General features: G+C 58.3%; 55 protein-coding genes, 7 tRNA genes and 1 pseudogene (2 of these 63 running past the window's edge). 22 read left to right on the top strand and 41 right to left on the bottom strand.

Translation table 11 applies throughout. The features are described from left to right. The 4 genes from QKD99_RS00845 to QKD99_RS00830 all read left to right on the top strand — a co-directional run. On the top strand, positions 1 to 312 hold the end of the coding sequence (locus QKD99_RS00845; RefSeq protein ID WP_347950461.1) for an LLM class flavin-dependent oxidoreductase. The gene continues 801 nt to the left of window position 1, outside the view; the window shows 312 of its 1,113 coding nt (coding positions 802–1,113); its start codon lies off the left edge, out of view; it ends in the stop codon at positions 310 to 312. Between the two features lie 2 nt (positions 313 to 314). Next, the gene (locus QKD99_RS00840; protein WP_347950460.1) at positions 315 to 974 is read left to right on the top strand and encodes an FMN reductase; all 660 of its coding nucleotides are present in this window, start codon (positions 315 to 317) and stop codon (positions 972 to 974) included. Between the two features lie 173 nt (positions 975 to 1,147). Then, the gene (locus tag QKD99_RS00835; RefSeq protein ID WP_284766556.1) at positions 1,148 to 2,557 is read left to right on the top strand and encodes an L-serine ammonia-lyase; all 1,410 of its coding nucleotides are present in this window, start codon (positions 1,148 to 1,150) and stop codon (positions 2,555 to 2,557) included. 10 nt (positions 2,558 to 2,567) lie between these two features. Continuing rightward, complete coding sequence (locus tag QKD99_RS00830) at positions 2,568 to 3,143, top strand: TetR/AcrR family transcriptional regulator (protein ID WP_347950459.1); 576 nt, start codon at positions 2,568 to 2,570, stop codon at positions 3,141 to 3,143. A gap of 26 nt (positions 3,144 to 3,169) precedes the next feature. On the opposite strand, the gene hisS is transcribed toward QKD99_RS00830, so the two are convergent. The 3 genes and pseudogenes from hisS to tpx form a co-directional block, all read right to left on the bottom strand. Then, the gene (hisS, locus tag QKD99_RS00825; RefSeq protein WP_347950458.1) at positions 3,170 to 4,459 is read right to left on the bottom strand and encodes a histidine--tRNA ligase; all 1,290 of its coding nucleotides are present in this window, start codon (positions 4,457 to 4,459) and stop codon (positions 3,170 to 3,172) included. A 5-nt stretch (positions 4,460 to 4,464) separates the two neighbouring features. Beyond that, complete coding sequence (locus QKD99_RS00820) at positions 4,465 to 5,100, bottom strand: MBL fold metallo-hydrolase (protein WP_347950502.1); 636 nt, start codon at positions 5,098 to 5,100, stop codon at positions 4,465 to 4,467. A gap of 83 nt (positions 5,101 to 5,183) precedes the next feature. After that, positions 5,184 to 5,680, bottom strand: a pseudogene (gene tpx / locus QKD99_RS00815) (thiol peroxidase). 143 nt (positions 5,681 to 5,823) lie between these two features. Between tpx and QKD99_RS00810 the strand changes: the two are divergent. Beyond that, positions 5,824 to 6,684, top strand: a complete 861-nt coding sequence (locus QKD99_RS00810; RefSeq protein WP_347950457.1) for a peptidylprolyl isomerase — start codon at positions 5,824 to 5,826, stop codon at positions 6,682 to 6,684. Between the two features lie 358 nt (positions 6,685 to 7,042). Beyond that, on the top strand, positions 7,043 to 7,375 hold the full coding sequence (locus QKD99_RS00805; protein ID WP_239277626.1) for a hypothetical protein: 333 nt from the start codon (positions 7,043 to 7,045) through the stop codon (positions 7,373 to 7,375). A 131-nt stretch (positions 7,376 to 7,506) separates the two neighbouring features. Here the strand turns inward: QKD99_RS00805 and QKD99_RS00800 are convergent, their stop codons facing one another. From QKD99_RS00800 to QKD99_RS00740, 13 genes are all read right to left on the bottom strand, one after another. Beyond that, on the bottom strand, positions 7,507 to 8,079 hold the full coding sequence (locus QKD99_RS00800; RefSeq protein WP_239277624.1) for a YetF domain-containing protein: 573 nt from the start codon (positions 8,077 to 8,079) through the stop codon (positions 7,507 to 7,509). 97 nt (positions 8,080 to 8,176) lie between these two features. Continuing rightward, complete coding sequence (locus tag QKD99_RS00795; RefSeq protein ID WP_239277622.1) at positions 8,177 to 10,249, bottom strand: bifunctional UDP-sugar hydrolase/5'-nucleotidase; 2,073 nt, start codon at positions 10,247 to 10,249, stop codon at positions 8,177 to 8,179. Positions 10,250 to 10,437: 188 nt separating this feature from the next. After that, a complete protein-coding gene (locus QKD99_RS00790; RefSeq protein ID WP_347950456.1) occupies positions 10,438 to 12,726 on the bottom strand; it encodes a bifunctional (p)ppGpp synthetase/guanosine-3',5'-bis(diphosphate) 3'-pyrophosphohydrolase in 2,289 nt (762 codons plus the stop codon). Between the two features lie 86 nt (positions 12,727 to 12,812). Next, positions 12,813 to 13,358 (bottom strand): adenine phosphoribosyltransferase, encoded by a 546-nt coding sequence (locus QKD99_RS00785; RefSeq protein ID WP_005324978.1) that lies wholly within the window; start codon positions 13,356 to 13,358, stop codon positions 12,813 to 12,815. A 53-nt stretch (positions 13,359 to 13,411) separates the two neighbouring features. After that, positions 13,412 to 15,079 carry an ABC transporter substrate-binding protein gene (locus QKD99_RS00780; RefSeq protein WP_347950455.1) on the bottom strand — a complete coding sequence of 556 codons (1,668 nt, stop codon included), beginning with the start codon at positions 15,077 to 15,079 and terminating at the stop codon, positions 13,412 to 13,414. A gap of 53 nt (positions 15,080 to 15,132) precedes the next feature. Then, the gene (gene secF / locus QKD99_RS00775) at positions 15,133 to 16,293 is read right to left on the bottom strand and encodes a protein translocase subunit SecF (RefSeq protein WP_284766566.1); all 1,161 of its coding nucleotides are present in this window, start codon (positions 16,291 to 16,293) and stop codon (positions 15,133 to 15,135) included. Between the two features lie 2 nt (positions 16,294 to 16,295). After that, positions 16,296 to 18,188, bottom strand: coding sequence for a protein translocase subunit SecD (secD, locus tag QKD99_RS00770; RefSeq protein WP_347950454.1), 1,893 nt, complete (start codon positions 18,186 to 18,188; stop codon positions 16,296 to 16,298). Between the two features lie 238 nt (positions 18,189 to 18,426). Next, positions 18,427 to 18,786 (bottom strand): preprotein translocase subunit YajC, encoded by a 360-nt coding sequence (gene yajC / locus QKD99_RS00765; protein WP_347950453.1) that lies wholly within the window; start codon positions 18,784 to 18,786, stop codon positions 18,427 to 18,429. A 78-nt stretch (positions 18,787 to 18,864) separates the two neighbouring features. Further along, the gene (gene ruvB / locus QKD99_RS00760) at positions 18,865 to 19,944 is read right to left on the bottom strand and encodes a Holliday junction branch migration DNA helicase RuvB (protein ID WP_347950452.1); all 1,080 of its coding nucleotides are present in this window, start codon (positions 19,942 to 19,944) and stop codon (positions 18,865 to 18,867) included. 22 nt (positions 19,945 to 19,966) lie between these two features. Beyond that, positions 19,967 to 20,584 carry a Holliday junction branch migration protein RuvA gene (gene ruvA / locus QKD99_RS00755; protein WP_347950451.1) on the bottom strand — a complete coding sequence of 206 codons (618 nt, stop codon included), beginning with the start codon at positions 20,582 to 20,584 and terminating at the stop codon, positions 19,967 to 19,969. 34 nt (positions 20,585 to 20,618) lie between these two features. Then, complete coding sequence (gene ruvC / locus QKD99_RS00750; RefSeq protein ID WP_347950450.1) at positions 20,619 to 21,185, bottom strand: crossover junction endodeoxyribonuclease RuvC; 567 nt, start codon at positions 21,183 to 21,185, stop codon at positions 20,619 to 20,621. Positions 21,186 to 21,365: 180 nt separating this feature from the next. Then, positions 21,366 to 22,121: a YebC/PmpR family DNA-binding transcriptional regulator gene (locus QKD99_RS00745; protein WP_005324988.1), complete on the bottom strand. Its 756-nt coding sequence runs from the start codon at positions 22,119 to 22,121 to the stop codon at positions 21,366 to 21,368. A gap of 93 nt (positions 22,122 to 22,214) precedes the next feature. Next, positions 22,215 to 23,087: an acyl-CoA thioesterase domain-containing protein gene (locus QKD99_RS00740; protein ID WP_347950449.1), complete on the bottom strand. Its 873-nt coding sequence runs from the start codon at positions 23,085 to 23,087 to the stop codon at positions 22,215 to 22,217. Positions 23,088 to 23,268: 181 nt separating this feature from the next. Between QKD99_RS00740 and QKD99_RS00735 the strand changes: the two genes are divergently transcribed. Continuing rightward, positions 23,269 to 24,606: a DUF2029 domain-containing protein gene (locus QKD99_RS00735; protein WP_347950448.1), complete on the top strand. Its 1,338-nt coding sequence runs from the start codon at positions 23,269 to 23,271 to the stop codon at positions 24,604 to 24,606. Positions 24,607 to 24,620: 14 nt separating this feature from the next. On the opposite strand, the gene QKD99_RS00730 is transcribed toward QKD99_RS00735, so the two are convergent. The 15 genes from QKD99_RS00730 to QKD99_RS00660 form a co-directional block, all read right to left on the bottom strand. After that, on the bottom strand, positions 24,621 to 25,082 hold the full coding sequence (locus QKD99_RS00730) for a hypothetical protein (RefSeq protein ID WP_284766574.1): 462 nt from the start codon (positions 25,080 to 25,082) through the stop codon (positions 24,621 to 24,623). Then, on the bottom strand, positions 25,082 to 26,185 hold the full coding sequence (locus tag QKD99_RS00725) for a glycosyltransferase family 4 protein (RefSeq protein ID WP_347950447.1): 1,104 nt from the start codon (positions 26,183 to 26,185) through the stop codon (positions 25,082 to 25,084). The genes QKD99_RS00730 and QKD99_RS00725 overlap by 1 nt, the downstream gene beginning before the upstream one ends. Beyond that, complete coding sequence (locus tag QKD99_RS00720; RefSeq protein ID WP_347950446.1) at positions 26,185 to 27,129, bottom strand: phosphatidylinositol mannoside acyltransferase; 945 nt, start codon at positions 27,127 to 27,129, stop codon at positions 26,185 to 26,187. Before QKD99_RS00720 ends, QKD99_RS00725 begins: the two co-directional genes overlap by 1 nt. Before the next feature lie 39 nt (positions 27,130 to 27,168). Beyond that, entirely contained in the window at positions 27,169 to 27,774 is a 606-nt protein-coding gene (gene pgsA / locus QKD99_RS00715) for a phosphatidylinositol phosphate synthase (RefSeq protein ID WP_347950445.1), read from the bottom strand. Further along, positions 27,767 to 28,303, bottom strand: coding sequence for an HIT domain-containing protein (locus tag QKD99_RS00710; RefSeq protein ID WP_239277760.1), 537 nt, complete (start codon positions 28,301 to 28,303; stop codon positions 27,767 to 27,769). The genes pgsA and QKD99_RS00710 overlap by 8 nt, the downstream gene beginning before the upstream one ends. Before the next feature lie 49 nt (positions 28,304 to 28,352). Further along, positions 28,353 to 30,416, bottom strand: a complete 2,064-nt coding sequence (thrS, locus tag QKD99_RS00705; RefSeq protein ID WP_347950444.1) for a threonine--tRNA ligase — start codon at positions 30,414 to 30,416, stop codon at positions 28,353 to 28,355. Positions 30,417 to 30,493: 77 nt separating this feature from the next. Beyond that, on the bottom strand, positions 30,494 to 31,720 hold the full coding sequence (locus QKD99_RS00700; RefSeq protein ID WP_347950443.1) for a Dyp-type peroxidase: 1,227 nt from the start codon (positions 31,718 to 31,720) through the stop codon (positions 30,494 to 30,496). A gap of 2 nt (positions 31,721 to 31,722) precedes the next feature. Then, complete coding sequence (locus tag QKD99_RS00695; RefSeq protein WP_347950442.1) at positions 31,723 to 32,289, bottom strand: copper chaperone PCu(A)C; 567 nt, start codon at positions 32,287 to 32,289, stop codon at positions 31,723 to 31,725. Beyond that, complete coding sequence (locus QKD99_RS00690; RefSeq protein ID WP_347950441.1) at positions 32,289 to 32,855, bottom strand: copper resistance protein CopC; 567 nt, start codon at positions 32,853 to 32,855, stop codon at positions 32,289 to 32,291. The genes QKD99_RS00695 and QKD99_RS00690 overlap by 1 nt, the downstream gene beginning before the upstream one ends. Before the next feature lie 294 nt (positions 32,856 to 33,149). Beyond that, positions 33,150 to 33,225: transfer RNA gene (locus QKD99_RS00685), tRNA-Gly, on the bottom strand. A 42-nt stretch (positions 33,226 to 33,267) separates the two neighbouring features. Then, positions 33,268 to 33,339: transfer RNA gene (locus QKD99_RS00680), tRNA-Val, on the bottom strand. A gap of 27 nt (positions 33,340 to 33,366) precedes the next feature. Continuing rightward, positions 33,367 to 33,437 (bottom strand) — tRNA-Cys (locus QKD99_RS00675). 30 nt (positions 33,438 to 33,467) lie between these two features. Continuing rightward, positions 33,468 to 33,543, bottom strand: a tRNA-Gly gene (locus QKD99_RS00670). 38 nt (positions 33,544 to 33,581) lie between these two features. Beyond that, positions 33,582 to 33,653: transfer RNA gene (locus tag QKD99_RS00665), tRNA-Val, on the bottom strand. 47 nt (positions 33,654 to 33,700) lie between these two features. Further along, positions 33,701 to 33,776 (bottom strand) — tRNA-Gly (locus QKD99_RS00660). A gap of 263 nt (positions 33,777 to 34,039) precedes the next feature. Here QKD99_RS00660 and QKD99_RS00655 point away from each other — a divergent pair. From QKD99_RS00655 to msrB, 5 genes are all read left to right on the top strand, one after another. After that, positions 34,040 to 34,111 (top strand) — tRNA-Val (locus tag QKD99_RS00655). Between the two features lie 73 nt (positions 34,112 to 34,184). Then, positions 34,185 to 35,087, top strand: a complete 903-nt coding sequence (locus QKD99_RS00650; protein WP_347950440.1) for a DMT family transporter — start codon at positions 34,185 to 34,187, stop codon at positions 35,085 to 35,087. A gap of 72 nt (positions 35,088 to 35,159) precedes the next feature. Then, positions 35,160 to 35,846 (top strand): pyrimidine reductase family protein, encoded by a 687-nt coding sequence (locus QKD99_RS00645; protein ID WP_347950439.1) that lies wholly within the window; start codon positions 35,160 to 35,162, stop codon positions 35,844 to 35,846. Positions 35,847 to 35,864: 18 nt separating this feature from the next. Then, a complete protein-coding gene (locus QKD99_RS00640) occupies positions 35,865 to 37,016 on the top strand; it encodes a glycosyltransferase family 87 protein (protein ID WP_269953037.1) in 1,152 nt (383 codons plus the stop codon). A gap of 9 nt (positions 37,017 to 37,025) precedes the next feature. Next, on the top strand, positions 37,026 to 37,448 hold the full coding sequence (msrB, locus tag QKD99_RS00635; protein WP_005328550.1) for a peptide-methionine (R)-S-oxide reductase MsrB: 423 nt from the start codon (positions 37,026 to 37,028) through the stop codon (positions 37,446 to 37,448). A gap of 110 nt (positions 37,449 to 37,558) precedes the next feature. Here the strand turns inward: msrB and hemQ are convergent, their stop codons facing one another. Beyond that, complete coding sequence (gene hemQ / locus QKD99_RS00630; RefSeq protein WP_347950438.1) at positions 37,559 to 38,260, bottom strand: hydrogen peroxide-dependent heme synthase; 702 nt, start codon at positions 38,258 to 38,260, stop codon at positions 37,559 to 37,561. Positions 38,261 to 38,472: 212 nt separating this feature from the next. Between hemQ and QKD99_RS00625 the strand changes: the two genes are divergently transcribed. Beyond that, complete coding sequence (locus QKD99_RS00625) at positions 38,473 to 39,066, top strand: DUF3000 domain-containing protein (protein WP_347950501.1); 594 nt, start codon at positions 38,473 to 38,475, stop codon at positions 39,064 to 39,066. 1 nt (position 39,067) lies between these two features. Beyond that, entirely contained in the window at positions 39,068 to 40,330 is a 1,263-nt protein-coding gene (locus QKD99_RS00620) for an HRDC domain-containing protein (RefSeq protein WP_347950437.1), read from the top strand. 2 nt (positions 40,331 to 40,332) lie between these two features. Here QKD99_RS00620 and dxs read toward each other — a convergent pair whose 3' ends face one another. From dxs to dut, 5 genes are all read right to left on the bottom strand, one after another. After that, entirely contained in the window at positions 40,333 to 42,258 is a 1,926-nt protein-coding gene (gene dxs / locus QKD99_RS00615; RefSeq protein WP_347950436.1) for a 1-deoxy-D-xylulose-5-phosphate synthase, read from the bottom strand. 138 nt (positions 42,259 to 42,396) lie between these two features. Next, positions 42,397 to 43,620 (bottom strand): TRAM domain-containing protein, encoded by a 1,224-nt coding sequence (locus QKD99_RS00610; protein ID WP_347950435.1) that lies wholly within the window; start codon positions 43,618 to 43,620, stop codon positions 42,397 to 42,399. After that, a complete protein-coding gene (locus QKD99_RS00605; RefSeq protein WP_347950500.1) occupies positions 43,613 to 44,290 on the bottom strand; it encodes a DUF3159 domain-containing protein in 678 nt (225 codons plus the stop codon). Before QKD99_RS00605 ends, QKD99_RS00610 begins: the two co-directional genes overlap by 8 nt. A gap of 62 nt (positions 44,291 to 44,352) precedes the next feature. Beyond that, entirely contained in the window at positions 44,353 to 45,300 is a 948-nt protein-coding gene (locus QKD99_RS00600; RefSeq protein ID WP_347950434.1) for a DUF3710 domain-containing protein, read from the bottom strand. Between the two features lie 48 nt (positions 45,301 to 45,348). Beyond that, positions 45,349 to 45,822 carry a dUTP diphosphatase gene (gene dut / locus QKD99_RS00595; protein WP_347950433.1) on the bottom strand — a complete coding sequence of 158 codons (474 nt, stop codon included), beginning with the start codon at positions 45,820 to 45,822 and terminating at the stop codon, positions 45,349 to 45,351. Positions 45,823 to 45,964: 142 nt separating this feature from the next. Between dut and QKD99_RS00590 the strand changes: the two genes are divergently transcribed. Beyond that, a complete protein-coding gene (locus QKD99_RS00590; RefSeq protein ID WP_316980881.1) occupies positions 45,965 to 46,423 on the top strand; it encodes a DUF3093 domain-containing protein in 459 nt (152 codons plus the stop codon). Positions 46,424 to 46,533: 110 nt separating this feature from the next. Here the strand turns inward: QKD99_RS00590 and QKD99_RS00585 are convergent, their stop codons facing one another. Both QKD99_RS00585 and QKD99_RS00580 read right to left on the bottom strand, forming a co-directional pair. Then, entirely contained in the window at positions 46,534 to 46,824 is a 291-nt protein-coding gene (locus tag QKD99_RS00585; RefSeq protein WP_005325023.1) for a DUF4193 domain-containing protein, read from the bottom strand. Positions 46,825 to 46,936: 112 nt separating this feature from the next. After that, complete coding sequence (locus tag QKD99_RS00580) at positions 46,937 to 47,824, bottom strand: inositol monophosphatase family protein (protein WP_347950432.1); 888 nt, start codon at positions 47,822 to 47,824, stop codon at positions 46,937 to 46,939. Between QKD99_RS00580 and ppgK the strand changes: the two genes are divergently transcribed. Together ppgK and QKD99_RS00570 are read left to right on the top strand one after the other, a co-directional pair. Next, complete coding sequence (gene ppgK / locus QKD99_RS00575) at positions 47,823 to 48,581, top strand: polyphosphate--glucose phosphotransferase (protein WP_347950431.1); 759 nt, start codon at positions 47,823 to 47,825, stop codon at positions 48,579 to 48,581. The genes QKD99_RS00580 and ppgK overlap by 2 nt on opposite strands. 200 nt (positions 48,582 to 48,781) lie before the next feature. Beyond that, complete coding sequence (locus QKD99_RS00570) at positions 48,782 to 50,254, top strand: RNA polymerase sigma factor (RefSeq protein ID WP_005325028.1); 1,473 nt, start codon at positions 48,782 to 48,784, stop codon at positions 50,252 to 50,254. Positions 50,255 to 50,339: 85 nt separating this feature from the next. Here QKD99_RS00570 and QKD99_RS00565 read toward each other — a convergent pair whose 3' ends face one another. Next, positions 50,340 to 52,106 (bottom strand): DEAD/DEAH box helicase, encoded by a 1,767-nt coding sequence (locus tag QKD99_RS00565; RefSeq protein WP_347950430.1) that lies wholly within the window; start codon positions 52,104 to 52,106, stop codon positions 50,340 to 50,342. Beyond that, positions 52,103 to 52,354: a DUF3039 domain-containing protein gene (locus tag QKD99_RS00560; RefSeq protein WP_005325062.1), complete on the bottom strand. Its 252-nt coding sequence runs from the start codon at positions 52,352 to 52,354 to the stop codon at positions 52,103 to 52,105. Before QKD99_RS00560 ends, QKD99_RS00565 begins: the two co-directional genes overlap by 4 nt. A gap of 137 nt (positions 52,355 to 52,491) precedes the next feature. On the opposite strand from QKD99_RS00560, the gene QKD99_RS00555 reads away from it, so the two are divergent. The 5 genes from QKD99_RS00555 to QKD99_RS00535 form a co-directional block, all read left to right on the top strand. Next, the gene (locus QKD99_RS00555) at positions 52,492 to 52,866 is read left to right on the top strand and encodes a DUF3099 domain-containing protein (protein WP_284765907.1); all 375 of its coding nucleotides are present in this window, start codon (positions 52,492 to 52,494) and stop codon (positions 52,864 to 52,866) included. Positions 52,867 to 52,881: 15 nt separating this feature from the next. Next, positions 52,882 to 54,453: a class I SAM-dependent methyltransferase gene (locus tag QKD99_RS00550; protein WP_347950429.1), complete on the top strand. Its 1,572-nt coding sequence runs from the start codon at positions 52,882 to 52,884 to the stop codon at positions 54,451 to 54,453. 43 nt (positions 54,454 to 54,496) lie between these two features. Next, a complete protein-coding gene (dtd, locus tag QKD99_RS00545; protein ID WP_225746855.1) occupies positions 54,497 to 54,940 on the top strand; it encodes a D-aminoacyl-tRNA deacylase in 444 nt (147 codons plus the stop codon). A gap of 358 nt (positions 54,941 to 55,298) precedes the next feature. Beyond that, entirely contained in the window at positions 55,299 to 56,714 is a 1,416-nt protein-coding gene (locus tag QKD99_RS00540; protein ID WP_225746854.1) for an HAAAP family serine/threonine permease, read from the top strand. A gap of 46 nt (positions 56,715 to 56,760) precedes the next feature. Continuing rightward, a protein-coding gene (locus QKD99_RS00535) for an L-serine ammonia-lyase (RefSeq protein WP_294164720.1) crosses the window boundary here: on the top strand, positions 56,761 to 56,887 show its 5' end (the start). Its footprint extends 1,247 nt past the window's final position; the window shows 127 of its 1,374 coding nt (coding positions 1–127); its start codon is at positions 56,761 to 56,763; its stop codon lies off the right edge, out of view.

The raw sequence follows: 56,887 nt of genomic DNA, 5'->3' as shown, positions 1-56,887 counted from the left end.
CTCGAGGACTTCACTGCGCAGACTCCATTGACTGTTGGCACCGTGGAACAGGTAATTGAAAAGACCCTCAGCTTCGCTGACTGGGCCGGTGACTACCAGCGCCAGCTATTCCTCATCGATCATGCCGGACTGCCCCAAGAGGTAGTTCTCCAGCAGATAGAAATTCTCGGCACGCAGGTTGTTCCCGAGCTGCGACGCCGCTTTGCGCAGCGCCGCCCGAGCCACGTGCCTTCTGACCCGCCGACGCACGCAAGCTTGCTCTCTGCGCCTCATCCTTCACACCTTCAGGTCAGCCCAGGAAAGGAGAACTAGTTATGCGCTCCCTCCTCGTTATCTCAGCTGGTCTTTCGCAGCCGTCATCCTCTCGCAGGCTGGCGGACATGCTCGCAGAAGCCACCCGCGCCAAAATCTCCGCGCGCGGTGAAGGAGTCCACATCGACGTCATTGAGGTCCGCGATCTCGCTTTCGAACTAGCTACCGCCATGACCGATCAGACTGCGCACACACCGCTTTTGGCTAGAGCCAAGCAGCAAGTTGCCGATGCCGATGGACTCATCGCCGTCACCCCGGTATTCCAAGGCAGCTATTCGGGCCTTTTCAAGATGTTCTTTGACGCCTTGGAGCCCCATGCCCTCGACAACCTTCCCACCATTATCGCAGCTACGGCCGGTTCTTCGCGCCATTCCCTCATTTTGGACTATGCGCTCCGCCCGCTATTTAACCAACTCCACGCCAACATCGTGCCAACTGGCGTATTCCAGGCCGCAGAAGACTTAGGCACTCCGGAGGGAGAGCGCATCGTCTCCCGGATTGAGCGCTCTGCCATCCAGCTAGCTGACCAGATAGTTGCCCCGCGAAACAGGGTGCCTGGAATTGCCGGTGACCTAACCGGGTTGGGAGGCCGCTCCACCGTTGGGTTAGCAAAGGAGAACTTCATCCCCCTTGACAAGCTCCTGAATGGGTATGGCAGCTAAGCCAAAACGCGAGCAGTGCTACGCATAGACGGCGATTGATAGAAGGTGTGACTTTCGCTACCCTGGTCACATAAAATCTGCCTCTACTCTTCGGTTTCGGCTGTGACCGCAATAGCGGCACAGCACATGCGCCCAACAGCTATCCCTTCAGAAAGGTTCGGCACAGCTTAACTATGACAATTAGCGTCACGGACATCTTTTCCATCGGCATTGGCCCTTCTTCCTCGCACACCGTCGGGCCCATGCGCGCGGCTAAGCAATTCCTCGATTCACTAGAGAAACACCCAGCTAAGGTCTATACGGAGTTGCGCGGATCGCTTTCCGCCACCGGCCGTGGCCACGCTTCCGATCGCGCCGTCATCCTTGGGCTCGCCGGGTGGGATCCGCTGAGCGTGCCTATCGACGCCGAGCCCCACGCGGGCGGCTTTATCCCCAGCGAAGGAACCATATCTGGTCCCCGCGGCACGGTGGATTATGAGATCGTCTTTGATAATGAACCGCTGCCCCAGCACCCGAATGGCATGATTTTTAGCGCCTGGGATGACAACGGCAACCTCCTCGCAGAAAAGGAAGAATACTTCTCTGTCGGCGGCGGTTTTATCCTCTCCCGCGCCGAGCTCGATGCGGAAGTCGCCGAAAGCAATGAGGTTCCTGCCGGCGTAGCCGCCGCCCAGGTAGATGACTCCGTTCCCTATAAGTTCACCACGGGCGAAGAATTGCTCAACCTCTGCGAGGCTCATGACAAAGCAATTTGGGAGATCGTACTTGCCAACGAGGAAGCCTTGCACCGCGATGAAGGCGGAGCGGAATACGTTCTGCGCCACCTTGATTTAGTCTGGGACATCATGCGTGAATGCGTAACCGAGGGTATTTCCACCAAGGGGCTTCTTCCAGGTGGCCTGCGTGTGGCACGCCGTGCCCCGAAGATGTATGCACAGTTGCTAGAAAACCAGGACGACACCAGCTGCGGTTTCTCCGCCATGGAGTGGGTTAACCTGTACGCCCTAGCAGTTAATGAGCAAAACGCTGCCGGTGGCCGCGTCATTACTGCACCTACCAACGGCGCGTGCGGCATCATTCCAGCAGTTCTGCACTATGCGCGCGATTTCCGCGCAGACTTCACCCGTTCCACAGCTCGGCGCTACCTATTGACCGCCGGTGCCATCGGCATGATTATCAAGGAAAACGCGTCCATCTCCGGAGCCGAGGTTGGCTGCCAAGGCGAGGTGGGTTCCGCCTCCGCTATGGCCGCCGCAGGCATGGCAGAGCTGCTGGGTGCAGCCCCGGCGCAGGTGGAAAACGCCGCGGAGATTGCTTTGGAGCATAATTTGGGCCTTACCTGCGACCCAGTGGGCGGTTTGGTGCAGATTCCGTGTATTGAGCGCAATGCCATTGGCGCGGTAAAGTCCATCAACGCCGCGCGCATGGCCAAAATGGGCGAAGGCACTCACCACGTGACCTTGGATAATGCGGTACAAACCATGGCTGAAACCGGCCGCGATATGCTCTCCAAGTACAAGGAGACCTCCCTGGGCGGATTGGCCAAGACCATGGGCTTTAGCGTTTCGCAGGTGGAGTGCTAAAAAGGACTCCATGCGCGCAGATGCCCTTCATCGCCGTACCGCTATTATTGCCGCGGCGTGCCAGCTTTTTCGTACCCACGGCGATGATGTCGCTTTGGAAAAGGTGGCTACGCAGGCTGGCGTAAGCGTGGCTACGGTCTACCGCAACTTCCCCAACCGCGCGAGCCTTATCCGCGCGTGCGCGGAATATATGGGTAATGCCTTTGCCAAGTTTCAACAGCGCCTCATCGCGGACTTTGAAAACTCTACGCATTCTGGAGAAGACTACGTCCGCACTTACGCCACCCATATCCTGACAATGGGACTAAACACGCTCATTCCTGCGTTCGTCCCTCAGGATTTGGACTCTCTTAGCCCTGAGTTAATCGCCCAGCGCGACCTCCTGGAGCGCAACGGCCGACGGTTTATTGAGCTGGGCCAAAAGCAAGGCGAGATTGGCCCCGGCGTCACCCACCTCGAATTCATTGTGGGACTGTTGAGCCTGGCACGACCCCGCGAGGTTGATATCGAGGCCTACCAGCCGGATATACAGGAAAAGATCATTGATCTCTTTCTGGCAGGCATAAAAAGTGGGCACCGCGCCTAAGCGCGATGCCCATCGACCAAAGAAATTTAGGCCTCGCCGTTCATTTCCCGAGCAAGTACGGACACTAGGTCCGAAACCTTGACGTCGTGCTGCTCATGGGCGGCAAGGTTCTTGAGCGCAACCGTGCCATTTTCTAGCTCTTGTTCACCCAAGACCAGCGCGAAGCGTGCGCCGGCGCGGTCGGCGCCCTTCATCGCACCCTTCAGGCCGCGGTCTCCAAAGGACATATCCGCAGAGATTCCAGCCTTGCGGAGGTCATTGATCAGGGCGGTCATGGTGCGCTTGGCGGCCATACCCAGTGCAACGCCAAAGACGTCCACGCGGGACTCCACACCATCGAGGGTGATGCCCTCAGCCTCCAGCGCCAGCAGGGCACGGTCGACACCCAGACCGTAGCCGATACCAGATAGGTCTTGGCCGCCTAGCTGAGCCATCAGTCCGTCGTAGCGGCCACCGCCGCCGATGCCGGACTGCGCACCAAGTCCGTCATGGACAAACTCGAAGCAGGTCTTGGTGTAGTAGTCCAAGCCGCGGACCATACGGGGATTAATCTCGTAGGCTACGCCCATATCGTCCAGCATGCCGGTAACGGTTTCGAAGTGCTCGCGGCATTCGTCATTGAGGTGGTCGAGCATCAAGGGGGCGTCGGCAAGCTGCTCCTGGACCTCCGGGCGCTTGTCATCCAGCACACGCAAAGGGTTAATCTCTGCACGGTGGCGGGTCTCTTCATCCAAGTCGAGCTTAAAGAGGAATTCCTGCAGCTTCTCGCGGTAAGCTGGGCGGCAGTTGCGATCGCCCAAGCTGGTGAGCTCGAGGCGGAAGCCGCTAAGCCCCAGCGCGCGGAAGGAACGATCCGCCAAAGCGATGACCTCGGCGTCAAGCGCAGGATCGTCCACGCCAATAGCTTCTACACCGACCTGCTGTAGCTGGCGGTAGCGGCCAGCCTGGGGGCGCTCATAGCGGAAGAACGGACCAAAATAGTTGAGCTTCACGGGCAGCTGGCCACGGTCCAGGTTGTGCTCGATGACCGAGCGCATCACGCCGGCGGTACCCTCCGGGCGCAAAGTAACGGAGCGGTCGCCGCGATCCGCAAAGGTGTACATCTCTTTTGACACCACGTCGGTGGACTCGCCCACGCCACGGGCAAAGAGCGCGGTGTCTTCGAAAATGGGCAGCTCAATGTGCTGGAAGCCGGAGAGATGTGCCTGCTCCACCATGGTCTGGCGCACCTTATAGAATGCGGCCGACTGCGGTGGGAAATAGTCTGGGACACCTTTGGGGGCGGACAGGGCTTGGAACTGCTTCTTATTACTCACGGGTATTACAGTACCTCCCTCAATGTAGCGAAGAAGGGATTGGTCGCCCTCTCCTTACGCATTGTGGTGGCAGGCCCGTGACCGGGAAGAATGTCGAGGTTATCTGGCAGGCTCCATACTGGGCCAGCAAGCGACTTCTGCATGGCATTTGGGTCCGAGTGAGGTAGGTCGGTGCGCCCAATGGCCCCGGCGAAGAGCACATCACCGGTGAGGGCAAAGTCCTCGGCGACGATCATCACGCAGCCCGGCGAATGCCCAGGCGCGTGTTTGAGAGCAAAGGTATGACCAAGAAGTTCCAGGGTTTCGCCATCATGGAGCTCGCGAAGGTCATCGATGGGGGTCATATGGGCGGCGTCGAAAAGCTCCTGGGCCTGGGGCGACACTCCTTCGCCGCTGTCGAGCATAAACCTATCAGCAGGGTGGATATAAACAGGGATGTCGAGCTTTTCTGCCAAAGACCCGGCGTCCCGGGTGTGGTCAATATGGCCGTGGGTGAGCACGATTGCCTCATAGTCCAAGTCATGCTCGAGGACTTTTTCCATCGCGTCCATGCCGGGATCCACGATGAAGGCGCGGCGGCCTTCCGCAATCACATAAGTATTGGTCTGAAACGGACCGGCAGTAAAACCGAAGATTTCCATACCCACTACCCTAGCTGTCTCCATAAAAAAGAGCCGGCCTCCCCCATCTTCTTGATGAGCAGAGGCCGGCAGCACCGAACGGCTTAACGCAAAATGTCCCACACCTTGTCATAATCAAGCTGGGTAACAACGCCCGGTACCATTTGAGTGTGGATGACTTTGTGGTCTTCATCAGCCACCAGCACGGAGCGGGCAAGCAGGCCTTCTAGGACGGAATCGCGCACGGTCACGCCGAACTTCTCACCAAAGTCAGAGCGAAATGCGGAGGCGGCGATGACATCATCAATGCCATCAGCTGCGCAAAACGCTTGAGGGTAAAAGGCAAATCAAGAAAAACGGAAAGAAGCTTAGTGTTGCCTAGATGCGCCACCTGCTCATGGAAGCGGCGCAGCTGTTCTTGGCAGGCAGGGGTTTCAATAGAGGGCAAGATGGAAACAATAAGGCGCGTGCCCGCAAAAGTCTCATTGGTAATCTGACGCAGGTCGGTACCGATGAGTTCAAATTCGGGCAGCGGATCTCCCACTGCGGGAAGTTCACCAACGGTGGGCGTTGGCGGATCGGTAAAATCTGGTTCAACCACAGATGCCGGCGTACTTATGATTTGGCCTAATAGCTATTAACTTGCTCTATTTTCCATGCCAACGCTTTCTCAGCTGTAGGGAACCGCTAAACTCGGTCAGGTTGAATCATGCCACCGAAAATCGCTAGAAAGGTTGACTCCCGGTGCCAAATAATCAAAAGCGCGGCGAAGAGGCGCTGAGCAAGCTCGAGCGCGAGCTAAAATCCCGCGAACGCAAGCAAAAGGCACGCCCCCTAGGCGTTGTTGCCGCCTCCCTCGTAGTAATCCTCGCCCTCGTCGGCGGCATCTACTTCTTGTCTACCCGCGAAGGCGACGATGAAAACGTACAGGCTGAGGAATCTTCCGCAGCTGAGACCTCGCAAGAAACGCCACAGGCGCAACCCATCGCTGACAAGCGCGCCAAGGCCCTGCCAGATACCGTGACCTGTAAGTATGAGGACAACGGTCAAGAGTCCAACGGCGCGAAGAAGCCGAACGGCAAGGATATTTCCACCAAGGGCACCGTCACCGTCTCCTTTGAGACCAACCAGGGCACCATTGAAATGGAAATGGACCGCGCCAAGGCGCCGTGTACCACCAACGCTATTTCTGAGCTAGCCAAGTCGGGCTACTACGACGACACCGTTTGCCACCGCATGACCTCAAGCGGGATCAACGTACTGCAGTGCGGCGACCCAACCGGTTCCGGTTCCGGCGGCCCCGGCTTCAGCTTCGCTGATGAGTACCCCACCGACGAGGTGGATGAGAAGGACGCACAGAACCCCGTTGTCTACCCGCGCGGCTCCGTCGCCATGGCCAACAGCGGCCCAGACACCAATGGTTCCCAGTTCTTCCTCAACTACGACGATTCTGAGCTGGCCCCGAACTACACCTACTTCGCCACCATCACCGACAAGGGCATGAAGACGATGGATAAGATTGCCAAGAACGGCGTCGAAGGCGGCCAGCCAGATGGTAAGCCCGCTAAGGAAGTCAAGATTAAGAAGGCAACCGTCAAGGCTTAGGCGACAGAAAAAGCCCTGCTTGGCGACGCCCCCTCTTAACCCCACCGCACCACACCCCCTAACGGGGGCGGGAACAAAGCCCCGGCCATTCACCACACACTCCGTGAATGAATGCGCCGGGGCTTATCCTTTCCTTAAATTAAGCTGAGCCCGATTATGAGGGTTAAGCTGCAGAAACACGAGAACACTAAAATTCCCCCGGATCACAACAGCAACAGTAGTAAACACACAGCACACAGTGGACTTTCAGCTAGTTCAGCCAGTGAACAAAAACCTGCCAATACTGTTGCGGAAGGCTGTCAGCCTGTCTAGTATTTGAAACGTCTTTGAACACACCAAGCTTGTTAGGAATCAAAAAATGAAGCTTTTCTCCCGCAAGGCACTCGTTGCTGGCGCAACCGCTCTGTCCGTCGCTTTCGCAGGCACCACCGTTGCTAACGCTGAGGACACCACCTCCGACCTGTCCTCCAAGATCACCAACTCCGTCGAGGGCCTTTCCTCTTCCTCTGACAACGACTACGCAGCTGACAAGTCTGATGACTCCGAGGGCAAGGAAGACACCCGCACCTCCAAGGAGAAGGCTGACGACATCAAGGCTTGGATCGGCGTCTTCACCGCTGTTATCGGCGCTCTGGGCACCCTGTTCGCCTTCGCAAACAAGTACTTCGACCTGCCTTTCGGCAACAAGTAAGGTCACCGCTTCATAGCGATTCTTAAGCCGCTGCTTCCCTTAGTGGAATGCAGCGGCTTTTTTCATCTGCTCTTGGGCAAAGGGAGCCTACAGATGCTCTTTGCGTTCCCCGCCAAGCTTTGGCGTGTGCCCTAAGCGTCTTTAGCGTCTTCGATGTACTCCGACCCCACGAGGTCCTTGAAAAGCTCCGGGTCGATGGCCTGACCGACCTTGATGACGGAGATATGGCCTGTAGGCTCAAGGATCATTATTTGCACGTCTTCCATGCGGCTAATGCCGGCCCTACGGGCGGCCGAGTAGATATCCGATTCTGTAATGTGGGCCAGCGTCAGGTTATCTTCAACCATCTCACCGCTAAAGACTAAAAGGATGGGACGACGGTCCAGAAAGCGCGTCCACTTCACTACCTTGCGAATGGTACCGAAGGCAGCTTCGAGCGCCATCAGCGTGGTCAGACCGATGACGCCGGCGGCAAGGGTCGGTGGATTGCCCACGATGACACGGCCCGCGACCGCGCCAAACATAATAATGATGATGGCATCTGAGGCCGTCATGGACGTAAGCACGCGAGAGCCAAATACCTTCACCAAAACCATGAAGGATAGGTAGATACCCAAAGTCGCCAGCACGACAACGGGAATACGGTGCCATTCAATACCCAGCTGATAAGTAATTTCGCGCAGGAAGAGTTCTAGAGTATCCACGACTGCTTAGGTTACCCGGCAGCCGCGAGACATACAGAAAAGGCGGAGCGTCACTCCCCCGTTCAGGAAGAGCCGCTCCGCCTAGTGCTGTGCTGTCCTAGATGTGGAACTGCTTGCGCAGGTCCTCAATCATCTTGCGAGCTGGGGCAGGAAGAATCTGCGGGTTCATGCCCACAACCGCAACGCCAGCTACCAGCGCTGCAACGATGGCGAATACTGCGCCACCCACGGAAGAGCCGTTGGAGGACAAGGAAGAGCCCTTTGGCGCAGGCTTAGCTCCCGGCTCTTCGGAGCCGTCGCCGCTTACCTCGAGTGGCAAAGTTGCCTTAGTTCCTGCGTCGGTGGTGATTTCTAGGTTCTGGGTACCGCTCAGGTTCTCTGGAACGGTGAGCTTTACCGTTGCGCGACCGCGCTCACCAAATTGCGCATCGCCTTCTTGCGCAGCGTTGTCGATATCGACGGTCTGCTCAGCGTCGCCCAACTTGACGGTTGCCTTCTTGGCCATCGGCTCACCGTCGGTGGAGTAATTGAGGCTGGACAGGTTCACCGTGATTTCCTCGCCCGGCTTCACGTCCCCCTCGATGTTGGCGCCAATCTGGCCCTGGCCCGTGCGGACCTCCGATTCACCCGACTTGATGTAGTCGATCATGGCCTGAGTGTCCATGTAGCCCACATCGTTCTTGTCCTTGATGGAACCAGCGTTGAAGTAGCCGTCGCCGCCTGCCTCTTCATCACTGGAAGCAAGGAAGGAAGACAGCGCAATGGAGTAATCCTTCTTCGGATCGATTTTCTCGCCGTTGATGGTCACAGACTGTACGCGCTCGCCCTTGTCGGCCTTCTGGTCGTAGACTACTTGGACGTTATTGGAAAGCCCCATAGCCAGGCGTGGTCGGCTGCCTTCCTGCCACTGGTTTTCCAAGGCATTAATGAACTCCTCGCCGGAAATCTTGGCGGTAATTACAGAGTTGCCAAAGGGCTGTACCTCAAAAATGTCCTTGTAGGTAACGTCGCCGCCCTTCAAGTCAGCACGAACACCGCCAGCGTTCATCACACCGATCTCGATGTCCTCGCCTACCTGCTTGCTCATGGCGTAACGCTGGCCGTCAGCAATGAAGTTATTGAGGGTAGATTCGACACCACGGTTAGAACCCGAATCAGCATTCTCATCAGATCCGCGGAACAGGGCCCGTTCCACAGTACCGGCGGTCTTGGCACCCTCGATGTCAGCCTCTTGCTGGGCCTTTTTTACAATAGCTGCGATTTCAGCATCTGGTTCAACCTTTGCTGCAGCGGTCGCGTCGTACTGCTTCAAACTGATGTCGGTAATCTTTTTAGCAGTCTTATCAAAGGTAATATCAACGTCGTTGAGCAGTTTGCCGTACTCGTGTCCCTGTGCCCACTGCAGTGGCAAGGCGCCCTCGCGCTCAATTTCGCCCTTAGTGGCAACGTGGGTGTCGCCGCCAAAAGCTACGTCGACGTCTTTGTTAAAGTCCTCTGCAAAGCCTTGGGCATCTTCGTGCATGAGCGCAACAACAACATCGGCCTCACCAGATTCTTTCAAACGAGTAGCTTCCTTATTGGTAGCCTCGGCTGGATTAGTAAAAGTGATCCCTGGGATCTTGGCAGCAGACACCTTATACTTGGTATTTTCCGTTACCGTGCCAACATAGCCGACTTTTACGCCATCAATTTCTTCGACGTGGGAAGCCTCCAGAAGAGGCTTCCCATCCTTGAACACGTTGGCACCCAAGATTGGGTAATCAGAGCTATCAGCGATACGCCCTGTAAGGTCTTCGGTACCCTTATCAAACTCATGGTTACCTACAGCAGTCACCTTCATACCCATCTCGTTGAGGGCTTCAAGGGTGTACTTGTCATCAGAAATTGCAGAGACAAAGGCAGAGCCGCCCACGTTATCGCCCGAGGAGGTCAGGTTGAATTCCTGTCCTTCATTTACCTGCTTGATAAGGGACTGCAAGCGAGCCACGCCGATTTCATCGCCGGCCTTGGCTGGGTCACCAATTTTGTCTTCCAAGTGACCGTGAATATCGGTGATATTGGTGACGGAGATGGTGGTCTTGTTTTCCTGTGCCACCGCCTGCGCGCCGGAGAGAGCAACAGCGGAAACGGTAGTGGCGGCCACAAGCTGGCCGATGCGACGGAACTGCATTGAAATACTCCTAGATTGTAGAAAGCAACAGGACAATTTATATCGCTTTACTAACAACTTGGCAGGAGAAATTGAGCCCGCTTGCTGGGGATTTACCTTGCAGAAGCCGAAAATTCATACACTGGTAACCCACCTGATGCTTTCGCGTTGCTTGCCCCGCCCCTCCTTGAGGGTAGGGACAGAGCACACTAAGCAGTCACTCGGTAGACGTCGAAGACGCCTTCGGTATTGCGCAACGTCGTCATCAACGTGCCCAGCTGCTTGGTGTCGGACACCGAGAAAGTAAACCTAACCGTCGCGATGTGGTCATCGCCCCGATTCGAGTTCATGGTCAAAACGTTGATGTTTTGATCGCTCATTACCCGAGTGAGCTCCGAGAGGAGGCCCTGACGGTCGAGGGCTTCCAATTGCAGCGTCGCAGAGAAAGCGCCCGTCGCAGAGGTACCAGAAGACCAGGCCACCTCCAACATGCGCTCTGGTTCTGCCTTGAGCTTTTCCGCGTTTGTGCAATCGGCTCGGTGCACGGAGACTCCCCCGCCGCGGGTAACGAAGCCGAAAATGGCATCGCCCGGCACGGGCTGGCAGCATTTGGCGAGCTTTGCCATCACATCGGGGCTGCCTTCCACCAAGATGCCGGTGCCCGATGCCGAGTCTTCGGTGTGTTGGGCGCGGGAGTGCTCAATTTCAGACAGTGGCGTGCGGGAGGCCAGGGTGTCGATGGCATCGTCCTGGTCGCCGAACATGGCGACCAATTGGTTGGCCACGTGTTGAGCAGATACGTGGCCCGCGCCGATGGCGGTATACAGCGAATCGACATCGGTATAGTGCAGCTGTTCCGCTACCTGCTTCATGGAGCTGGCAGTAAACAAGCGGTGCATAGGCAGGCCGCCGCGCTGGACTTCGGTCGCCAGGGCATCGCGGCCGGCTTCCAAGTGTTCTTCGCGGCGTTCCTTGGCAAACCACTGCCGCACCTTTGTCTTGGCTCGAGCAGACACGAGGAAGTCTTGCCAATCGCGGGACGGACCGGCGTTGGGATCCTTTGAGGTAAAGATTTCCACCTTGTCGCCGGACTTTAGCTTCGATTCGAGCGCGACGAGCTTGCCATTGACCTTGGCACCAATACACCTATGCCCCACCTCAGTATGTACTGCGTAGGCAAAGTCCACCGGAGTTGAACCGGCAGGCAGGTTCACCACATCGCCTTTCGGAGTAAAGGCGAAGATTTGCTTGGCGGTCAGGTCGTAGCGCAGCGAGTCGAGGAACTCGTTGGGATCGGCGGCTTCCTTCTGCCAGTCCAGAAGTTGGCGCATCCAAGCCATCTGGTCCACTTCTTCCTGGTGGCCCGAGTTCTTGCCCTTGGTTTCTTTGTAGCGCCAGTGAGCGGCCACACCGAACTCAGCGTTGTAGTGCATCTCGTGGGTGCGTACCTGGACCTCTAGCGTCGCGCCACCATTGCCCAGCACGGTGGTGTGCAGCGACTGATAGACGCCAAATCGCGGCGAAGAAATATAGTCCTTAAAGCGCCCGGGCAGAGCTTGGTAGATCGAGTGAACCACGCCAATTGCGGCATAACAGCTATTGACGTCCTCTACTAGGATGCGGATGCCCACTAAGTCAAAAATCTCCGCGAAGTCCCGGCCGCGTACGATCATCTTTTGATAGATGGACCAGTAATGCTTTGGTCGGCCCATAACCTCGGCTTCAATGCCGTTTTCTTTCAGCGCCCCACTGACCTGGCTAATGATCTCCTTCAGCGCGCGATCGCGCGAGGGGGCGCGATCTGCCACCATGCGCACGATCTCGTCGTACTTCTTTGGATACAAGATGGCAAAGGACAGATCTTCCAGCTCCCACTTCACGCTGGCCATGCCGAGGCGGTGAGCTAGCGGCGCGATAACCTCTAGGGTCTGCCGCGCCTTCTTAGCCTGTTTTTCGGGCGGGAGGAACCGCATCGTACGCATATTGTGCAGGCGGTCGCTGACCTTAATGACCAGGACTCGGGGGTCGGTGGCCATGGCGACAATCATCTTACGAATGGTCTCAGCCTCTGCGGCCGACCCCAGTGCCACCTTGTCCAGCTTGGTCACGCCATCGACCAAGCGAGCCACCTCCGGACCGAAATCTCGGGTGAGGTCCTCTAGTGAGTAGTCCGTATCCTCCACGGTGTCGTGCAGCAGTGCTGCAACGATGGTGGTGGTGTCCATACCGATCTCCGCTGCGATCGTCGCCACGGCGAGCGGGTGGGTGATATACGGTTCTCCGGATTTGCGAAAGACCCCCTCATGGAGCCGCTCCGCGGTGTCATAGGCGCGATTGAGCAGATCAGCATCGGCCTTGGGGTGAAACTTGCGGTGGATGGACATCAACGGGTCCAGCACCGGATTCACCTTCACTCGGCCGCCGGTGAGCGAACGAGCTAGGCGAGCCGACATACTGCGCATTCCGCCGCCGGACTGGCGCTTTACGGGTTTGTCCATGGCCAAATCTACCGCCCTTCACAGTGTCATGGGCCTTGTGGCCTCATGTCCAACTAGATCGTGCGATCTAGCTTAGACATCCCATCTTAGTCTGTGGCATTCAACACAATGAGCGGTGGGCCGGATAAACGCTCACGACCGTTGAGGCCCTTGACCTCCAGCACCACCACATTGCCAGCGACTTCGGCACCTGCGGACTCAAGCAAAAGCTTGGCACCGTGGAGGGTGCCACCGGTCGCCAGGACGTCGTCGACAAGCACTACGCGTTTGCCCTTGATGTCAACGCCGCTGGCTGGAATCTCCAGCGCCGCGGAGCCATACTCCAGCTCATATTCCTCGGTATATACCGGTGGGGGAAGCTTGCCTTTCTTGCGGATGGCCAAGATACCCAGGCCCATCTTGTAGGCGACGGCCGAGCCGAGGAGGAATCCACGGGCGTCTAGGCCGCCAATCATATCTGCGCCCAATTCCTCGCAGGCGGCCGCCAAGCCGTCCACTACGGTGCGAAATGCCTCTGGGTCCGCCAAGACTGGGGTGAGGTCCTCAAAGAGGATGCCCTCCTCTGGGAAGTCTTGAACGAGGCGAACCTTATCCTTGAGTGCCTGTGCTGCTGATTCGTAGTGCGAGCTCATAATCTTCCTTGAGAAATGTTTGCGAGAGGTCGTTAACGGCCGCTGTGTGCAGCCTAGTTCTTTTCAGCTGGGGCGGTGCTGTGCCAGCGGTCCATATTCCAACCGATGCCCGAGACGCCAGTGTACGGCAGGACACCTTCCACGTCGCGGCGGACGAGGAAAACGCGCGGCTGCGCGGAGAGCGGAATGGACGGTACATCCTTCCACAGAGCCTCTTCTGTCTTCTTCAGCTCCGCAGAGTTCTTCATACTGGACTCCACCGTGGAATACTCCGTCTGAGGATCGACTGGACCGAGGAAGGCATCAACGGTAGGCGCCCAGGTTTCCGGATCCATTTCCAAGTAGTGCTGGGACATGAACTCCGCAGACGCGTCCTCGATGGTGATACCAGCCGGCTCACAGGATGCACGAAGTTGTTCCACCATGGCAGCGTAGCGTTTGTCTGGCCCCAAATAGCCGACCTTGATGGTCGTACCGTTGAGGTCGCCGGCCTTAGCCAAATCCGTGCCTTGGTGTTCCTTGCCCACCTTGTCTAGACCGCCGGCGACTGGGTTGGTCGCGGAGACGGTACGCAAGTATGCCGGCGGCACCTCCACACCGGAGGCCGCAGAGCTTGCTTGCGCAACCGCCTGCTGATCGACGCAAGCAGCGAAGCTCTCGCGCGCCCACGGCTCCGCGAATACTCCAGCTTCAGATAGCGTGAGCGTATCGGTTAGCTCGCCAACCATTGGAGTGACCTCGTAGGGGGACTCCCCTGCCTCGTCCTTCGTACTGTCCAGCCAGTCAGGATTTTCGCTGGCGGCATCCACTACGCGCAGTGCGCCTTTATCTGCAAGCTTTTGTGCATCAGCATCCGAAGGCCAGACCACAACATGCTCTTCCGCTGGGGCGTCCCCGAAGTACTTTTCGTTTGCTTTGAGAATGATCTCCTCTTCGTCGCCTACCTTGTCAATGACATAGGGTCCAAAGGAGACCTGCAGCTCGGGATCTAGTTGATCCTTGGCCACGGAAAAGCCATAGCGCCATTCCTTAGCAACCGGCGCAAGCGCCTGCATGTCTTCGACCGTGAGTGCCGCGTTGAGTTCGGCAATGCTCAACCCGGACTTTTTAGCCAGCGCATGGGCCGGCATGACCGTGCCGGCGCCAAACATGTGGCGCCAGCGCTGCCCCTGATCCTTGTTAAAGGTCAAGGTGAACGTTTTGCTTTGGGGCTCACAGCTAAAATCTGCGATGTCATTCATCAACGGCATATGGGAGGCAAATTCAGCTGGATGAGTACCGGCCACATACGCCAAAAAGTAGTCGTCACAGGTAACGGGGGTGCCATCGGAAAAGACAGCATCCTCCTCCAAAGTGAGCTGAACGCTGCGCTGGTCGCTGCCGGCAACAGGCGGAAGCTCTTCAGTTTCAACCAGATCCGCATTGGGGATTAATTCGCCAGAGGGGCCGGGCACGAAAAGGCCCGGATAAAGCCGCGTAGACAGCAGTCCGGCGGAGGTAGCGTCACCAAAGGAGGTGCCAGCATTAGTGGTGGCCAGGCGGGAATTTACTTGGTAGCCAAAGTATCCATAGGATTCTGGCTCCTGGGGAGCACTAGACGTGTCCTCTTCGCCGTCCTGCCCGCTACAGGCAGAAGCAGCTAGAGCTAGAGCTGAAACGCACGAGGCAATGGCCTTCCTTCCCCAGTGACGTTCGCTAGAACTGCTCTTGGATTCAAACACCGTAATTCGCCCTCACTTCAGCTACAACTCCGCCAAAATTTTACTATCGGAGGCTACCGGCCCGGGCGCCAGGTTGCGCCAGGGTGCCCAGTGGACTCGGACGGATCATCGTCGATCTCAGCCGGGGTGGTCTTTGCACTCACTGGTGAGACCACGGTGCGGCCGGAGGATGCTGCGCCAGATTCTGCCGCGGCATTCTCGTCCTTGCCAGCGCGGTAGTCCGCGACCCGCTTGTTGTGACGCTTGATCTTCTTGGACATATTGGCGAGGGTCACGACCAGCGGCGTAGCGAAGAAGATGGAGGAGAAAATGCCCTCGACCACGCCGATGAGCTGAATGAGCGCCAGATCGCGGAGGGTACCGATACCCATCAGCCATACGGCCACCACGAAGAGCGCGATGATAGGCAGCGCGGAAATAACCGAGGTAGAAATCGAGCGCATGACCGTCTGGTTGATAGCCAAGTTTGTCAGCTCAGCATAGGTCTTCTTGCGCTGGCCCTCGAGGCCTTCCGTGTTCTCGTTGATCTTGTCAAAGACGATGACCGAGTCATACATGGAGAAGGTCAAGACGGTAAGCAGACCAATAATGACGGCCGGGGAAACTTCGAAGCCAAAGAGGGCGTAAATACCGGCGATGATCACGCCGTCTGCAATCAGCGCGATGATGGCGGCAAAAGCCATGTTCTTCTGCAAGCGAATGGCCACGTAGACGGTCGCAGCCACCAAGAAGACCAGCATGGCAATGAGCATGCGCTGGGTAATAGAAGAACCCCAGGATTCGGATACTGTGGACGAGCCAATGGCATCCGGGGTGGCCTTGCCGTTTTCATCCTTCGGCTGGAAGTTGTCATAGATAGCCGCGCGGGCCGCATTCACGTCCTCTTGGCTCAAGCGCTCAGAAACGATTTCCAAGGTCTCGGAATCGCCAGCGCCCACAATGTGAACCTGCTCGGGTTCTACACCGGTGGAGTCTTCGAAGACCTGGCTTACCTCATCTTCCTTGAGGTCGCCTGCCGGCATCGACAACGTGGTGCCGCCTTCGAAGTCAATCGAGAGCGAGAAACCACGAATGAGAATCGCGGCCACTGCGGCCACGATCAACGCGGCGGTGATGCCGTACCACAGCTTGGTGCGACCGATGAAGTCATAACCGCGCTCGTCCTCGTAGAGGCGGTCCATCCGGGAAATCTTGTGCTTAGTCGAAACAGCCATGCTTATTTCTCCTCATCTTCCGCAGCATCTACGGGACGTGCGGTTCCTGCGGCAGAATGTCCTGCCGTTTCTTTGGTGGCTGACTCTTTAGCGTCGGAGGCTTCAGCAGTGCTTGCTTGACGACGTCCCGAGCCAAAGTAGCCGCGCTCACGGCGCTCTTCCACCAGTGCGTAGATTCCGCCGAGGCCATTCATCGAAGGTTTAGCAGCAGCCGGACGGCGGCCCACCATCTGCATCAGTGGTGCCATGACCAGGAAGGATACGACCAGGTCGAAGACCGTGGTCAGACCCATCGTAAAGGCGAAGCCCTTCACCTCACCGATGGCGAGGAAGTAGACCACAACAGAGCCAATCAGGGTCACCGCGTTACCGGTCACAATGGTGGCACGAGCGCGCTCCCACGCCTTTTGCGTAGCGGAGCGGAAAGTGCGTCCCTCGAGGAGCTCGTCCTTGATGCGCTCGTAGTAGACCACGAAGGAGTCAGCAGTTGCGCCCACACCGATGACCAGACCGGCGATGCCGGAAAGGTCCAGCGAATAACCGATCCAGCGGCCCAGCAGAACCAGGGAACCATAGGTCAGGAGGCCAGAGGCAATGAGGAAGATGAGGGATACGCCGGCCAGCGCGCGGAAGTAGTACAGCGAGTAGGCCATCACGAGTACCAGGCCAACGAGGCCTGCAATGAGGCCGGCCTGCAGTGCGGCCTTACCCAGTGTTGGTGGAATGGACTCTACGGTGCCACCCGGCTCGCCATTTTCACCGGCGAAGGACAGCGGCAGTGCGCCATACTTCAGGTTATTAGCCAGGTTCTGTGCCTCTTCCTGGCTAAAGTCACCAGTAATGGAGGTAGCAGAGCCAACTGGAGTTGCTCCCTGAATAACCGGTGCGGAAATAACCCCAGAGTCAAGGGTGATGGCAACTTGGTCCTTGAGGTGTTCCTGCGTCAGGTCTGCCCAGGTCTGCGAACCGTTCGGGCCATCGCCGGTCTTGAAGGAGAAGTTGATCTCCATCTGGCCAGACTGACCGTTTAGGCCGCCTTCGATAGGAGAATTGGTATCGATCTCGTTACCGGTGAGGCGGGTACCGTTTTCGTCCTTGATGCCATTGAGAAGCGGTGCGGGCTCCAGAACGTACGGGTTGCCGTTGGAGTAGTCACAGGTCACAAATGGCTTTGCAGGATCATCGGCGCCGGCCAGTGGATCGCTGCTGCCCTGGCAGGTCATCAGCGCGGAGGCTGCCGCCTGGGTGGTCGGGTCCTCGGACTGACGGTCCTTCAGGAGCATCTCCGTAACTTCATCGCGGCGCTTAGTCTGCTCAATGGAGTTGCTTGGCTCCTCAAGCGGCTTGGCGCTGACCTTAGGAGCCTTCTGTTTCTTTGGCTCCTTGCCAGTCATCTGCGCTTCTTGCTGAGCGATGCCCTTGGTCATCTGTTCCATCTGCTTATTGGCCTCATCTGCGCTCAGTACGTCGTACTTCACCCAGCGATTGGCCATATCTTCCAGCTCCTTATTGAGCTTTTCCATATCCGGCATGGAGGGCTTAGCCACCGGACGGAAGAACAGCTGCGAGGTCTGGCCCACAGCCTGTGCCTGGGAGGCGTCCTCACCTGGCACGGTAATGACCAGGGTATTGCCGTTGATGACAACCTCAGAACCAGAAACACCCATGCCGTTAACACGCTGTTCCAAAATGTTGCGTGCTTGCTTGAGTTGGTCTTGGGTGGGTTCCTCGCCTTGCGGCGCCAGCGTTACGCGGGTACCGCCCTGCAAGTCGATGCCAAGCTTTGGGGTGCTTTGACGGCTACCAGTTAAAAAGATAAGCGCATAGATAACAACCACAATGAGAACGAAAAGCGCGATCGCGCGCTTCGGCCATTGGCGTTTGCTATTTTTCATAGCGCCACGGGTTTTTGCGGGCAACGATAATCTCCTGTGCTGCTTATAACAGGGTGTTTAAACATTAAATACGGCCCCGCCACATGGCGCAGGCACGTCAACAACGCACAATCGTACGTCATCAGGCGGAGTTTTCCTTAACGAGGTCCGGAAAAGACTCAAAGTGTGATGGGGTCTACGCTCCGCGAAGGCTCCACCCACCTAGTAAACGTTAAGGCAACTCTTAGGAAATAGCCGGCTATTCCTTCTCCTGGCCGTCAAACGGAGGGTACTTCTCATCAGGCAGGTTATCTGCCGCATCATTCTTCTCTTCCCCAGCAGCAGGGCGCGCAAGCTCATTGGCCTCCTGCTCAGTGCGAATGACCGCCATCTTGTCAAAAGTAACCACCACGCCAGGGGCGATTTCTAGATCCACATCCTTGTCGCCAGTGCTGCGCACCACGCCGTGCACGCCGCCCGCCGTAACGATGGCGTCGCCCGGCTGCAGGGAATTCTGGAGGACCTGCATCTCATTTTGGCGCTGGCGCTGCTTTCGCATGGCCATAAACGAGGGAACGACGAAGAGGATGCCAATAATGATGAGAATGATGATTTCCATAGCACCCTAGTGTGCCAGACGGCGGTGCGCACAGAAACCCCAAGGGGGGGGGCATCGCCAAGCAGGCTAGCCCCTGAATTAAAACAGCCCGGCCGCGCCCTCCGGCGGGGTAAGCCCCAGGTGCCGCCACGCAGCAGCGGTAGCTACACGGCCGCGCCCAGTGCGCGCAACCATCCCGGCACGAACCAGGTAAGGCTCACACACCTCCTCGACAGTCGAGGGTTCCTCGCCCACTGCGATGGCTAGCGTGCTCACGCCAACCGGTCCGCCGCCGTGCCCCTTAATCAAGGCATTGAGCACCGCCCGGTCGAGGCGGTCAAGTCCCATGTCATCCACGTCAAAGACTTCGAGCGCTCCCTGGGCCGCACTGAGATCAATCAGGCCGGTGCCATTGACCTCGGCATAGTCACGCACGCGGCGCAGCAAACGGTTAGCAATACGTGGTGTTCCGCGCGAACGAGAGCCAATTTCTACTGCCGCATCGTGGTCAATTTCCACGTCCAAAATGTGGGCGGCGCGCTTGATCACCTGGGTAAGATCGGCCGTGTCGTAGTACTCCATCTGCGCGGTGAAACCGAAGCGGTCGCGCAATGGGCCGGTGAGCATGCCGGCGCGCGTAGTCGCACCTACCAGGGTAAATGGCGGGATCTCTAGCGGAATAGAAGTAGCGCCAGGTCCCTTGCCCACGATGACGTCAATGCGGAAGTCCTCCATTGCCATGTACAGCATTTCTTCTGCTGGCCGGGCAATGCGGTGAATCTCATCGATGAACAAGACATCGCCTTCCATAAGGTTGGAAAGCATTGCGGCCAAATCACCGGCGCGCTCCAAAGCGGGCCCGGAAGTCATACGCAGCGAGGTCCCCAGCTCCTGGGAAATAATCATCGCCATTGTGGTCTTGCCCAGGCCCGGCGGCCCCGAAAGCAAAACGTGGTCGGGCGTGACCCCACGGTTCTTTGCCCCCTTAAGCACAAGGGAGAGCTGCTCGCGCACCTTGGGTTGGCCGATAAATTCCTCGAGCGACTTGGGACGCAAGGAGCGTTCAATATCATGCTCCTCGGAGTGTGCGGTGGCATCCACATCGCTATTGCGCTGGGTGGCGTGCGCCGCGTCGAGGCCCTCAGGGAGATTGAACTCGGTGCGCTCAATATCGGACATGATTTTTCAGCCTTCCTGCCGGTTATTTCTTCTTGCCCAGCTGCGCCAGCGCCGCACGCAAGAGAGAGGACGTATCGGCATCGGGATTGTCCGCGTAGGCGGATTCCACCACGGGGCGCGCCCCCTTATCGGTAAACCCAAGGCCAATGAGTGCCTCAGTCACGCTTTCTACCACGGCACCACCGGTCGGCGCGACGGCGGTATCAACGGAGCCTGCGGCCGCGGGCGCGCTTGGCGCAAAGGCCGCTACCTTATCTTTCAGCTCCAGCGCCAAGCGCTGGGCCATACGCTTGCCGACGCCCGGGATAGACTGCAGCGCCTTTACATCTTCCCCACCAATTGCCGCAGCGAGCTCCCCTGCACCCATAACCGACAGCGCCGCCAGGGCCAGCTTGGGACCTAGGCCGGACACGGACTGCAGCACATGGAACATCTCGCGATCCTCATCAGCGCTAAAGCCATAGAGAGTCAGAGAATCTTCCTTAACCACCAAGTTAGTAAGAACCGTGGCTTGTTCCCCGCGGCGCAAGGTGCCCAGCGTTTGTGGGGTAGCTAAAAACTTGTACCCCACGCCTGCACAGTCGATAACCCCATGGTCGAGTCCAATATGGATTACCTCTCCACGCAGTGCAGCAATCATTGGCTTCTTATCCTTCCACTCTCAGTAAAATTCCCTAGCGCTTCTTGCCCTGGCCGCGCACGCCGCTGGTCTTAGCACCAAGCCCGAGGCCGGTATGGTCCATCCGCACAATGGCAGGGGCACGCCAGCAGTGGCACACTGCCAACGCAAGAGCGTCGGCGGCGTCGGCAGGCTTGGGCGGTTCAGTCAACCCCAGAATACGGGTAATCATGGTGGTCATCTGCTTCTTATCAGCGCGCCCGTGTCCAGAGATGGCCTTTTTCACCTCGGACGGGGTGTACATGTACACCGGAATATCGCGTTCAGCCGCGGCTAGCACCAGTACCCCTACGACGTGGGCCGTTTGCATGACTGTGGACACCTGGCCGCGTTCGAAGACGCGCTCGATCGCAACCACATCTGGCGAATAGTCATCCATCCACTCTTTCGCCGCCACCGAAAGGCGCAGCAGGCGCTCCGTCAAGTCCTTATCGCTAGGGGTGCGCACCACACCGACAGAAACGGGAAGGATCGCTCGGCCACGACCAGCCTGAACAACGGAAAGTCCGCAGCGCGTCAAGCCTGGGTCAATTCCCATCACGCGCATTCCTTCTAGGTTCATCTCTCCCCCACTGTCATGTTGGCACCACTGTGCACCGCCTACTGCCCCATTATGGACTACACACAGGTGTTCTACAAGCGTAGCATCCAGTTGCGCCATAACGAAGCGCCGGTAACGTCTCCTGCGGGCAATACCCACGGAGCGCTACCGGCGCTAAGAGCCGTCCTTGCGGCGAGGTGGTTAGTCCTCGTTCAGCTCGGCTAGAACCTCATCGGAGAGATCCATATTGGTGTAGACGTTTTGCACATCGTCGGAGTCTTCCAAGGCGTCGATGAGGCGGAAAATCTTCTTGGCGTCATTGGCCTCCAGCGGTACCTCGACAGACGCACGGAAGTCATTGTCGGAGTCATCGACCTCAATATCGGCGTCCTTGAGCGCGTCCTTCACGGCCTGCACGTCCGTCGGCGCGCAAACAATCTCAAACTTCTCGCCCTGGTCCTTGACCTCTTCCGCGCCTGCTTCCAGCACGGCCATCAAGACGTCATCCTCCGTTAGCTCGCCCTTTTCTACCAAGACGTAGCCGGTACGAGTGAACATGTAGGCCACAGAGCCGGACTCACCCAGGTTGCCGCCATTCTTGGACATCGCGGTACGCACGTCGGTTGCCGCACGGTTGCGGTTATCCGTAAGGCACTCAATAAGCATGGCTACACCGTTCGGGCCGTAGCCTTCGTACATGATGGTTTCCCAATCGGCGCCGCCGGCTTCTTCACCGGAACCGCGCTTGCGAGCACGCTCAATATTGTCATTGGGGACGGAGGCCTTCTTGGCCTTCTTGATCATGTCATCAAGGGTTGGGTTAGCCGCTGGGTCACCACCGCCGGTACGAGCCGCCACTTCGATGTTCTTGATCAGCTTGGCAAATTCCTTGCCACGCTTGGCATCGTTGGCAGCCTTCTTATGCTTGGTAGTTGCCCATTTCGAGTGGCCTGACATGTAGTCCCTTTCTAATCGGGTGCTGAAACTGGTGGCAATTATACGTGTGCTGCACGAATGCGTGAAAGCGACCCCCTTATAAGCGGGACATTCTTATACGTTGTGCCAATTGCCATGGGCAGAGCCGCTGCCCAAATTTTCATCTAAATAACGTGTAAGCCCCTCTTGATTCACCAAGGCCACCAGTTCACCCTGCTCGGTAAAAATCTTGCCACGCGCAACCGCCGTCGCATTCGACGCCGTAGGTGATACCTGCTCATATAGCAACCACTCATCCACGCGGAATGGGCGCAGAAACCATATCGCATGATCAAGGCTGGCCAATTGCACTTTCTCTCCCTGATGCGGAATCAGGGCCGAGCGAATCAGCGTCATATCAGACATAAAGGTCAGCGCCGCACAATGGAAGGAAGAATCCGCAGGCAGTCTGCCAGTATTGCGGAACCAAATATGCCGATAGCCTGCACCGGTGCGCTCTGCAGCCACCGGATCGCGTCCTTCTTCTGGCACGAGGCGAATATCCCATTCCTCCCACTCCTTGAGGATAATCCTGGTGGAGTACGGGGCTCCGCCGCCAATCCGAACTACTTCCTCGGGCCCTGGCACCTTCGGCGCGGCGTCCTGATGCTGCGGACCATAGTCGCCGTCGCGGTGAAAACTAGCCATGAGAGTAAACAGGAGCACTTCCCCCTGGTAGACACGCACCTGCCGGTTGGCAAATGATCTCCCCTCCCGAATGCGTTCGACACGGATCTCAATTGGCTGGCTCGCATTGCCAGGGCCTACAAAGTAGCCATGCAGGGAGTGGATGTCTTTGCCGGACACAGTGCGCTGGGCTGCGGCCACTGCTTGAGCAGCAATCTGCCCGCCGAAGGTACGTTCAATTCGCGACTCCACAGCAGGGCCTTTAAAGACATCGGCCATTTTGGTTTCCTCGACGGCCAAGACCTCGCGAATAGATGCCATCTGCACGCTCCTTATGCCCTATATCATTTTCCTAGCAATTGCCGTCCACACTACTCACTGGACGAGCCGTCAGTTTGTTTTTCCAATCCGTCCCCCACATCTGGGCGCAAAAGTGGAGGAATTTTCTAGAAGAAACTATGTCCGCTACCGAAGTAGGCGCGCATTGAATAAAGTCTTTCGAGTGAAACGCATCGCTTCTGTTCCAGCAGTATGGATTGGGTGGGTCATCGCCCGCCTTGTCCTTATTTACTTACTCAAGATTAACCACAATCCCAGGGGCGATGTCGCATATTATTTTGCCGGGATCTTTGGCGATGACCCGACAATGATGACCGAATACCCTCACGCGGGCACGTGGCCCACGGTGCTTTTGGGGTGGCTCACCGGCGAGAATATCAACGCATTCTATATCGGCTTCACCATTATGACCCTGCTTGTTGACGCCGCCTTTTTAGCCCTCCTCCTGCGCCACCACTCGGCTCAACCGCGCAGTTTCCAGGCCGCCTGGTTCTGGGTGCTCTTCGGCACCGCAGCTGGCCACACCTTTGTGTGGCGTCTCGATATATTCCCCGCCCTAGCCGTAGCCGGGGCAGCCGCCCTTCTAGCTACCCGCCCGCTCATCGCCTCGGCGGTACTGGGCTTTGCCACCACGATGAAGCTATGGCCAGGAGTCCTCGCTGCCGGCTTGGTGGGCCGCTTCAACAGATCCGCAACCTGGCAGCGCCTACTCGCGTTTTTCTGCACCATCGTCGCGGTCTGCACCGTCACGATAGCTGCCTCTGGCACCGAGCGCCTGCTTTCACCGCTGAGTTATCAGGGCGTGCGCGGTCTCCAGTTGGAGTCCATCCCGGCGACGTTCCTGTTGCTGCAGGCACATCGCGCTCCGGGGCGGTGGCACCTGGGCTACGCGCCGTCCAAGAGCTTTGAAATTTCCGGGCCTGGCGTAGATACCGCAATGACGTGGAGCACAATTGCCACCATTGCCATGCTCGTCTTCGCAGTGGGATGGGCGCTGTACCGGCTGTGCGCCGGCGGATGGACCACCCGCACGACCATGGCGTTTTTTACCGTTACGGTCCTGCTTCTTATCGCGACGAATAAGGTTTTCTCCCCGCAATACATCGTCTGGCTGGGCCCCTTGCTTGCCGTGGTGATCCGCCAGCGCCTACCGGAAGGATTCGCTCCCTTGCGGGTATTCCAAGCCTTGTTAGCGTCCTGCACCATTATCGCTGCCGTGCTGGGCACCTTGGTCTACCCATTCAACTATGACTACATCTGGAACCACGTGGGCGAGAACATGTTTGCCGTCTACCTATTGGTAGCCCGCAATATCCTCATCGTTGTCATGGCCATCATCGGACTTGTCTGGTTTGCAGCCGAGGTGGCCCTGGCGTCGAAGATCGAGCGGGCGCAGGTGCAGCAGCAAGCGCCTAACGCCCCGGAGGAAGGCACGGCCGCCAGCACCGAGGCGAAGCCGGTATTCCGCCGCCGACGCGGCCGGCACGCACTTGCGTCCTGAGTTAGCTCTGCTGGCTACTCGGCCAGCATATAGTCAAAATATTCCGGCAGTTTTGCGGTGCCGCCCAGATGAAAGAGGCGTACCGCAGGTCGCAGGCGCAGCGCGCGAGTGTCACTGACCGCCTCGTTGTAGAAGCGGTGGGCAAGTTGGATGCGGCCCTCGGCGTCGGCAAGCGCAGCAGGGCGACGGTCCGCGGGAAACTCCCTCACTATGGCGGCAGATAGTTCCCGCTCGGCCATCGTGCGCGGTTCGAAATGGCCCTGATAGAGCTCGGTAGACTCTGCTCGCTGAGCTAGCGCCGCGAGCTCTGGTGCGACCACCGCTGTCACCGCTGCCCTGCGGTCTAGTGCCGCCTGTAGCTGGGCCAGCGAGGCATCAGTGCGGATGTGCAGCGAGTTAAGCCGCTGGGCGGTAAAAAGCGCCCACAAACCTACGATGATAAGTAGGAAGAGGATTAGGGCAATTTCAATGGCCATCAACGCTTTACCCTCACCTTGGTACCGTCTTGGACAGTCTCGTAGACCTGCATCACGGCTGCCGCTACATGGTCCCAGTCATAGGTGCTGGCGCGTTGGACGCCATTGCGCACCAACTGGGCCCGATACTCGGCATCATCAAGCACCTCGTTGAGGACGCGAGCCAGATCCTCGCTGTCTTCATTGCGAAAGAGTGCGCCGGCAACCTCGTCGGAATCGGCATTGCACACAGCACGGAAGGCTTCCAGATCGGAAGCAACGACTGCCGCGCCGGCCGCCATGGCTTCTACCAGCACGATGCCGAAGCTTTCACCACCGGTATTTGGCGCCACATAGACATCGGCACGGCCCAGGATTGCTGCCTTTTCGGCGTCGCTGACCCGGCCTACAAAATCCACGCCCTCGACCTCGCGGGCGCGGCCACCGCCCATGATGGTCACGCGAATATCATGGCGTACTTGGCGCAGCGCGCACAACAGGATATCGAGGCCTTTGCGAGGTTCGTCCAACCGTCCCAAGAAGACAACTTCCAGGGGATCGCCGGGGGCCTTGGCCGGGCTGCGGCGCCGAGCCTGCGCGTAGACCGACGTATCCACGCCGTTGGGAATGAGGACCGGGTCGCCACCCAATTGCTCCACCTGCCACCGCCGCGCCATATCGGATACCGCGATGCCACCCCGGATCTTTTCCAAAAAGGGAACGAGAAAAGGTTTGGCCAGGGTCAGCACCAGGGAGCTCGATGCGGAGGCGTGGTAGGTCGCCACCAGTGGACCTTGGGCCACGGCCAACGCGGTCATGGAAAAGCTCGGGGAGTTAGGCTCATGGATGTGCAAGACATCGAAGTCGCCCTCCTTGATGAATTGCTTTACCTTGCGTGTTACGTGGGGTCCCACGGACAGGCGGGCCACCGAACCGTTATACGCGATGGGGAAAGCCGGCCCTCCCTTGACTACGAAATCCGGCAGCTGGGTGGATTCCGCAGCGGGGCCAATGACCTGTACATAGTGCCCTTGCTCAATGAAGACTGTGGCTAGATCAAGGATATGGGCTTGAACTCCGCCTGGTTCATCGAAGGAGTAGGGGCATACGATTCCTATGCGCACTAGCTCTCCCCTTCCTGTGATGGCCCGGTGTGGCGGGCATTGCGGGTATTTTTGGCTGCCCGCGCTTGCCGACGCCTCTCTATGTCCACATTCCACTGCGGCTGCAGCATATGCCAATCCTCCGGGTGGCGGCGGATATTGGCGGCGAAGCCATCGGCCATGCGCTGAGTTGTCTCCTGCAGGTCCGTTACCTCAAGCTCAGGGGAGACCGATAGTCCCCAGCCTTCGCCTGCAAACCACGAGTGCACCACGTGCAGGGCGGCGCCAGTCTCTAGGGCCAGCTGTGCGGGACCGGCGGCCATATTGGCCTTTTCCCCCATGAAATCCACGGTAACGCCGCTTCGGGTCAGGTCGCGCTCAGCCAGCAGGCAGACCACGCCACCGGCTTCCAGCACCTCTTTGAGGCGGGCAAAAGGCGAGGCTTCGCCGCCGGTGAGGGGAAGAACCTCAAAGCCGAGGGTTTCGCGGTAGTCCACAAAGGCGTCGAAAAGCACTGCGGGCTTAAGGCGCTCCGCAACGGTGGTGAACTGGCCATAATGGCCGACGAGGAAGACGCCCGCCATATCCCAATTACCGGAATGCGGCAGAGCCAAAATAGTACCGCGGCCGGATTGAGCCGAAGCATCAAAATGCTCAAGGCCTTGCAAGCCGCTGAGCAAGCGCTGATGCAACCCGGCATCACCGTGGATAGCTGGCAGGCGGAACGCCTCCATCCAGTAGCGCATATAGGAGCGCACGGAATCGCGCACCAAGGCGCGGGTAACGTTTTCCGGGCCCACCACTCGCGCTAGGTTGCGGCGCAAGCCCTCCATTCCGCGACCGTTGCCACTTGCGTAGTCCGCACCCCAGCGAAAAAGCGTGCGCGCAATGGGCTCGGGCAGACGGCGCACCACCTTCCATCCCGCGAGGTAACCCGCCGCGGAGAGGGCTTCTCTATCCCACATGGTGTCACAACCTCCTGGTATTAGGTGGTGCAGTACGAGCTACTGCTGCTCCTGGCGGGCAGCAATAACCATACGCTGGCACACGGTAAAGACGGAGCCAACGGCCAAGATCCACAGCGCTACCTCAATGGCATGCGGTACGCCTAGGCCTTCGAGGCCGATGCCGCCCAAGCCCAAAATGAGCCGCTCGGGGCGCTCGATCAGGCCGCCAACCATCGTGAATCCGGACGCTTCTCCCCTAGCCTTGATATAGGAAATGACCTGGGAACATACCAAGGTGACAAAGCAGGCAATAACCGTGATGCGGGAAGAATCCGCAGAATAAATCAGCCACCATGCAATAGCACTGAACAATGCGCCATCGGTGATGCGATCACAGGAGGCATCCAAGGTCGCACCAAAGGCAGTAGCCTTGCCGGTCAGGCGCGCCATGGCGCCATCGAGCATGTCGAAAGCGGCGAAGAGGCCGGACAAAACGGCAGCGGAAAAAAGATGGCCGGTAGGAATGAGGATCACCGAAATCGCAATGGTGACTATGGTACCCACAACCGTGACCACATTCGGGGTCAGACCTAGCTTCAAAAAGGCCTTGGCTATAGGTTCCACCACCACGGCAGCGGGCTTTCGCCCATGCACGCTAAGCACGCGAATCCTCCTCTTCCATCTCGCGCCATCCTTCTGCCAGTACGCGGCGCGTATCCTGCAGAAGCTGCGGTAATACCTTAGTCCCATCGAGGACAGTCATAAAGTTACTATCCCCGGGCCACCTTGGCACCACATGTAGGTGCAGGTGATCTCCCACCGAGCCGCCCGAAGCGCGCCCCAGGTTCAGGCCCACGTTGATGGCTTCTGGGTGCGAAACTCTCTTGAGTACCCGGACTGCTTTTTGCGCGAAGGCCATCAGCTCCTGAGATTCCTCTTGCGTGAGGTTCTCGAGCTGCGATTCCTTGCGATACGGCACCACCATGAGGTGCCCGGCGTTGTACGGAAACAGGTTCAGCAATGCATAGACCGTCTTGCCGCGAGCAATGATGAGCCCGTCTTCATCGCTGCCCTGTGGGGCTTCGACGAAGGGATCCTTTGATCGCTTGGCAATATAGGCCATGCGATAAGGCGCCCATAACCGCTCTAGGCGGTCCGGCTCGCCAGCACCTGAGTCAACGAAGGTCTCCACCGCAGCTTGGTTTTCAGCGACGGCGGAGCTGTCGGTTTCGTGTGTCTCCTTAGCGTCGGGCACTGATGAGCTCTTCGGTCGGCTGCTCGTTGTTGCGCTCTGCTACCCATGCGGCGATGAGCTCCACGGCTTCCTTTACCGGCACACCATTGACCTGGGTACCGTCGAGGAAGCGGAAGGATACGGCATCAGCTTCTACGTCGCGTGCGCCAGCCACCAGCATGAACGGAACCTTGCCGGTGGTGTGGTTGCGAATCTTCTTCTGCATGCGGTCATCAGAGGTATCCACATCGGCGCGGATACCCTTCTGACGCAGCTGGGCGGCAACTTCTTCGAGGTGCGGGGAGAATTCATCAGCCACCGGAATGCCCACCACCTGGTGCGGTGCCAGCCATGCTGGGAAGGCGCCGGCGTAGTGCTCCAGCAGGACGCCAAAGAATCGCTCGATGGAGCCGAAGAGCGCACGGTGAATCATGATTGGGCGCTTCTTCGTGCCGTCCGACGCGGTGTATTCCAGCTCGAAGCGCTCCGGCAGGTTGAAATCCAACTGCACGGTAGACATCTGCCAGGTACGGCCGATGGCGTCGCGAGCCTGCACCGAAATCTTCGGGCCATAGAAGGCTGCACCTGCGGGATCCGGAACCAGCTCCAAGCCGGACTTTTCTGCAACCGACTGCAGGATAGACGTAGAGCGATCCCAGATCTCATCAGAACCGACGAACTTATTCGGGTCCTTGGTGGAAAGCTCCAGGTAGAAGTCAGACAGGCCGTAGTCCTTCAGCAAGGAAATGATGAAGTCGAGGACCTTGGTCAGCTCTTCTTCCAACTGCTCTTCGGTGCAGTAGATGTGGGCATCGTCCTGGGTAAAGCCGCGGGCACGGGTCAGGCCGTGGACCACGCCAGACTTTTCGTAGCGGTAGACGGTACCAAACTCAAATAGACGCAGCGGGAGCTCGCGGTAGGAACGACCACGGGATGCAAAAATCAGGTTGTGCATCGGGCAGTTCATGGGCTTGGCGTAGTAGTCTTGCGGCTCCTTGACGGTATTGCCCTCTTCGTCATATTCGCCATCGAGCTGCATCGGCGGGAACATGCCGTCGGCGTAGAAGTCTAAGTGGCCAGACTTCTTGAATAGGTCGCCCTTAGTGATATGCGGGGTATTAACAAAGGAGTACCCAGCCTGTACGTGGCGGTTGCGGGAGTGGTTTTCCATCTCCATGCGCACGGTCGCACCATTCGGGTGGAATACCGGGAAGCCGGAGCCAATCTCATCCGGGAAGGAGAAGAGATCTAGTTCCTGACCCAGGCGGCGGTGGTCGCGCTTTTCGGCCTCTTCCACCATGGTCTGGTAGGCCCCCAGCGCTTCCTTGGACTCAAAAGCGGTGCCGTAGATGCGCTGCAGGCCAGCCTTGGACTGGTCGCCGCGCCAGTAGGCGGCAGAAGAACGGGTCAGCGTGAAGGCCGGGATGTACTTGGTGGTTGGCACGTGCGGGCCGCGGCAGAGATCGAACCACTCTACTTCCCCGGTGCGCGGGTTGATGTTGTCATAGTGGGTGAGATCGCCGGAACCGACTTCTGCGGCCTCGTCGGAGTCAGGGTCAACGTTACCCTTGTCTTGGACCAGCTCGAGCTTGAAAGGCTCCTCGGCGAGGGCCTTTTCTGCTTCCTCCGCGGATTCATAGACGTGGCGCTCGAAGCGCTGGCCGCCCTTGATGATCTTCTTCATGCGCTTTTCAATCGCCTTGAGATCTTCCGGTGTGAAAGGCTCGGCGGTCTGAAAATCGAAGTAGAAGCCATTTTCAATGGCAGGGCCGATACCCAGCTTGGTGCCAGGGAACTCGGCCTGCACGGCTTGGGCCATAACGTGGCCGCAGGAGTGGCGGATGACGGCGCGGCCGTCTTCCTCGCAGGCGGCTACCGGGGTGAAGGTGGATTCCGTGTCTGGGGTGTGCGACAAATCAAAGAGAGTGCCGTCCTCACCGCGAACGACTACGACAGCCTCCGGGCCCTTATTGGGAAGGTTGAGCTCTCGCATTGCTGCGCCCACGGCCTGGCCGGCGGGCACGGTGAAGGAATCGTAATTGACCGGTACTGCGGGGATGAGTTCCGCCATAATCGCGCTCCTTTTTGCGCTCGTGCGTCGGCGGCATACCTGGCCGCGTCCGCTATTTAAATTTACGGATAGCTATTCTACAACCCTGCATGCTCGCAGAGCGATTTTGCCCACCATGATTCACGCCCATCGGCAGCAAGGGTGCCCGGCGGACAGAAATACATAGCGGAGCCAATATGGGTCAGCCATTCATTCATTAGGTCAGATTCATCCAATCGGGCCTGGATAGGCTCAAATTGTTTGGTGGGATCCTGCTGGTAGCAGATAAAAACCTGCCCAATATTGGATAGCTGCCCGTCCTTGCCATCGGGAGCTAACTCATAGTTATACGGGCGGCGTAGGATGCGCTGCTCTGGGTGGTCAGCGGGCGGGGCGGCCACGGCCATGTGTGAGTTCTTATCGATAACCGGCAGTCCATAGTCATCTACCGCATCGAAGTCCGCAGCGTCGAATTCATCCTTACCGGTAAGTGGGGCACCGGTATCGAGCTTGCGGCCGACAGCGTTCTCGCGGGAAGAGCGATCCAGCTTTTCCCATGTATCCACGTTCATGCGGATGCGGCGTACCACCATCGCCGTTCCCCCATTGGCCCACTGCGGCCCCTTATCGATCCACACCTGGGCTGCGAAGTCCTCCTCGCTGCGCGGGTTAACAGTGCCGTCCTTTTGTCCGAACATATTGCGCGCGGTGGCGCCCTTTTCCTGGCTACCATAGGCGTTAATAAAGCCCTGCTGCAGCCATTTCACGCTGGCATAGTGCTCGCCCGCGCGCACCATGTGCCGCAGGGCGTAGGTATTCATCAGTGGGTCATCGCAGCAGATCTGCAAGACGATATCGCTTTGTCCCCACTTGGGCTCCAGCGCATCGCGTTGAAAGGAACGCACATCTCCCAGCCACCGCGGCTTATCCACTCCGAGCAGGTTAAAAACCTCTTCGCCTAGACCGCAGGTGATAGTTAGATTGGCGGGTTGCTGCACCATCTCCGGCTCTAAAGTGCCCAGCGGCGCCTCCCCCGTACACAGCGCGCGCGCATCCTCGGTCCACAGCTTCATGAGGCTGGCGAACCCCCGCTTGTCGACGTCCCTTTTAAGGTCGAACCCCACCAAATTCAGGTGGGCCTGCGCTGCGGTAGCGATACCCGCTTGATGTTTACCGTCGAATGCCACGAGGGCGTCGGCAAGCGCAGGTCCATCCTGCGCCTGAGCATCCGGGGAAGAGCCCTGATCAGCGCAGCCAGCCAACGCGAAGGCGCTGGTCGATACCGCAGCGCCGGTGAGAAACCCCCTTCTGCTGAATCCAGACATAGCTAGTGTTCGTGTCCCTCCATCTGGTGGTCTTTCATATCGCCGTAGTCCTCATCGCCGGCGGGCATGCTGCGCGTTTGAATCTCGCCCAGGTCGAGCTCTTCGCCGCCCTCTAGTTCCACTTTGAGGTCAAGGGATTCGCCGGGAGCGATGTGGTTTTCCATCTCCATGAGCATGAAGTGGTCACCACCAGGTGCCAGCTCGTGGGATTCGCCAGCTTTAACTACCAATGGGCTCGACATTTCCCGCATCTTTCCATCGACGGTCTCATGCATCTGGTTCACCTTGGCGTTGAGGCTGGTGGAAAATCCAGTGATGGTGATGTCCTTATCGGAATGGTTGACTAGGTTGCCAAAGATGGCGGTCATATCCTTGTCCTCGTTGGCTCGCACGACAGCGTCCTCAAAGGTCAGTTCTTTAGATTCCGCAGCGGAGGATGTTTTCCCGACACTAGTGGAAGCATCTGCCTTCGACTCGGTGGAGTCATTTTGGTTTTGTGGTGAGCAACCCGCCAGGGCGAGGCCGGCCACAGTCAAGCCCACAAGGGCGATGCTAGAAATCTTGGACATTATTTTTCACCTTCCGAATCAATGCGACGAGACTTGGCAATAAATAGGGCAACTACTGCGGCGATTGCCAAAACACCGCCCACACCCAGGATGATTTTTAGCGCGGTCGGCAAACCCTCATCCCCATCCTGGGACGCCGAATCAGCTTCAGCCGCCTCGGTGCTCTCGGTGGAGTCCCCCTTGACGGAGAATTCCACTCCCCCGCGGGTAGCGTGTCCGTCCGACGACGTGATCTGGAAGCCCACCTGGTAGTTACCCGGCCCAGGATGGACATCCGCAGGAGTTTCAATGGTGAGATCCCGCTCATGTAGCTTTGGTTCCTGGCTAAAGACTTTTTCACCAGTATCCACGTTGGTCACGGCAAAGGTGTTGAAGTCTTCTTTGGGGATGCCAGAGAACTCGAGGGTGATTTCCTTAGGAAACTCGTCGAGTTGGTCGCCGTCTTTGACAGAACCGCCAATAACGGAGTCGTGCGCGAAGGCGGCAGGCATCGACCCGGCCAGAACCAGTGCTGCAGTGCCGACTGCTGCCGCCGTGCGGCGCAGCCAAGGTACGCGGTAGCCCATAGATAGCTCCTTTTGTGTTGAAAATGCACAAGTTGAATTGTCAGACATACTAGCCGCGCGGTTTGCCAGAGCGGCAATCGCGATAAGCAGCGCGTCGAGCCATATGTCGGCGCGAACTGGGAATGAGTTCCTTTTCAGAAATAAAAAGAGGCATTTATCACTATTTAAGGCATGGCAACTCAATTGCAAGCGTTCTTATCCCTGGACGCCTCGAAGTAGGGTCGCGGAAGAGCGGGCCTGAGAACGAGCACATGTAGACATAGAAAAAGCCGCTCCATTTCTGGAGCGGCTATGTGGAGCGGATGACGAGACTCGAACTCGCGACCCTCACCTTGGCAAGGTGATGCGCTACCAACTGCGCTACATCCGCGTGGCAAACATAAGTTTGCCACGGGTTCTAAAAGGAACCCTGTGCGCGATACTGGGATTGAACCAGTGACCTCTTCCGTGTCAGGGAAGCGCTCTCCCACTGAGCTAATCGCGCTTAATGCCCGAAGGCATTAAGAAGTTGAGGTGGAAACGGGAATCGAACCCGTGTGCACGGTTTTGCAGACCGTTGCCTCACCACTCGGCCATTCCACCGTGGCGATACCGCCTCACACAATACAGTGCTGGAGCGGATGACGAGACTCGAACTCGCGACCCTCACCTTGGCAAGGTGATGCGCTACCAACTGCGCTACATCCGCATGCGAAACCAGGCCCGGTTTCTAGGACAAAGTCCTTGTGCGCGATACTGGGATTGAACCAGTGACCTCTTCCGTGTCAGGGAAGCGCTCTCCCACTGAGCTAATCGCGCGCTATTCATTTAGAATCACTCTTCACAGGCAAACCCCTAGAAAAGCGTGGAGCGGATGACGAGACTCGAACTCGCGACCCTCACCTTGGCAAGGTGATGCGCTACCAACTGCGCTACATCCGCATTGCCCCGCAAACTTTGTACCGTTGCGGTGCGAGAAGAAACATTATCGTGCTCCGCGCCAGTTTCCAAATCCCCAGCCCAGCGGCATTCTTTCCGGCACCCGCTTTTCACATTCGGGCCATTCCAAAACACACTGGTGTGATTCTCCGAAGGCAGTGGACCACAGGCCGCCTCCCTCTGATGTGCACCCTCCCTCTGATGTGCACCACTGCCCAGCCAATTAGGTGTTTGAATTTGGTGCGGTGTAGATTTAGCCACCGCAAGGTCCTATAGCTCAGTGGGAGAGCGTTCCGTTCACACCGGAAAGGTCACTGGTTCAATCCCAGTTAGGACCACTATTTCCCGCCCATCGCTCCACCCCATAGGAGCTTGGGCGGGTTTCTTTATATGTCTGTAAAGTGTCCCGACGTGTTGTGGATTCTCTTAGGCATTATCGCCGGACTCGTTCTGCCCGTTCAGACCCTGGTTAATACGCGCCTTCGCGCGTCTACTGGCACGCCGTTTTCCTCATCGCTCATTTCGTTTGCCGTGGGCACGATGACTTTGCTTGTCATTGCGACAGCCGTCACCGGCGGCGAATTCGGCATTTCCCGTGCCTTTGGGGAACCGCTGTGGATTTGGTTCGGTGGTCTGCTCGGCGTGGTTGCGCTTACTGGAAATATCCTGCTATTTCCTCATCTGGGTGCGGTTCAGACCGTAGTCCTTCCCATCGCGGGCCAAATCATGATGGGCCTTGTCATCGACCACTTTGGGCTGTTTGACTCCCCCACTTCCCCACTGTCCCTTATTCGCGCTCTAGGGGCACTAGTTGTTCTCGGCGGAGTGATTTCTATCGTCGCTAGCCCCGGCGCGCCGACGAAGCAAGAAGACAGCGCTATAGCGTTGTGGCTTTGGCGCCTCGCCGGCTTTGTCTTTGGTTGCTTTACCGCATGCCAATCCGCCATCAACGGCCACCTGGGGCAGATCACCGGATCGCCCGTTAGTGCGGCTTTGGTCTCTTTTAGCATCGGCGTTTCCGCGCTCGTAATGCTCAATATTGTTTTGCGCTGGCGCCCTCGCATTGAGCGTCCCGAGGGTAAGGCTAATCCGTGGTGGATGTGGGCAGGCGGCGCCTTGGGAGCCATGTTTGTCTTTGGCAACGCGGCCTTAGTACCACAAATTGGCACTGGGCTTACTGTGGTGGCAACACTTCTCGGTTCCATGTTGGGGTCCGTGCTCATTGATCGCCTGCGGGGTGCGCGAGTCGCAATGCGCCAGGTAGCCGGCATTGCAGTGATCTTGCTTGGTGTAATACTCATCCGCCTGGTGTAAGCCCCACTCCTGTGGCTATGCCCGGTACTTTGCCGTGCTGGGTATCTGGTGCCTTGACTAGGCTGGGAAGACATGGATATCTCTTCGCTATTGGGCCCCGATTCCGGTGAAGTATTCACCGTCCGCACAAATATGGTCAGCACACTAACTGGATCGGCAACCATGAACCACGTTTCCGAAGCCATGGGAAATGACACTGATGGGCAGCTTTTTGCTGCGCTACGTAACTGGGCAGACGTCGTGCTGGTGGGTGCGCAAACGGTGCGCGCGGAGGACTACTCCGGAGTAAAACCTAACGGGGATGGTTCGCGGCCGGCTCCGATTGCGGTGCCTTCCCGCAGCCTTGAGTTTGATGTCACCTCGGACTTCTTCACGGATTTTACTACCCCTCCCATCATCCTGGTCCCCCGTAGCAGCAGGGACGATCAAGAGCTCGCAAAGCGCATCGCGACCATCGAATCCACAGGCGCGGAAATCTGCGATGCTGGCGAAGGAACCGTGCAGGACTACATTTCCGTCTTGCAGGACCGCGGGTTTAAGCGCGTGCTGTGCGAGGGCGGGCCAGGAATGATAGGGCAGCTGGTAGACATCGATGCCATCGACCAGATGTATTTGACCCTGGACCCACATCTATCTACCGGCGTGGAAACTCCCATGGCGACCTTTAAGGGCGAGCATTCCCATCGCCGCATGCAGTTAGAAAATGTCGCGGCCGATCAGGATGGCACGGTGTTTCTGCGGTATTCCCGCGCCCGCTAGGCCGTAGACTAAGGGGCCGTGAATTCCCGAATCAATGCCGCCGCCTGGCCCGTGGCCATCCTGCTTGTTGTGCATCGCGTTTTCATCATCGCGCGCAATGGCACGCCGACGGATGATTTCACCACCGTGTATAACGCTGTGATACGCATGGCCACTGGCCAGCCGGTCTATGAGCAGGCTTATAACCACGTTGACCCGCTGTACCTGTATACCCCGGGAGCCACGTTGCTGCTCGCACCACTAGCGCACATGGATTTTTCGTTGGCACGGGGACTATTCATCGTCGCCAACGCGGCTGCAATCGTGGCAGCGCTAGCGGTGCTCACCCTTACGGTGGGCCGCACACTTACTTCGGCAGTGTGGCCAGTAACTATCGCTTTGGCCTTTGTCACGGAATCGGTGACCAATACGCTCGCATTTACCAATATCAACGGCATTCTCTTGCTATGCATGGCCGTGTTCTTGTGGTCTTTCTTGCGCGCCGAGCGCACCCCATGGCTGGGCTGGGTGGCCGGCGTGGTCATTGGCTTGGCCATCGTCATTAAGCCGCAATTTGCGCCGTTGCTCTTCCTGCCCTTGGTCAAGCTGCAATGGCGCAGTCTCGCGACTGGCATTGGCGTACCGGCAGTTCTCAACCTTCTAGCGTGGCCGCTCGTGCCGGGCGCTAGCGGATTTGTGGATAACCTCCTGCCCTACCTCTCAGAAACCCGTGACTATGCCAATTCTTCCTGGGCAGGCTTCCGCGCCTACGTTGACTTTGGCGCGGGACTGTATTGGACCGTGTGGTTGATATTTGCCGCGCTTTCGGCCGCAGCGATTCTCGGACTTTTGCGCTGGCGCAACTCCGACCCGACCTTGTGGGCACTGACGACCAGCGGGGCGATCATGGTGGGCATCTTCTTCCTGTCTTCCCTTGGCCAGCAGTATTACTCTATGTGGCTATTCCCATTGATGTTTACCGTTGTACTCAAGCGTTCGGTTTTCCATTCTGCGGGTGCGTGGTTTGCAGCCTTCCTCTATCTGGCTCCCGTTTCCTGGGCGTCTACAGCGCACCCGGATGCTGGTCGCTGGATGAATTTTTTCACGGCAACGGTGGGATGGGCGCTGCTTATCGTCGCAATTTTCGCTACGGTCGCCGGCTGGTGGCGTGCCGCGCGCAGCACGGTTTAGACTCGGCCCATGACCGATTTCAAGCTCATTGCCGATACCGAATGGCGCCAGCGCTTAAGCCCCGAGGAATACTACGTCCTGCGCGAGGCCGGCACCGAGCCGCCCCACGTAGGCGAGTACACCAATACCACCACCGAGGGGGTCTATTCTTGCCGCGCGTGTGGAACCGAGCTTTTCCGCTCTACGGAAAAGTTTGAGTCCCACTGCGGCTGGCCTTCCTTTTTCTCCCCACTCGCAGGAGACAAAATCATTGAGCGCGAAGACAACTCGCTCGGCATGCGCCGCGTAGAGGTTCTGTGCGCCAACTGCGAATCTCACCTGGGGCACGTCTTTGAGGGCGAGGGCTACGATACCCCCACCGACTTGCGCTATTGCATCAACTCCATCTGCCTGGACTTGGAGGAAAAGCCGGTAGAAGGTGGCACCGCCTAAGGTGGCATGCACAAGAAAGAGCGCCCTGCCAGTAGCCTAACTTGCAGGCTAGTGACGGGGCGCAGCAAAGGGACGTCGCCGAGCAGGGTTACTGCTAGGCGGCGTTTCTTTTAGGGCAGTACTGCAATGAGCTCTGCTACGTCCTTGACGCGGCGGCCGGTGTGGAAGGGAATCTCCTCGCGCACGTGGTGGCGGGCCTCGGTGTAGCGCATCAGGTACATCAGGTCGACGATGCGGTGGAGCTCGTCCGCCTCGAAGGCCAAAATCCACTCATAGTCACCCAGGGCAAAGGCTGGGACGGTATTTGCGCGCACATCGGGGTAGTCGCGCGCCTGCATACCGTGCTCCATGAGGATGCGGCGGCGCTTTTCATCGTCCATGGTGTACCAGTCATAAGAGCGCACGAAGGGGTATACCGAGATCCACTCCTTGGGCTCCTCACCCATGATGAAGGATGGCAGGTGGGACTTATTGAACTCTGCTGGACGGTGCAAGGCATTGCCTACCCAGGTCACTTCGCTGACCTGGCCCAGGGTGGTCTCGCGGCGGAAGTCCCCGAAGACCTTTTGTAGGTCAGAGAATTCCTCGGCGTGCCACCAGATCATGAAGTCGGCGGAATCGCGCATAGCCGTGAGGTCGTAAATGCCGCGCACGGTTACCTTTCCGGCCTCTTCCACGCCGGCAAAGAACTCCTGCGCTTGGGCGATGATCTCCGCTCGCTCGGTGCCGAGCGCGCCCGGAATCACCTTAAAAACTGCGTGCTGGGAATATTGCTGAACCGCGTTGAGTTCCTTGTAATCAAGCTTCGCCATTGCGTTCTCCTTTGCAGAAGCCTTTGGGTTAACGAACACATCCATCATAAGTTGGATATGAAACCTTGTCACTTCTCGGCCACGAGGAGGACGACACGCCCACGCATCGGCGCGCCTCCCCCAGCTAGAGGACGCGAAACTATAGCTTGAACGTCGTGAGCAATTCCGAATCGACCACCCCACGCAGCACCGAGGCCTCCGCCCCCACCCCTTTGCACGGGCAGGCGGAAACCCACGAGCCAGCTACCCCCGCCGCTTTCACCCAAGCAGTGGAGTCCATGCACGCGGCCAACCTGCGCCCTGAGATCACCCTAGGCTCCATTCGCCCACCGCAACGCCTTGCGCCGTTTAGCCACGCAATCGGCCTCGAGGTGGGAAACGAAGACAACCCAGATATCGTGCCCACCGATGCAGAGGGCGACGCCTTTGGTCGCCTCATCCTGCTCCACGATCCGGGCGCTGAGGAGGCTTGGGAGGGCGCCATGCGCCTCGTGGCCTATATCCAGGCGGATATGGACGACGCCGTAGCCGGCGATCCGCTCTTGCCCGATGTGGCGTGGCAATGGCTCAACGAAGGCTTAGAACAGGAGGGTGCCGGCCACACCAATTTGGGCGGCACCGTCACGTCCACCGCGTCCGTGCGTTTTGGCGAGATTGGCGGGCCACCGCGCGCCTACCAGATTGAAATGCGTGCTTCGTGGACTGCCGAAGGCCTCGATCTGGCACCCCACGTGCAGGCCTTTGCCCAGGTATTGGCCAACGTTGCCGGACTACCCCCTGAGGGCGTCACTGAGCTCGGCCGCTAATATGCCAGAATTGCGCAGCCGGCCGCTCGAAGGCGTCCCGCCGGTTCTTGCTACCCCGGAGGAGTTCACCGCTGCCGCAGCCCGCCTCGCCGCGGGTACGGGCCCCTTTGCCATCGATACCGAGCGCGCCTCCGGCTATCGCTACGATGATCGCGCCTTCCTAGTGCAAATTCGCCGCCGCGGCGCGGGCACGATGCTTTTTGCCCCTGAAGGACACCGCGAGGAGCTCACGGCCGCCCTTGCCCCAGTGCTCAACAGCGCGGAGTGGATTATTCACGCTGCCCATTCGGATTTGCCTTGTCTCGGGTGGCTCGGTCTCTTCCCTGGCTCCATCTTTGACACGGAACTGGCGGCACGGCTCGCGGGATTTGAACGGCCCAATCTGGGAACTATGGTCGCAGAGCTTTTTGACGTCGAATTGGAAAAGGGCTACGGCGACGCCGACTGGTCCACCCCGCAGCTCAGCGAGGAACTCAAGGCTTACGCCGCGCTCGATGTGGAACTGCTCCTCGAGCTAGCCGACGCCCTGCGCGACATTTTGGCCGAACAGGACAAGATGGACTGGGCTTTAGAAGAATTTTCCGCCATAGTCCAGGAACATTCCGGAGACTCTGCTCCCCAGCCACACACGTGGCGTGATCTGAAGGGCATCTCCAGTTTGCGCAGCGGCAGTCAGCTCGCTGCTGCTCGAGCGCTGTGGGCCAAGCGCGACGCTATCGCTCGGCGCACGGACACTGCGCCCGGCCGGGTATTAGCAAATAGGACGCTGGTAGAAATTGCGCGCACCCTTCCCACCACTGCGGGCGATCTTGCCCGAGTCAAGGGATTTCCCCGCCGGCGCAAGGGCGCCACCGCCCAGTGGATGGCTGTACTTCACCAGGCCCGCGCCGTTCCTCCGCAGCAGCGGCCTCGCGTCCATCGCGCCCCACAACCGGTTCCTTCCAAAACCATCTGGGCCAAGGACTACTCGGACCTATGGGAGATTTACCAGACTATCCGCGCGGATATCGCCGATCTCGCTGCTGAGCTCGGTATGCCATCCGAACTCCTTATCCGCCCTGCCGCTGTGCGTGCAGCGGTATGGGCGAAGGTAGGTGTGCGCGCCGATAAGCGCCACCGCGGACCTGATTCTGTCGCCGGCGCCATCCGGCAGCCTGGCGACGTCGCTGCCTTCCTCCGCGCGGAGGGCGCGCGCGAATGGCAAATAGAAATGACCGCCCCGATTATCGTGGACGGTCTTTTCTACGAATATTTAGCAGGCTAGGATTAGTCCTTTTCTCCTCGCGCGTTGGCATCAGCAGTGAGGTTTTCTAGCCACTCGCTTATCGATGCCGCCATAAGCTCAGGCGTCAACCCGAACTCTTCCAAAACCTCGCCGCGAGAGCCGTGCTTAGGGAAGTATCCCGGAACGCCGAGTCGGCGCACAGGAGTATCGACCTCGGCTGCGCTGAGGGCCTCCGAAATCATGGAGCCAATACCGCCGCGGACAAGGCCGTCTTCTGCCGTAACCACCAAGTCGTGGTCAGCGGCGAGAGCCACCACAGAGCTTGCCACCGGCGCTACCCAACGCGGGTCAACAACGGTAACGTTCACGCCCTGCTCCCCCAGCTGCTTCGCAGCCTCGATGCTGCGCGCGGACATGGCACCGATGGACACGATGAGCACCTCTGGGGTGTCCTCGCCGGCATCAGCTTCGCCATAGTGCAGGATGTCTACGCCATCTCCCAACGTATCCACCGCTTCCATATCCGGCAGCAGGTTGCCCTTAGGGAAGCGAACCACGGACGGGCCAGATTCAATCTCTAGCGACTCGCGGAAGAGCTCCCGCAGGCGCGCGCCATCGCGCGGTGCGGCAATATGCATTCCCGGCACAATGCTCATGAGCGCCATATCCCACACGCCATTGTGCGAAGCGCCATCGGAACCGGTAACTCCGGAGCGGTCAAGCACGATGGTTACCGGCAGCTTTAGCAGCGCAATATCCATAATGACCTGATCCACGGCGCGGTTTAAGAAAGTGGAATACACCGCCACGACGGGGTGCATCCCGCCGAGCGCCAAACCAGAGGCGGAGGTCATTGCGTGCTGCTCGGCAATTCCCACATCAAAGAACCGCTCTGGGAAGCGCTCTTGGAAGGGAGCCAGCCCAGTAGGACCGGCCATGGCAGCGGTAATGGCCACGATGTCATCGCGCTTTTCGGCAGCGGCCACTAGCTCTTCGGAAAAGGCAGCCGTCCAACCAGGTTGCTTGGTGCCCTTAGCCACGCCGGTGACCGGATCGATAGCACCGGTGGAGTGCATCTGGTCCTTCGGCTCATTGACAGCCGGGGCAAAACCGTGGCCCTTTTCTGTTACCACGTGCACGATGATGGGCCCGTCATAATCGCGGGCATAAGTCAGGGCATGTACCAAGCTATCGATATCGTGGCCATTGATGGGGCCGATGTACTTCATGCCCAGTTCCGGGAACATCTCGGTAGGCAAGACGGTGGACTTGACGCCTTCCTTCATGGCGTGCAAAGCATCAAAGGCACGCTCGCCTACCCATCCCATTTGCTTCAGGCGGCGCTTACCCTGTTCCATGAGCTCGTCATAACCGTGCTGAGAGCGGATGCGGCCGAGGTTTTCGGAAATGCCACCGATGGTGGGCGAATAGCTACGGCCGTTGTCATTGACCACGATAACCGCATTGCGGTCCTTGTCCTCAGAGATATTGTTTAACGCCTCCCAGCACATGCCGCCGGTGAGGGCGCCATCGCCGACAACACCGATGACATTGCGGTGACCGTCGCCGCGAATCTTGAAGGCCTTAGACAAGCCATCAACCGTAGACAGCGACGCCGAAGCGTGGGAGGACTCGGTCCAGTCATGCTCGGACTCGCCGCGGTCCGTATACCCCGAAAGGCCGTCCTTTTGCCGCAAGGTATCGAATTGATCCGTGCGCCCAGTCAGCATCTTATGCACATAGGACTGGTGCGAAGTGTCAAAAATAATGGGCTCACGCGGAGAGTCAAATACACGGTGCAACGCAATGGTCAATTCCACCACGCCCAAGTTAGGCCCCAGATGTCCGCCCGTGACGGAGACCTTGTCAATGAGGCGCTGCCTAATCTCTGCCGCCAGCTCCTCAAGCTTGTCTGCAGACAGCGCCTTGAGGTCCTGCGGCGAGTTAATGGTATCCAAGATAGTCATGGAGCGGCCTTCAACTCCTTCTGTGCTTAGTTCTTCTTTTCTACCGTACCCGCGGCGGGCGGTGAATATTATATCGGTCAATGTTCCGAGAACGGCGCGGCAACGTGCAACACCCCGCCTCGGAACCATAAAGGTTCATTAGGCAGGGGTAATGAGCGCAATCGTTTCAAAGTGGTGCGTTCCGGGGAACGCGTTAATGAGTGCCATCTTTTCTATTCCGTATCCGTGCTGGTTCCAGTATCCCAAGTCGCGCGCGAAGGTGGCGGGGTCACATCCCACGTGAACGACCGCCTGGGGTGCAGCGGCCGCCACGGAACGAATCACATCCTCCCCTGCACCGGTGCGCGGCGGATCAAGGACTACAGCGCCAGGCTTGGGAAGCTGTGCGGCGACTTGCTCGACCTTCGCGGACTTTACTTCCACATCGCAGTCCGCAAGGGCGGCTTGTTCCCCGGCCGTAGCCGCCGGTGAATAGTCCACGGAGATAACCTTGCCCTGCACGGCATGGGCCAGTGCGGGAACGAATAGGCCAACGCCACCGTAGAGATCCCAGGCGGTGTGCTCTTGGTACTCGCGACCCCCGAGCCACTCCGCTATCAGATCGGTATACGCGGCCGGTGCGTGGCTGTGGGCCTGCCAGAAGGCGGTAGCAGGAAAGCTAAACGTCCGCCCGTCGACATGCTCGTGCACCTTGCCGCTGCCTTCTACCACCTCACGGATGGTCTCCACGCGGCGCCCGCGCGGGGCCTTGCGGGTTTCTACCACGTGTCGGTTGCCATCGCCATCGAGAACGGCGATGACCTCAGCGCCTGGGGTAAACCGGCGCGCGCCCTCTCCAACGAGCCCCTCTGCCAATCCCGGAGCCAGCTGCGTACAAGCAGCGCCCGTAACAAGCTCATTGGACCGACGCTGACGGGTTCCGGCGCACCCTTGCTTGTCGACGCCCCACCTCACCCGCGTGCGCCATCCCCGAACCGGCTCTAGGGTGTGCTGCTCAATGTTCAGTTCCTCGCCGGTGACAACGCCGGTGCGGCGCAGCTGCTCCGACAAGATCTCTGCCTTGATTCCGGTTTCGGCCGCGGGATCCAGCTCGGCGAAATCACAGCAGCCAGCTCCTTGCGCGGCAGCGGGACAAGACGATGGCACGCGTAGTGGCCCAGGGCTTAGCACGCTTTCCAGTTCCGCTTTAATGAACGACTTCTTTACACGGCCGGCCGTAGCCTTTACGACGTCACCAGGAAAAGCGCGAGGAACGAATACCACTCGCCCATCCGGCGCCTGGCCAATTCCTTCCCCGCCGTGCGCCATGCGGTCAATGGTGACCTCAAGACTATCGCCGCGGCTCATCGTTGATTCAGTCATTTTCTGCCTCAGACTTTGGTTCTCGTTCTGCGTTAGTGTGCTCACCTGCGCCCGCCGCTGCGTCAACGGCTGCATCCGCGCGGCGCACCATCCACACGGTCAGCGCCGTAACTAGAAGCGTCAATGGCCACCCCATCAAGATTCGGGTCACCCCTAACGCCGTGGTTGCATCCGCATCATAAATGGCGCGCTGAACAACAAAACGGGCCAGGAAGATAACCGCCCACCCACCAGTAGCGATGGCATAGGCCCGGCGCGCCTGGGCAACCTTTTGCCACTGCATTTCCTCGCCATTAATCCCCTTCCAGATGACACCCACAGCGGGCCACCGAAAGAGGATTGATAGTACCGCGGCAATACACAGCGCCAACGACATCCAAATGCCGTACAAGAAATACCCTTTGGCATCACCGGTAAACCAGGCGATGGCTGCGCAAAGGGCCACTCCCAGCAGACCCGATATGGCTGGCTGCAGGGTCTCTTTACGGATTACCCTCCAGAGTGCAATAACAACGGCCACGCCGAGCGCCGCCGCCAAGGCTGGTCCCAGCCCAAAGAAGTTATTGACAGGAATCAGCACAATGACCGGCAAGGTGGCCGAGATGAGCCCTGACAAGCCTCCCATTTGCTCCAGCAGGGTGGGTTCGGCAGCAGACTCCTCAGAGTCCAGGTTCTTAGCGTCCGGGGAAGGTTGCGGCGAGGAAGAATGTGTCACGTGGTTTACTGCTTTGCCTAGTTCTTGGAATTAGGTGCAGAGCCCTCATCGGGATTCTGCGGGGACGATCCATTCTCGCCCTGTTGTGGGGAGCCGCCCAAATCGCGCAGGTGTTGCTCCGCCTCTGCTTCTGCCGCAGGGTCGGGGCCGCCCACGCCGTTTTCTGGGTGGTCTTGAGCATTAGCGGCTGCCTGCTGTTCTTGCTGGCGCTGGTCCATAGCCTGCTTGACCTGCTCTACGAGCTGCTCGGGCATGATGACCGGCAAAGCATTTCCCGCCAAGATGGGGTCTTCCCCGCGGTAGACGAAGGTCCGGGCGGCAACCTCGCGAGCCATGTCTGCGAGGTCGGCTTCCATACCGGCCGGCGCGGCCAGGGTCATGCGCAGCATCCAGCGCGGACCATCTGCGCCGATAACGCGGACCTGGCCGTTGTCGTTCTTGCCCACGACCTCAGCACCCCAAGGCCCCGACTCGGTGGTGACGGTAAGTCCGTCGCGGCTCATGCCCTCCTTAATTTCCTCCACGGATTCTGCCCACTGGCCTGGCTTACGTGGGGCGGCAAAGGCTACTGGAGTAATTCGGCCTACCTTGGTCACGATGTGCAGCATTCGTGGGCCTTGTTCACCCATCTCCACCTGTACCTGGGATTCCTTTGGCAGTGGGATGCGCAGGGACCCCAGGTCTAATACGCCAATGGAAAAGTCACTGAAATCAAAGGTCTCGATATCGACAGAGTCTCCATCAAAGGGGCCGGTCTGGCCATTGATGGCATCATGAGCGAATTCGCGAGGTTCATTGCCAGAAGCCGCCGCGGCATCTGCTGCGGTGTCGCCTACTGGAGCATAAGTCTCCTGCGCCTCCGCGTCCGCGGACGTGGGGGCCGCCGGCTTTTCACTTTGTGCTGCAGGCTTGTCCTGAGCCTTCTTTTCTTCGTCGTTCTTCTTGCCAAAGGGCCAGATTCCCATGGGTGCTACGTCCTTTCTAAAAGTCTCGTTGAGTCTCTACTGCTTTAACTACACACCGGTAGAGCCATAGCCACCGGCTCCGCGGACGGTGTCATCCAATTCTTCAACCTCAGCAAACCCCACCAGCTCTACGCGCTGGACCACGAGCTGAGCAATGCGCATTCCGCGTTCGATCTCAATGGGAGCGTGCCGGTCATGGTTGATGAGGCAGACCTTGATCTCCCCGCGGTAATCGGCATCTACCGTGCCCGGGGTATTGACAACAGAAAGTCCTTGCTTGGCGGCTAGTCCGGAGCGCGGGTGAATTAAGCCGACCGTTCCTAGTGGCAGCGCAATGGCAATCCCGGTGCCGACGAGGGCGCGCTCGCCGGGTTGCAGGGTAAGAGCTTCGGCTGCGTAAAGGTCTGCACCGGCGTCACCACGGTGGGCACGGTGCGGTAATGGAAGCTCCTTATCCAGGCGCTTGACTTTAATGTCCCCAAAGGGGCTTTCTGGTTGAGAATGCGGAATCGAGTCAGTCACCTGGCCAATCCTACCTGCCTTGGGAGGTTCATTCTGCGGCGCGTGTGGACTAGACTGACTAGACGTGTCTGATACATCTGCTACTTCCGCAACTCCGGCACCGTCAAGCGCCGCTTCGGCACAGGGTACGGTGGCCCCTCAGGTGCTCTACCGCGAACGCCAATGGGTCCCTTGGTACTTTTGGCTTTTTGCAGCCGCCATCGTGGCACTTACTTCCGCTACTGCCGGCCTTAACCGCAACATGTGGTGGACCATTATTCCCGCGATCCTCCTTGGCGCTATCGCCGTGTGGGTACTTATTACCTGGTCCAATACAGTCATCAAGGTAGAGCGCGACCCGGACGGAACGCGTTGGCTCACGGTCAAAGACGCCCAACTGCCTAACGACGTCGTGTCACGGTCTATCACCGTTCCCAAATCTGCACGGCGCAACGCGCTGGGCCCGCAGCTCGATCCCGCAGCGTTTTTGGTCTCCCACGCTTGGGTGGATAAGCACGCCATGATGGTGCTCAATGATCCAGAGGACGATACTCCTTATTGGCTCATCGCCTCGAAGGATCCGGAGGCTTTGCTCCACGCTTTCGTTCCGGAACAGCACTAATCTTTATTGACTTCGCACACCACAAAAAATGTGGTGGTTGCTACAGCAAACCCCGCACTCGGCAGGTGAAAAGTTGCCGAGTGCGGGGTTCGTTGCTGCTGTGTATTCCTTTAGGCGCAATCCTTGCAGATTGGCTGGCCGTCCTCTTCGTGGGAGTAACGCTTATTGGACTGCACTAGGAAACACGAGCCACAGGTAAACTCATTTTCCTGACGTGGAACTACCTCAACATTTAGCTCCTCGCCCGTAAGGTCTACTGATGGCGGCTGGAAGGCCTCGACGATTTCTCCGTCATCGTCCATGCCGTTGTTATCGCTCTCAGCGGCTTTGAGTCCTTCTAGGGAGTCAGTTTCGAGTTCATCTTCCGCGCGCCGGCGCGGTGCGTCATAATCGGTGGCCATAATGCACGCCCCTAATGGTCAAGTTGCTTTAAGGAATGGGTATTTATCGATCGCGCATAGTAAAGCACAAACGGCTAGATGTCATCTCACCGCTCGCCGGCGCGGGAAACTATTACCCCCGCAGCGCGTCTGTGACCGTGTGTGCTGCTAAAAGCTTATCGAATGCGGGGGCCAAATCTGCCCCCGCGGCCCAGGTAAGTTCACCGTCAGCAGAGCCCTTATCAAAGCCTGGATGGCGCACTACTGCACCTGCTTCGCGAGCAACGATTGCCCCAGCGGCAAAGTCCCAGGCATTGATGCCGTGCTCAAAGTAGGCATCAACGGTTCCCTCTGCCACCCTGCATAGGTCGAGCGCGGCAGCGCCGATGCGGCGAATATCACGCACATTAGGCAGGAGCTTGGTGAGAAGCTCGGCTTGGGCTGCTCGCCGGTCGGCTTCGTAACCAAAGCCGGTGGCTACCAAGGCCAACGCAGGATCTTGTGTCTGGCCACACCGCAGTGCGTGCTCAATTCCGTCTGGGCCGGTGACCGTGGCGCCCTGGCCGGCTGCGGCAGCATAGGTACGCCCGCGCGCCACGTTGACCACCGCGCCAGCAACGAGGTGCCCTTGGTATTCCGCACCAATGGATACGGCGTAGTCCGGCACCCCGTAGAGGAAATTCACGGTGCCGTCAATCGGATCGACAATCCAGGTAACCCCACTGGTCGATTCCACATTGGCGCCTTCTTCGCCAAAGATTCCGTCCCCGGGGCGCTGGGTGCGGATGGTGGTGGCAATGAACTCCTCTGTCGCGGTATCGACCTCCGTTACGGGATCTACGTCGCTGGACTTGGTGTGGGTATGCGCCGCGATGCCGTCACTTGCGACTAGTTCTGCACGCCGCGTAGTAATTAATTCCGCAGCGCGAGTGGCGGTAGAAACGGCAAAATCCCGCAATTGGAGAAAATCGATCTGCTCAGTCATGCCAACTATTGTGCCTTCTTCTAGACTGTCGGGCATGACTACTCTTTCTGGCCATTCCTTTGGCATCGATATCGGAGGCTCCGGCATTAAAGGCGCTGAGGTGGACCTTGCCACCGGCGAATTCGTGGGTGAACGCATGAAGATCGCCACCCCACAGCCGTCTACGCCGCATGATGTTGCCAAGGTAGTAGCCCACATCGTGCAGGAAAAGCAGTGGGACGGCCCCGTTGGCATCACCCTTCCTTCCGTGGTTCGCAACCAAGAAGTCGAGACTGCAGCAAATATTTCCAAGGACTGGGTTGGGGTCAACGCCACAGAACTCTTTGCGGACTACCTGGATGCGGATTTTGCCGTGCTTAACGACGCCGACGCGGCGGGACTAGCCGAGGTGGCCTACGGAGAGGACATCGCCAAGCAGGGCTCCGTTATCTTCCTAACCCTCGGCACCGGTATCGGTTCGGCCTTCTTCCTAGACGGCCAGTTGTTCCCTAATACCGAACTGGGGCACCTCACGGTGGGCGATGACGAAGCTGAGAAGATCGCGTCCTCGGCCGTAAAGGACCGCGAGGAACTCAAGTACAAGCAGTGGACTAAACGACTCAACAAGGTCCTCGCGGAATATGAAAAGCTTTTTAACCCGCAGGCCTTCCTCATCGGGGGTGGGATTTCCCGCAAGTTTGAAAAGTGGGGCCCACACCTTGATATTGAAACCCCCGTCATGCCTGCACAACTGCGCAATCGCGCAGGAATTGTCGGAGCTGCGATGGCGGCGGTAGACGGTTTGAAACCGTAATATTTACGCACTGCAGGTGACCCTATCCACCGGCAGATTGGAAAGATCCTCTATACTGGGCGGTCGATCCTAAGTTAAATAGCTCTAGGGCGTTTCTGGCCTGCATATGGCCACAACGCGTTAACATCACACTGATGCACGAGCGCCCCACTAGGGCGCACTGAGCTGTTTCAATCAAGAAGTTAGTCGAAAGGGCGTACGTGGCAGCCACTGAATCTTCAGACCAGGCACTCGGCGAGGGCGAAAACGCCGCTGAGGCATCTACTCCTGCAAAGAAGACCGCCAAGAAGACGGCAAAGAAAACCGCGAAAAAGACGGCTAAGAAGACGGCCAAAAAGACCGCTAAGAAAACAGCCAAGAAGACTGCGAAGAAGACCGCCAAAAAGTCGGCCAAGAAGACCACTAAAAAGTCTGCGAAGAAGGCCACTAAGAAGACGGTCCGCAAATCCGCGGCAAAGAAGCAGGAATCCCCAGCCGAGTCCGAAAAGCAGGCACAGCCGGAAGCAGAAGAGGAGCTCGAGGAGGACGAGCACGACGAAGACGTCGACTTCGATCCCACCAATGCGGACATCGAAGACGATGATGACTTCGACGCCGGCGAAGACCTCGAGGACGATGACCTCGAAGAGGATTTGGACGACGACGATGAGGAAGAAGAGGAAGACTCCTCTTCCGTCTGGGACGAGGAAGAGTCCGCTGCGCTGCGTCAGGCACGCAAGGATGCGCAGCTAACCGCCTCCGCTGACTCCGTCCGCGCCTACCTCAAGCAGATTGGTAAGGTCGCCCTGCTCAACGCCGAGCAAGAGGTTTCTCTGGCCAAGCGCATCGAGGCTGGCCTGTACGCACAGCACCGCATGGACGAGATGGAAAAGGCCCGCGCCGAAGGCGATAAGGCCGCCAAGCTCTCCCCCATGGAAAAGCGCGACCTGCGCAGCATCGCCCGCGATGGCCGCAAGGCCAAGAACCACCTGCTGGAGGCCAACCTGCGTCTGGTGGTTTCCTTGGCCAAGCGCTACACCGGCCGCGGCATGGCTTTCTTGGACCTCATTCAGGAAGGCAACTTGGGCCTTATTCGCGCTGTGGAGAAGTTCGATTACACCAAGGGCTATAAGTTCTCCACTTACGCCACGTGGTGGATCCGCCAGGCCATTACCCGCGCCATGGCTGACCAGGCTCGTACCATCCGCATCCCAGTGCACATGGTGGAAGTCATCAACAAGCTGGGCCGCATCCAGCGCGAGCTCTTGCAGGACTTGGGCCGCGAGCCTACCCCGCAGGAGCTGGCGAAGGAGATGGACATCACCGAGGAAAAGGTGCTCGAAATCCAGCAGTACGCCCGCGAGCCCATTTCCTTGGATCAGACCATCGGTGACGAAGGCGATTCCCAGTTGGGTGACTTCATCGAGGACTCCGAGGCCGTCATTGCGGTCGACGCCGTATCCTTCACCTTGTTGCAGGATCAGCTCCAAGACGTGCTGACTACCCTGTCCGAGCGCGAAGCCGGCGTGGTTCGCCTCCGCTTCGGTTTGACCGACGGCATGCCGCGCACTTTAGACGAGATTGGCCAGGTCTACGGAGTTACCCGCGAGCGCATTCGCCAGATCGAGTCCAAGACGATGTCGAAGCTGCGCCACCCATCTCGCTCGCAGGTTCTGCGCGACTACCTCGACTAATCGCTGCAGCTGCACGCGAATTAAAGCCCGCACCAATTTCGGTGCGGGCTTTTTCATAGTTATTCCTAGGCCTCCAACGGCCGCTCTACCACTTGCGCAGGTATTCTATGCGCTCGCGTAGCTGGTCGGCGTTGCACAGCGCGGTGGGCGGGCCGCCACAGGCCTTGCGCACCTCGGTATGGATAGCACCGTGCGGGCGGCCCGAGCGCTGGGCAGCGATGGAGACAACCGTATTGAGTTCCTTGCGCAACTGGCCTAGCTCATCGACGACTCCAGTATCGCTGGACTCAGACTCCATAGACTTCTTCCGTGAGGCCGGCGCATAGTCCATACCGTAGAGCTTGCGGCGGTGAGCTTCCTCCGCCTCAGCAGCGCGCCGCGCCTTTTCCTCCGCTTCGCGGCGGTCCATTTCTTCGGATTGCTTCTTGCGCAGCAAGTCTTTTACTTGGTCCGCATCCAGTAGCCCGGGAATGCCAAGGAAATCCGCTTCCTCATCGGTGGTCATATCCCCGGTATTGAACTGAGAACCGTTGTAGAGGAGCCCCGAAAACTCTGCCTCGGCACCAAGCGACTCATAAGACTTCTCCAGCATGTCTGGTTCGGTCTTTTTCTGATTCGCCTGCTCTAGCAGTTCGTCGTCCCAGCCTTCCTTGTCGGGCTTTTCTTCACCCAAGACGTGGTCGCGGGACTTTTCCATATTTTCCGCCAAGCCCAGCAGGACAGGAACCGATGGAAGGAAAACCGATGCCGTCTCGCCCGGCATGCGCGAGCGCACGAAGCGGCCGATGGCCTGGGCGAAAAAGAGAGGAGTCGACGCCGAGGTAGCATAAACGCCCACCGCAAGGCGCGGGACGTCGACGCCCTCGGACACCATGCGGACCGCCACCATCCACTCATCGGTGGACTCAGAAAATTCCTGAATGCGGTCCGAGGAGCCGGGATCATCAGACAAAATCACCGACACTGGCGTATTAGAAAGCTGTTTGAGGATATTGGCATACGCGCGTGCGGTCGTCGTATCCGAAGCCAGCACGAGGCCGCCTGCATCCGGCATATTGCGCCGCATTTGCATCAGGCGGGTATGCGCCGCCTGCAGCACCGCAGGAATCCACTCGCCCTTGGGGTCCAAAGCGGTGCGCCACGCTCGGGCGGTTTGCTCCGCATTCATAATGTCGCCCAAACGGGCTGCATGTTCCTCACCGGCCGAATCGCGCCAGCGGGCTTCGCCAGAGTAAGAAAGAAAGACAACGGGGCGCACGACGCCGTCGGCAAGCGCATCGCCATAGCCATAGGTATGGTCCGAGCGGGATACCTTGTGCCCCTCCCCATCGTCCACGTACTGGACGAATGGAATGGGCGAGTCGTCGGAGCGGAAAGGCGTACCGGTCAAAGCCAGGCGGTGATTGACATCGTCGTAGGCTTCCTTGACGCCATCTCCCCAGCTCTTGGCGTCGCCTGCATGGTGAATCTCGTCAAGGATCACCAAAGTGCGCCGGGCAGAGGCCACAGCGCGGTGCTTAAAGGGGTGCATACCCACCTGCGCGTAAGTCACCACAATGCCGTCCATCGAGGGATTAACGGCGGAGGAATTGCTAAACGCCGGATCTAGAGCCAGACCTACGCGTGCGGCAGCGCTAGACCACTGGGTCTTGAGGTGTTCGGTAGGCACCACCACGATTACGCGCTCGACCGTACGGTCTTCCATGAGCTCGGTGGCAATGCGCAGGGCGAAGGTAGTCTTTCCGGCGCCTGGGGTCGCCACCGCCATGAAGTCTTGCGGCTTAGTGGCGAGGAATTTATCGAGGGCGGATTGCTGCCAGGCGCGAAGGTTAGTCTTCTTAAAAGTCCTCACTTGCGGCGCAGACCCTTATACACACGCTCACAATCGGGGCACACCGGAGAACCCGGCTTTGCCTGCTTGGTCACCGGGAATGTTTCGCCGCACAGCGCAACGACATACTTGCCGTTCACCGCGGAATCGAGGATGTGATCCTTTTTGACGTAGTGGAAGAACTTCGGCGTGTCATTATCCGTCGTCGAAGTGTCTTCACGAATATCTGGCCGTTCAATTGTCTTCGTAGTCGTAGTCACGCACTCCATTTTGCCGCATCGGCATCGAACTTTGCGAGTCAGGCGGCTACCCTTGGAGAACATGTACACGTCATGCACGCCAACCACTGCGCCCCTCTCCCCTTATCGAGGGAACGCCGACGCGCACGAGGGGAGCCGAATCTAGGTTGTTTGGCAAAAAAGAGCGCTATCTCATCACAGATGCCAAGCTCACGCCTGGCCAGGACCGCAAGCGCCGCGAAATTCAGTACGGAATCTTCCAGTTTTTGCGCGTTCCTTCCCTGCTCATCGCCGGCTTTTTCCTCTATATGCATTGGTGGCTTCTAGCCGCCATCATTGTGGGCGTGACGTTTCCCCTCCCCTGGATAGCAGTGGTGATTGGCAACGGCCGAGGTGAAAAGAAGGATAAGCGCGAGAAAAACGTGTACAAGCCAGCCATGAACCGGCAGCTTTATAACCAAGCCCACGCCCCACAGGTATCCGGCGGCACCGCCCGACCTATTGAGGCACACCACGACATCATCGATCACGAAGAAAAGTAAAGGATTCCTGCTTTCATGACGACCGCTTTTGGCCCCGACTTTGATGCCACCGCGCTAGCCAAGCTGGCCGAAGAGCTTTCCGATGTCTTTACCGCCGCCGGTTTTACTACCGATGGCATAGCCGGGCACCTAGGTCCGGAAGTTACCGAGGCCCTCTTCCGCGGCGAACCCGCACCAGTTACGCTCGCCGCGCACAGCGAATCTCAATTGGATTTATTGATCCGCTTCTTCCTCCTGCATGAACACCTACCGGCGACGCTTTTAGGCGAGGCGGTAGGTGCGCGCCTGGCTACCCAGTTGCTGGATGCCAATGTTGCGCTTGCCGACGCCCATGGCAAGGCCTACATTGCCCTCGATATCCGCCCCCACATCATCGTTGGCGCCAACCGTCTCATCTTCTCCGACGTCGACGCATCCTTGGTCGACCACGTACCCGGCCCAGACCATGTGCTTGGCGTTGGTGCGGCAAGCCTTTCGCTGCTGCAATCCACGCCAGTAAGCCCAGTGGGCAGCGTCTTAGATCTAGGCACTGGCTCAGGCGTCCAATTGCTGGGGCAGCTCGATTGCGCTGAAAAGATTACCGCCACCGACGTGCATGAGCGTGCATTGGAGTTGGCCGAGGCTACCATTGCCGCTACTGGCGATAGCGAGAAAGTGGAATTGCTGCAAGGTTCGTGGTTCGACCCCGTAGCCGGCCGCCGCTTTGACCGCCTTGTAGCTAACCCACCTTTTGTTGTTGGCCTTCCTGAAGTTGGACACGTCTACCGCGACTCCGGGTTAAATCTGGACGGCGCTAGCGAGCTGGTTGTCTCTCGTGCCACCGATCACCTAACCCCTGGCGGAACGGCTCACCTTCTGGCCGCTTGGGTACACACCAGCGGCGAGACCTGGCAGCAACGCGTTGCTTCCTGGCTGCCAGACAAAGGAATTGCCGCCTGGATCATTCAGCGCGACGTAGCCGATCCCGCACTCTATGTGTCCACCTGGCTCGAGGATGAATCCCTGGATGTACGCTCCCCTGAAGGACAAGAGCGCTCTCGCGCCTGGCTGGAACATTTCCAGCAACATGAGGTCAATGGCATTGGCTTTGGTTTTGTCGCGATCCAACGGATCGGCGACGATGAACCTGCCGATATCTTGGCCGAAGAAATGCCGCAGGCCTTTAGCGACCCACTTGGCCCTGAAGTAGAAGAATACTTTGCCCGTGTGGCGTGGTTGCGCGACCTTGTACCCGGCGAGCTACAGGGAAAGCACTTCCACGTACGCCCAGGGCTGGCACGCGAAGATATCAGTACCCCAGACGGGGAATTGGGCCAGGGCTTTACTCGGGCCGCTCTACGCCTTACTCGCACCGACGGTCCGCGCTGGAGCCACGAAGTAGATGAACACATCGCTGCCATTGTCGCCGGACTCAACCCACAGGGCTTGAACCTGGAAGAAACCATTGGCCTGTATGCAGCGGCACACGGATTCGACGAAGCAGAACTTACTACTGCTGCCCTACCCGCCGTGATCGATATGGTCCGACATGGCCTGCTTATCCCAGCTGATCTCCTCTTAGATACCGATTCGCCGGACCTCAGCTAGATCCACACTGTCCCCCCACTCGTTATATAAGGAGAAGTAAACCATGCGCGCAGTTTTGACTCGGGTATCGGAGGCCACAGTAACCGTCGATGGAGAAACCGTGGGTGCCATCGATTGCCCCGAAACCGGTGGCCTTCTCGCTCTAATTGGGGTCTCGCGCGAGGATATGGATGATTGGCGTCCCCGCGCTGAGAAGATGGCACGCAAGATTGCAGAACTGCGCATTCTTGATGGCGAGGTGTCAGTCATTGATGCCGGAGCGCCTGTGCTTGTGGTGAGCCAATTTACTTTGTACGGCCGCACTGCCAAAGGGCGGCGCCCTTCGTGGGCGGATGCCGCTCCAGGCCCCGAAGCCGAACCGGTCATCGCGGCGATTATTACGAACCTCAGGGAACGCGGCGTATCAGTTGAAACAGGCCAATTCGGGGCTAAAATGCGCGTTTCCTCTGTGAACGAAGGACCTTTCACCGTCTTAGTAGAGACCTAGCCCGCACCCTCTATTTCCGCCCCACGAGAACTGAAAATCGTGTTAAGCAGGCCCTTTTACAAACGATTTCGTGACTTAAACCACTTTTTTAGATTTTGTGTCGAGCAAGCCATAAAGCGCTACGGAATGCAAATCCTCAGAGAGTGATAAATGCCCTACTCGCAGTGCAATAATTTATTATCACTCTGCAAGATTTTGTTCTATACTGAAGGCACAGCGAAGCAAAAGGGCTGGATATGCAGGATGAGAGACAGTTTCTCAAAGTCCTACAAACGCAAAATTGAGTGAGAAAGATTTTCTCAATCATGGTTGCAGAAGCCCAAACGCTTCGGCCGACCAACTAGATGTAGGAAAGAAAATGTCCCACTCAATCAAGCGGCGCAACAAAGCCCAGCACCCAGAAAACCAGGCTGAGATGCCTGAGGACCTCAAGACCTCCAAGGCAGCTCCCTCCTCCAAAGAATCCGCACCAGCCCCTGGCATTGACACTCCGTTTGATGGCCAGAAGGGTGCACCGAAGTGGAATAAGGAAGACACCGTATGGATGCTCTCCCTGTTCGGCACCGCAATCGGCGCCGGCGTCCTCTTCCTCCCCATCAACGCCGGTATCGGCGGCATCATCCCGCTGCTCATCATGACGGTGGTAGCACTGCCCATGACCTACTGGGCTCACCGCGGGATGACCCGCTTGGTACTTTCTAGCTCCAAGCCAGACGGTGACCTCACGGACGTCGTCGAGGAACACTTTGGCAAGAAGGCCGGCGTTCTGATGAACATCCTGTACTTCCTGTCGGTCTACCCCATCCTGCTGGTTTACTCGGTAACCATCACCAACACGGTCAACTCCTTCTTGGAGCACCAGCTCGGAATCACCCCGCCGGACCGCTGGCTTACCTCCCTACTGCTGGTGGGCGGCCTCATCCTAATCGTCCGCATGGGCAAGGACGTCGTAGTTCACGTCATGTCCTACTTGGTCTACCCATTCATCGGCATCCTGGTTCTACTTTCCCTTTACCTCATCCCGAAGTGGAATACCGCGCTCTTTGATTCCTTCGACCTCAACGTTGCTCGCGAGGCTTCTGGCCACAGCATGGGCGTTACCCTGATGCTGCTGGTTCCGGTTATGGTCTTCTCCTTCAACCACTCCCCGATGATTTCCTCCTTCGCCGTTGACCGCCGCCAGACCTACGGCAAGTTCGCCGAGGCCAAGTCCCGCAAGACCTTGCTCCGCGCAGAAATCCTCATGGTCGTCGTGGTCATGTTCTTCGTCTTCTCCTGCGCTCTGAGCCTCTCCCCGGCTGACATGGCAGACGCTAAGGCACAAAACATCACCATCCTGTCCTACCTGGCCAACCACTTCGATAACCCACTTATCCAGTGGATTGCCCCAATCATCGCCATGATTGCAGTTGCTAAGTCCTTCCTCGGCCACTACCTCGGCGCAGCCGAAGGCTTCGAGGGTCTCGTCATCAAGGGCAGCAAGAACGCAAGCAAGGACGACGCAGAGTCCGCCCACAAGCTCGATACCATCACCCTCATCTTCATGCTGGTCACCGCTTGGCTCGTCGCCTGGGCTGACCCATCCATCCTGGGCATGATTGAAACCCTGTGTGGCCCGACGATTGCCATCATGCTCTTCATCATCCCAATGGTCGCCATCCACAAGGTTCCGGCACTGAAGCGCTACAAGGGCAAGGCTTCCAACTACTTCGTCTTCTTCATGGGCCTCGTCGCCCTAGCAACCATCATCTACTCCATCGTCCAGGCCTTCTAAGCACCGCCGCAGACGAGAAAATCGCAGAGGATTCAAGGAAAGAACAATGTTCATCAGCATCTTCGATATGTTCAAGATTGGCATCGGCCCCTCAAGCTCACACACCCTTGGCCCAATGAAAGCCGGCAAAGCTTTCGTGGACGAACTCAAGGAAAAAGACCTCTTTGACAAGG

The organism is Corynebacterium sp. c3Ub_189 (assembly GCF_039907195.1).
Lineage (GTDB): Bacteria > Actinomycetota > Actinomycetes > Mycobacteriales > Mycobacteriaceae > Corynebacterium.
The sequence above is the reverse complement of the archived record's forward strand: the minus strand, read 5'-3'. Positions and strand labels throughout refer to the sequence as shown.

Excerpts from the sequence above, each read along its gene's own strand:
- dtd (WP_225746855.1), top strand. The coding sequence starts at position 54,497 with ATGCGCGCAGTTTTGACTCGGGTATCGGAGGCCACAGTAACCGTCGAT.
- QKD99_RS00550 (WP_347950429.1), top strand. The coding sequence starts at position 52,882 with ATGACGACCGCTTTTGGCCCCGACTTTGATGCCACCGCGCTAGCCAAG.
- msrB (WP_005328550.1), top strand. The coding sequence starts at position 37,026 with ATGACCGATTTCAAGCTCATTGCCGATACCGAATGGCGCCAGCGCTTA.
- secF (WP_284766566.1), bottom strand. The coding sequence starts at position 16,293 with ATGGCTGTTTCGACTAAGCACAAGATTTCCCGGATGGACCGCCTCTAC.
- QKD99_RS00720 (WP_347950446.1), bottom strand. The coding sequence starts at position 27,129 with ATGTGGGATAGAGAAGCCCTCTCCGCGGCGGGTTACCTCGCGGGATGG.
- dxs (WP_347950436.1), bottom strand. The coding sequence starts at position 42,258 with ATGACTATCTTGGATACCATTAACTCGCCGCAGGACCTCAAGGCGCTG.
- QKD99_RS00540 (WP_225746854.1), top strand. The coding sequence starts at position 55,299 with ATGTCCCACTCAATCAAGCGGCGCAACAAAGCCCAGCACCCAGAAAAC.
- QKD99_RS00790 (WP_347950456.1), bottom strand. The coding sequence starts at position 12,726 with ATGGACAAACCCGTAAAGCGCCAGTCCGGCGGCGGAATGCGCAGTATG.
- secD (WP_347950454.1), bottom strand. The coding sequence starts at position 18,188 with ATGAAAAATAGCAAACGCCAATGGCCGAAGCGCGCGATCGCGCTTTTC.
- QKD99_RS00835 (WP_284766556.1), top strand. The coding sequence starts at position 1,148 with ATGACAATTAGCGTCACGGACATCTTTTCCATCGGCATTGGCCCTTCT.
- QKD99_RS00695 (WP_347950442.1), bottom strand. The coding sequence starts at position 32,289 with ATGTCCAAGATTTCTAGCATCGCCCTTGTGGGCTTGACTGTGGCCGGC.
- thrS (WP_347950444.1), bottom strand. The coding sequence starts at position 30,416 with ATGGCGGAACTCATCCCCGCAGTACCGGTCAATTACGATTCCTTCACC.
- QKD99_RS00585 (WP_005325023.1), bottom strand. The coding sequence starts at position 46,824 with ATGGCCACCGATTATGACGCACCGCGCCGGCGCGCGGAAGATGAACTC.
- ruvC (WP_347950450.1), bottom strand. The coding sequence starts at position 21,185 with ATGAACCTAGAAGGAATGCGCGTGATGGGAATTGACCCAGGCTTGACG.
- QKD99_RS00795 (WP_239277622.1), bottom strand. The coding sequence starts at position 10,249 with ATGCAGTTCCGTCGCATCGGCCAGCTTGTGGCCGCCACTACCGTTTCC.
- ppgK (WP_347950431.1), top strand. The coding sequence starts at position 47,823 with ATGACTACTCTTTCTGGCCATTCCTTTGGCATCGATATCGGAGGCTCC.
- QKD99_RS00785 (WP_005324978.1), bottom strand. The coding sequence starts at position 13,358 with ATGAGCTCGCACTACGAATCAGCAGCACAGGCACTCAAGGATAAGGTT.
- ruvB (WP_347950452.1), bottom strand. The coding sequence starts at position 19,944 with ATGTCCGATATTGAGCGCACCGAGTTCAATCTCCCTGAGGGCCTCGAC.
- QKD99_RS00560 (WP_005325062.1), bottom strand. The coding sequence starts at position 52,354 with ATGGAGTGCGTGACTACGACTACGAAGACAATTGAACGGCCAGATATT.
- QKD99_RS00690 (WP_347950441.1), bottom strand. The coding sequence starts at position 32,855 with ATGGGCTACCGCGTACCTTGGCTGCGCCGCACGGCGGCAGCAGTCGGC.
- QKD99_RS00700 (WP_347950443.1), bottom strand. The coding sequence starts at position 31,720 with ATGTCTGGATTCAGCAGAAGGGGGTTTCTCACCGGCGCTGCGGTATCG.
- ruvA (WP_347950451.1), bottom strand. The coding sequence starts at position 20,584 with ATGATTGCTGCACTGCGTGGAGAGGTAATCCATATTGGACTCGACCAT.
- QKD99_RS00745 (WP_005324988.1), bottom strand. The coding sequence starts at position 22,121 with ATGTCAGGCCACTCGAAATGGGCAACTACCAAGCATAAGAAGGCTGCC.
- QKD99_RS00645 (WP_347950439.1), top strand. The coding sequence starts at position 35,160 with ATGGATATCTCTTCGCTATTGGGCCCCGATTCCGGTGAAGTATTCACC.
- QKD99_RS00730 (WP_284766574.1), bottom strand. The coding sequence starts at position 25,082 with ATGGCCATTGAAATTGCCCTAATCCTCTTCCTACTTATCATCGTAGGT.
- hemQ (WP_347950438.1), bottom strand. The coding sequence starts at position 38,260 with ATGGCGAAGCTTGATTACAAGGAACTCAACGCGGTTCAGCAATATTCC.
- QKD99_RS00610 (WP_347950435.1), bottom strand. The coding sequence starts at position 43,620 with ATGACTGAATCAACGATGAGCCGCGGCGATAGTCTTGAGGTCACCATT.
- QKD99_RS00600 (WP_347950434.1), bottom strand. The coding sequence starts at position 45,300 with ATGGGAATCTGGCCCTTTGGCAAGAAGAACGACGAAGAAAAGAAGGCT.
- QKD99_RS00830 (WP_347950459.1), top strand. The coding sequence starts at position 2,568 with ATGCGCGCAGATGCCCTTCATCGCCGTACCGCTATTATTGCCGCGGCG.
- yajC (WP_347950453.1), bottom strand. The coding sequence starts at position 18,786 with ATGGAAATCATCATTCTCATCATTATTGGCATCCTCTTCGTCGTTCCC.
- QKD99_RS00620 (WP_347950437.1), top strand. The coding sequence starts at position 39,068 with ATGCCAGAATTGCGCAGCCGGCCGCTCGAAGGCGTCCCGCCGGTTCTT.
- QKD99_RS00840 (WP_347950460.1), top strand. The coding sequence starts at position 315 with ATGCGCTCCCTCCTCGTTATCTCAGCTGGTCTTTCGCAGCCGTCATCC.
- QKD99_RS00820 (WP_347950502.1), bottom strand. The coding sequence starts at position 5,100 with ATGGAAATCTTCGGTTTTACTGCCGGTCCGTTTCAGACCAATACTTAT.
- QKD99_RS00740 (WP_347950449.1), bottom strand. The coding sequence starts at position 23,087 with ATGGCATCTATTCGCGAGGTCTTGGCCGTCGAGGAAACCAAAATGGCC.
- QKD99_RS00805 (WP_239277626.1), top strand. The coding sequence starts at position 7,043 with ATGAAGCTTTTCTCCCGCAAGGCACTCGTTGCTGGCGCAACCGCTCTG.
- QKD99_RS00580 (WP_347950432.1), bottom strand. The coding sequence starts at position 47,824 with ATGCCCGACAGTCTAGAAGAAGGCACAATAGTTGGCATGACTGAGCAG.